Annotated in this window: 54 protein-coding genes and 2 pseudogenes (1 of these 56 running past the window's edge); 24 read left to right on the top strand and 32 right to left on the bottom strand. The window is 63.0% G+C overall.

Annotated features, from left to right (window positions below):
* The first annotated feature begins 279 nt into the window (after positions 1–279).
* Both ACZ48C_RS17290 and ACZ48C_RS17285 read left to right on the top strand, forming a co-directional pair.
* On the top strand, positions 280–1,209 hold the full coding sequence (locus ACZ48C_RS17290; protein WP_464783423.1) for a bifunctional enoyl-CoA hydratase/phosphate acetyltransferase: 930 nt from the start codon (positions 280–282) through the stop codon (positions 1,207–1,209).
* A complete protein-coding gene (locus ACZ48C_RS17285; RefSeq protein WP_464783422.1) occupies positions 1,206–2,321 on the top strand; it encodes an acetate/propionate family kinase in 1,116 nt (371 codons plus the stop codon). The genes ACZ48C_RS17290 and ACZ48C_RS17285 overlap by 4 nt, the downstream gene beginning before the upstream one ends.
* 27 nt (positions 2,322–2,348) lie before the next feature.
* Here ACZ48C_RS17285 and ACZ48C_RS17280 read toward each other — a convergent pair whose 3' ends face one another.
* On the bottom strand, positions 2,349–2,474 hold the full coding sequence (locus ACZ48C_RS17280; protein WP_281048087.1) for a hypothetical protein: 126 nt from the start codon (positions 2,472–2,474) through the stop codon (positions 2,349–2,351).
* 226 nt (positions 2,475–2,700) lie between these two features.
* On the opposite strand from ACZ48C_RS17280, the gene ACZ48C_RS17275 reads away from it, so the two are divergent.
* A complete protein-coding gene (locus ACZ48C_RS17275; protein ID WP_464783421.1) occupies positions 2,701–3,501 on the top strand; it encodes a universal stress protein in 801 nt (266 codons plus the stop codon).
* A gap of 20 nt (positions 3,502–3,521) precedes the next feature.
* Here the strand turns inward: ACZ48C_RS17275 and ACZ48C_RS17270 are convergent, their stop codons facing one another.
* The 4 genes and pseudogenes from ACZ48C_RS17270 to ACZ48C_RS17255 form a co-directional block, all read right to left on the bottom strand.
* Positions 3,522–5,498 (bottom strand): heavy metal translocating P-type ATPase, encoded by a 1,977-nt coding sequence (locus ACZ48C_RS17270; protein ID WP_464783420.1) that lies wholly within the window; start codon positions 5,496–5,498, stop codon positions 3,522–3,524.
* 2 nt (positions 5,499–5,500) lie between these two features.
* A pseudogene (locus ACZ48C_RS17265) lies at positions 5,501–6,196 on the bottom strand (VIT1/CCC1 transporter family protein).
* A 97-nt stretch (positions 6,197–6,293) separates the two neighbouring features.
* Entirely contained in the window at positions 6,294–6,848 is a 555-nt protein-coding gene (locus tag ACZ48C_RS17260; protein WP_464783419.1) for a cytochrome b/b6 domain-containing protein, read from the bottom strand.
* Complete coding sequence (locus ACZ48C_RS17255) at positions 6,845–7,123, bottom strand: PepSY domain-containing protein (protein ID WP_119254768.1); 279 nt, start codon at positions 7,121–7,123, stop codon at positions 6,845–6,847. The genes ACZ48C_RS17260 and ACZ48C_RS17255 overlap by 4 nt, the downstream gene beginning before the upstream one ends.
* Before the next feature lie 129 nt (positions 7,124–7,252).
* Here ACZ48C_RS17255 and ACZ48C_RS17250 point away from each other — a divergent pair, with 129 nt between their 5' ends.
* From ACZ48C_RS17250 to ACZ48C_RS17235, 4 genes are all read left to right on the top strand, one after another.
* Positions 7,253–7,585 (top strand): PepSY domain-containing protein, encoded by a 333-nt coding sequence (locus ACZ48C_RS17250; RefSeq protein ID WP_119254767.1) that lies wholly within the window; start codon positions 7,253–7,255, stop codon positions 7,583–7,585.
* Positions 7,585–8,244 (top strand): response regulator transcription factor, encoded by a 660-nt coding sequence (locus ACZ48C_RS17245; RefSeq protein WP_464783948.1) that lies wholly within the window; start codon positions 7,585–7,587, stop codon positions 8,242–8,244. Before ACZ48C_RS17250 ends, ACZ48C_RS17245 begins: the two co-directional genes overlap by 1 nt.
* Positions 8,241–9,605, top strand: coding sequence for a sensor histidine kinase (locus tag ACZ48C_RS17240; RefSeq protein WP_464783418.1), 1,365 nt, complete (start codon positions 8,241–8,243; stop codon positions 9,603–9,605). The genes ACZ48C_RS17245 and ACZ48C_RS17240 overlap by 4 nt, the downstream gene beginning before the upstream one ends.
* Before the next feature lie 404 nt (positions 9,606–10,009).
* Positions 10,010–10,696 carry a YoaK family protein gene (locus tag ACZ48C_RS17235; protein WP_464783417.1) on the top strand — a complete coding sequence of 229 codons (687 nt, stop codon included), beginning with the start codon at positions 10,010–10,012 and terminating at the stop codon, positions 10,694–10,696.
* A 43-nt stretch (positions 10,697–10,739) separates the two neighbouring features.
* On the opposite strand, the gene ACZ48C_RS17230 is transcribed toward ACZ48C_RS17235, so the two are convergent.
* Complete coding sequence (locus tag ACZ48C_RS17230) at positions 10,740–11,984, bottom strand: benzoate/H(+) symporter BenE family transporter (RefSeq protein ID WP_464783947.1); 1,245 nt, start codon at positions 11,982–11,984, stop codon at positions 10,740–10,742.
* Between the two features lie 115 nt (positions 11,985–12,099).
* Here ACZ48C_RS17230 and pdxR point away from each other — a divergent pair, with 115 nt between their 5' ends.
* The 3 genes from pdxR to ACZ48C_RS17215 all read left to right on the top strand — a co-directional run bounded on the left by pdxR (position 12,100) and on the right by ACZ48C_RS17215 (position 15,882).
* On the top strand, positions 12,100–13,590 hold the full coding sequence (gene pdxR / locus ACZ48C_RS17225; protein WP_464783416.1) for a MocR-like pyridoxine biosynthesis transcription factor PdxR: 1,491 nt from the start codon (positions 12,100–12,102) through the stop codon (positions 13,588–13,590).
* A gap of 154 nt (positions 13,591–13,744) precedes the next feature.
* On the top strand, positions 13,745–15,049 hold the full coding sequence (gene glyA, locus ACZ48C_RS17220; RefSeq protein ID WP_464783415.1) for a serine hydroxymethyltransferase: 1,305 nt from the start codon (positions 13,745–13,747) through the stop codon (positions 15,047–15,049).
* A gap of 17 nt (positions 15,050–15,066) precedes the next feature.
* A complete protein-coding gene (locus ACZ48C_RS17215) occupies positions 15,067–15,882 on the top strand; it encodes a YggS family pyridoxal phosphate-dependent enzyme (protein WP_464783414.1) in 816 nt (271 codons plus the stop codon).
* Positions 15,883–15,918: 36 nt separating this feature from the next.
* Here ACZ48C_RS17215 and dtd read toward each other — a convergent pair whose 3' ends face one another.
* Positions 15,919–16,362, bottom strand: a complete 444-nt coding sequence (gene dtd, locus ACZ48C_RS17210) for a D-aminoacyl-tRNA deacylase (RefSeq protein ID WP_464783413.1) — start codon at positions 16,360–16,362, stop codon at positions 15,919–15,921.
* Between the two features lie 127 nt (positions 16,363–16,489).
* Complete coding sequence (locus ACZ48C_RS17205; RefSeq protein WP_464783412.1) at positions 16,490–17,104, bottom strand: TetR/AcrR family transcriptional regulator; 615 nt, start codon at positions 17,102–17,104, stop codon at positions 16,490–16,492.
* Positions 17,105–17,311: 207 nt separating this feature from the next.
* On the opposite strand from ACZ48C_RS17205, the gene ACZ48C_RS17200 reads away from it, so the two are divergent.
* From ACZ48C_RS17200 to ACZ48C_RS17175, 6 genes and pseudogenes are all read left to right on the top strand, one after another.
* Positions 17,312–18,196 (top strand): ABC transporter substrate-binding protein, encoded by an 885-nt coding sequence (locus tag ACZ48C_RS17200; protein ID WP_464783411.1) that lies wholly within the window; start codon positions 17,312–17,314, stop codon positions 18,194–18,196.
* A gap of 19 nt (positions 18,197–18,215) precedes the next feature.
* Positions 18,216–19,283 carry a quaternary amine ABC transporter ATP-binding protein gene (locus tag ACZ48C_RS17195; protein ID WP_464783410.1) on the top strand — a complete coding sequence of 356 codons (1,068 nt, stop codon included), beginning with the start codon at positions 18,216–18,218 and terminating at the stop codon, positions 19,281–19,283.
* Entirely contained in the window at positions 19,280–21,352 is a 2,073-nt protein-coding gene (locus ACZ48C_RS17190) for an ABC transporter permease (RefSeq protein WP_464783409.1), read from the top strand. The genes ACZ48C_RS17195 and ACZ48C_RS17190 overlap by 4 nt, the downstream gene beginning before the upstream one ends.
* 15 nt (positions 21,353–21,367) lie before the next feature.
* Positions 21,368–22,285 (top strand): nucleoside hydrolase, encoded by a 918-nt coding sequence (locus ACZ48C_RS17185; protein ID WP_464783408.1) that lies wholly within the window; start codon positions 21,368–21,370, stop codon positions 22,283–22,285.
* Positions 22,282–22,503: an urease accessory UreF family protein gene (locus tag ACZ48C_RS17180; RefSeq protein WP_119254756.1), complete on the top strand. Its 222-nt coding sequence runs from the start codon at positions 22,282–22,284 to the stop codon at positions 22,501–22,503. The genes ACZ48C_RS17185 and ACZ48C_RS17180 overlap by 4 nt, the downstream gene beginning before the upstream one ends.
* 27 nt (positions 22,504–22,530) lie before the next feature.
* Positions 22,531–22,611, top strand: a pseudogene (locus ACZ48C_RS17175) (urease accessory protein UreG); the annotation flags it as partial.
* A gap of 16 nt (positions 22,612–22,627) precedes the next feature.
* Here the strand turns inward: ACZ48C_RS17175 and ACZ48C_RS17170 are convergent.
* The 11 genes from ACZ48C_RS17170 to ACZ48C_RS17120 all read right to left on the bottom strand — a co-directional run bounded on the left by ACZ48C_RS17170 (position 22,628) and on the right by ACZ48C_RS17120 (position 35,056).
* Complete coding sequence (locus ACZ48C_RS17170) at positions 22,628–24,028, bottom strand: NAD(P)-dependent oxidoreductase (RefSeq protein WP_464783407.1); 1,401 nt, start codon at positions 24,026–24,028, stop codon at positions 22,628–22,630.
* A 52-nt stretch (positions 24,029–24,080) separates the two neighbouring features.
* Positions 24,081–25,514 (bottom strand): NAD-dependent succinate-semialdehyde dehydrogenase, encoded by a 1,434-nt coding sequence (locus ACZ48C_RS17165; RefSeq protein WP_464783406.1) that lies wholly within the window; start codon positions 25,512–25,514, stop codon positions 24,081–24,083.
* A gap of 47 nt (positions 25,515–25,561) precedes the next feature.
* On the bottom strand, positions 25,562–26,821 hold the full coding sequence (locus tag ACZ48C_RS17160; protein WP_464783405.1) for an NAD(P)/FAD-dependent oxidoreductase: 1,260 nt from the start codon (positions 26,819–26,821) through the stop codon (positions 25,562–25,564).
* Between the two features lie 24 nt (positions 26,822–26,845).
* Positions 26,846–27,628: an HpcH/HpaI aldolase family protein gene (locus ACZ48C_RS17155; protein ID WP_464783404.1), complete on the bottom strand. Its 783-nt coding sequence runs from the start codon at positions 27,626–27,628 to the stop codon at positions 26,846–26,848.
* A gap of 24 nt (positions 27,629–27,652) precedes the next feature.
* Positions 27,653–29,344, bottom strand: coding sequence for a GMC family oxidoreductase (locus ACZ48C_RS17150; protein ID WP_464783403.1), 1,692 nt, complete (start codon positions 29,342–29,344; stop codon positions 27,653–27,655).
* Positions 29,345–29,355: 11 nt separating this feature from the next.
* Entirely contained in the window at positions 29,356–30,834 is a 1,479-nt protein-coding gene (locus ACZ48C_RS17145; protein WP_119254750.1) for an aldehyde dehydrogenase family protein, read from the bottom strand.
* Positions 30,835–30,940: 106 nt separating this feature from the next.
* Positions 30,941–31,753 (bottom strand): amino acid ABC transporter ATP-binding protein, encoded by an 813-nt coding sequence (locus tag ACZ48C_RS17140; RefSeq protein ID WP_119254749.1) that lies wholly within the window; start codon positions 31,751–31,753, stop codon positions 30,941–30,943.
* Positions 31,750–32,406, bottom strand: a complete 657-nt coding sequence (locus tag ACZ48C_RS17135) for an amino acid ABC transporter permease (RefSeq protein ID WP_119254748.1) — start codon at positions 32,404–32,406, stop codon at positions 31,750–31,752. The genes ACZ48C_RS17140 and ACZ48C_RS17135 overlap by 4 nt, the downstream gene beginning before the upstream one ends.
* Before the next feature lie 90 nt (positions 32,407–32,496).
* Positions 32,497–33,336, bottom strand: coding sequence for a transporter substrate-binding domain-containing protein (locus ACZ48C_RS17130; RefSeq protein WP_119254747.1), 840 nt, complete (start codon positions 33,334–33,336; stop codon positions 32,497–32,499).
* A gap of 44 nt (positions 33,337–33,380) precedes the next feature.
* A complete protein-coding gene (locus ACZ48C_RS17125; protein WP_464783402.1) occupies positions 33,381–34,373 on the bottom strand; it encodes a proline racemase family protein in 993 nt (330 codons plus the stop codon).
* Positions 34,370–35,056, bottom strand: a complete 687-nt coding sequence (locus tag ACZ48C_RS17120; RefSeq protein WP_464783401.1) for a GntR family transcriptional regulator — start codon at positions 35,054–35,056, stop codon at positions 34,370–34,372. Before ACZ48C_RS17120 ends, ACZ48C_RS17125 begins: the two co-directional genes overlap by 4 nt.
* A gap of 349 nt (positions 35,057–35,405) precedes the next feature.
* On the opposite strand from ACZ48C_RS17120, the gene ACZ48C_RS17115 reads away from it, so the two are divergent.
* Positions 35,406–35,795, top strand: a complete 390-nt coding sequence (locus ACZ48C_RS17115; protein ID WP_464783400.1) for a hypothetical protein — start codon at positions 35,406–35,408, stop codon at positions 35,793–35,795.
* A 290-nt stretch (positions 35,796–36,085) separates the two neighbouring features.
* Here the strand turns inward: ACZ48C_RS17115 and ACZ48C_RS17110 are convergent, their stop codons facing one another.
* From ACZ48C_RS17110 to ACZ48C_RS17080, 7 genes are read right to left on the bottom strand one after another with little or no spacing between them, the layout of a single operon-like run.
* Positions 36,086–37,135, bottom strand: coding sequence for an ABC transporter ATP-binding protein (locus ACZ48C_RS17110; RefSeq protein WP_464783399.1), 1,050 nt, complete (start codon positions 37,133–37,135; stop codon positions 36,086–36,088).
* Positions 37,135–37,713 (bottom strand): P-loop nucleotide/nucleoside kinase family protein, encoded by a 579-nt coding sequence (locus tag ACZ48C_RS17105; protein WP_464783398.1) that lies wholly within the window; start codon positions 37,711–37,713, stop codon positions 37,135–37,137. The genes ACZ48C_RS17110 and ACZ48C_RS17105 overlap by 1 nt, the downstream gene beginning before the upstream one ends.
* A 6-nt stretch (positions 37,714–37,719) precedes the next feature.
* On the bottom strand, positions 37,720–38,565 hold the full coding sequence (locus ACZ48C_RS17100; protein ID WP_464783397.1) for a class II fructose-bisphosphate aldolase: 846 nt from the start codon (positions 38,563–38,565) through the stop codon (positions 37,720–37,722).
* Positions 38,562–39,362, bottom strand: coding sequence for an ROK family protein (locus ACZ48C_RS17095; RefSeq protein ID WP_464783396.1), 801 nt, complete (start codon positions 39,360–39,362; stop codon positions 38,562–38,564). Before ACZ48C_RS17095 ends, ACZ48C_RS17100 begins: the two co-directional genes overlap by 4 nt.
* On the bottom strand, positions 39,359–40,177 hold the full coding sequence (locus ACZ48C_RS17090; RefSeq protein ID WP_464783395.1) for a carbohydrate ABC transporter permease: 819 nt from the start codon (positions 40,175–40,177) through the stop codon (positions 39,359–39,361). Before ACZ48C_RS17090 ends, ACZ48C_RS17095 begins: the two co-directional genes overlap by 4 nt.
* Complete coding sequence (locus tag ACZ48C_RS17085; RefSeq protein WP_464783394.1) at positions 40,170–41,054, bottom strand: carbohydrate ABC transporter permease; 885 nt, start codon at positions 41,052–41,054, stop codon at positions 40,170–40,172. The genes ACZ48C_RS17090 and ACZ48C_RS17085 overlap by 8 nt, the downstream gene beginning before the upstream one ends.
* Positions 41,055–41,065: 11 nt before the next feature.
* Complete coding sequence (locus ACZ48C_RS17080) at positions 41,066–42,262, bottom strand: ABC transporter substrate-binding protein (RefSeq protein WP_464783393.1); 1,197 nt, start codon at positions 42,260–42,262, stop codon at positions 41,066–41,068.
* Between ACZ48C_RS17080 and ACZ48C_RS17075 the strand changes: the two genes are divergently transcribed.
* Positions 42,261–43,328: a MurR/RpiR family transcriptional regulator gene (locus ACZ48C_RS17075; RefSeq protein WP_464783392.1), complete on the top strand. Its 1,068-nt coding sequence runs from the start codon at positions 42,261–42,263 to the stop codon at positions 43,326–43,328. The genes ACZ48C_RS17080 and ACZ48C_RS17075 overlap by 2 nt on opposite strands.
* 178 nt (positions 43,329–43,506) lie before the next feature.
* On the opposite strand, the gene gfa is transcribed toward ACZ48C_RS17075, so the two are convergent.
* From gfa to ACZ48C_RS17045, 6 genes are all read right to left on the bottom strand, one after another.
* Positions 43,507–44,079 carry an S-(hydroxymethyl)glutathione synthase gene (gene gfa, locus ACZ48C_RS17070; RefSeq protein WP_464783391.1) on the bottom strand — a complete coding sequence of 191 codons (573 nt, stop codon included), beginning with the start codon at positions 44,077–44,079 and terminating at the stop codon, positions 43,507–43,509.
* Between the two features lie 110 nt (positions 44,080–44,189).
* Positions 44,190–45,317, bottom strand: coding sequence for an S-(hydroxymethyl)glutathione dehydrogenase/class III alcohol dehydrogenase (locus ACZ48C_RS17065; protein WP_464783390.1), 1,128 nt, complete (start codon positions 45,315–45,317; stop codon positions 44,190–44,192).
* A gap of 27 nt (positions 45,318–45,344) precedes the next feature.
* Positions 45,345–46,274 (bottom strand): electron transfer flavoprotein subunit alpha/FixB family protein, encoded by a 930-nt coding sequence (locus ACZ48C_RS17060; protein WP_464783389.1) that lies wholly within the window; start codon positions 46,272–46,274, stop codon positions 45,345–45,347.
* A 27-nt stretch (positions 46,275–46,301) separates the two neighbouring features.
* On the bottom strand, positions 46,302–47,051 hold the full coding sequence (locus tag ACZ48C_RS17055) for an electron transfer flavoprotein subunit beta/FixA family protein (protein WP_464781493.1): 750 nt from the start codon (positions 47,049–47,051) through the stop codon (positions 46,302–46,304).
* A 42-nt stretch (positions 47,052–47,093) separates the two neighbouring features.
* Entirely contained in the window at positions 47,094–47,699 is a 606-nt protein-coding gene (locus tag ACZ48C_RS17050; protein WP_464783388.1) for a dimethylsulfonioproprionate lyase family protein, read from the bottom strand.
* A gap of 2 nt (positions 47,700–47,701) precedes the next feature.
* Positions 47,702–49,738: an oxidoreductase gene (locus ACZ48C_RS17045; RefSeq protein WP_464783387.1), complete on the bottom strand. Its 2,037-nt coding sequence runs from the start codon at positions 49,736–49,738 to the stop codon at positions 47,702–47,704.
* 145 nt (positions 49,739–49,883) lie between these two features.
* On the opposite strand from ACZ48C_RS17045, the gene ACZ48C_RS17040 reads away from it, so the two are divergent.
* The 6 genes from ACZ48C_RS17040 to ACZ48C_RS17015 form a co-directional block, all read left to right on the top strand.
* Complete coding sequence (locus ACZ48C_RS17040; protein ID WP_464783386.1) at positions 49,884–50,513, top strand: TetR/AcrR family transcriptional regulator; 630 nt, start codon at positions 49,884–49,886, stop codon at positions 50,511–50,513.
* Between the two features lie 6 nt (positions 50,514–50,519).
* Positions 50,520–51,320, top strand: a complete 801-nt coding sequence (locus ACZ48C_RS17035) for a pyrroline-5-carboxylate reductase family protein (RefSeq protein ID WP_464783385.1) — start codon at positions 50,520–50,522, stop codon at positions 51,318–51,320.
* 303 nt (positions 51,321–51,623) lie between these two features.
* On the top strand, positions 51,624–52,511 hold the full coding sequence (locus ACZ48C_RS17030; RefSeq protein WP_464783384.1) for an ABC transporter permease: 888 nt from the start codon (positions 51,624–51,626) through the stop codon (positions 52,509–52,511).
* Entirely contained in the window at positions 52,504–53,580 is a 1,077-nt protein-coding gene (locus ACZ48C_RS17025) for a quaternary amine ABC transporter ATP-binding protein (RefSeq protein WP_464783383.1), read from the top strand. The genes ACZ48C_RS17030 and ACZ48C_RS17025 overlap by 8 nt, the downstream gene beginning before the upstream one ends.
* An 18-nt stretch (positions 53,581–53,598) precedes the next feature.
* Positions 53,599–54,858 carry a DUF3422 domain-containing protein gene (locus ACZ48C_RS17020; protein WP_464783382.1) on the top strand — a complete coding sequence of 420 codons (1,260 nt, stop codon included), beginning with the start codon at positions 53,599–53,601 and terminating at the stop codon, positions 54,856–54,858.
* A gap of 24 nt (positions 54,859–54,882) precedes the next feature.
* Positions 54,883–55,828: the start of an oxidoreductase gene (locus ACZ48C_RS17015; protein WP_464783381.1), read on the top strand. Its footprint extends 1,040 nt past the window's final position; 946 of the gene's 1,986 nt are visible here — the first part of the coding sequence; the start codon lies at positions 54,883–54,885; its stop codon lies off the right edge, out of view.

Raw genomic sequence — 55,828 nt, 5'->3', positions numbered from 1 at the left:
AAATTTGACGAACATCAAAATGATTTTTTTATTTACGAATATCAATTTCGACATGAAAATATATATTCCTCCTACGCCGAATTGAGAAATAGGAAAAATCGAGCGACCGTTGATCTCAATACGTTTTCCCATCGAAAGCCTCGAACACTCGGTGCAAACTCCACCAAACGTCGCTGTGCAGCAGTGGGCGCCTTAAGGGAAAAGGCCTCTTGCCTAGGGTCGGACCATCGTGAAGATTGCTCATCCACAACTTTACATAAGGCGCTAGGGGAACGTGCGATGAGTGGACAGACAGATGCGATTCTGGCCCTTTGCCGCAAGCTGCCGCCCACCTGTACGGCGATCGTGCATCCAGTGAAGGCCAACGTGATTGCGGCCGGTTTCGAGGCGATGCGGGAAGGCCTGATCGCGCCGGTGCTCATTGGGCCTGCGGCGCGGATAGCCGAGGCGGCCAGAGAGGCCGGGGTCGATATAGCAGGGTGGGAGATCGTCAACACTGAGCATAGCCATGCGGCCGCGGCCAAGGCGGCGGAACTGGCCGCGGGTGGCAATGTGAGCGCCATCATGAAGGGCTCACTGCACACGGACGAACTTCTGGGCGAGATCGTGAAAGCCGGCGCCGGGCTGCGCACGGAGCGGCGCATCTCCCATTGTTACCTCATGAGCATCGCTTCCTATCCGAAGCCGTTCATGATTACCGACGCCGCCGTTAATATCCTGCCCGATCTTCCAGTGAAGGCAGATATCATCCAGAACGCCGTTGATCTCTGGTGCGTGGTGTTCGGCGAGGCGCGACCACCGAAGGTCGCCATTCTCGCGGCGGTGGAAACAGTCAATCCCAAGATGCAAGCGACCCTGGATGCCGCCGCGCTCTGCAAGATGGCGGACCGCCGACAGATAACCGGCTGCCTGATCGACGGTCCCCTTGCCTTCGACAATGCGATCAGCCCGCAGGCGGCGCGGGAGAAAGGCATCGTGTCGGCTGTCGCCGGCGATGCCGACATCCTTCTCGTTCCCGATATCGAAGCCGGCAACATGCTGGCAAAGCAGCTCACGTTCCTCGGCGGGGCGGAGGCGGCCGGTATCGTGCTGGGCGCCCGTGTTCCCATCGTCCTGACGAGCCGGGCCGACGACCAGCGCACACGCCTATTGTCCTCCGCCCTTGCCTGCCTGCTCGCGGATGCCCGCGCCAAAGGCCGCATCAAATGATGAATGTATTGCTCGTTCTCAATACGGGGTCCTCGAGCCTGAAATTCGAGATCTTCGGATACGATGCGCTCGACAAGCTTGCCAAGGGCAAGGTCACCGGCATAGGCACCGAGGCAAGGCTGAGCGCGACAATTACGGCGGGCGACGTTCATATCGACAGGGCGCTTGCCGCCAACGACCACGAGACCGCCATGGGTGCGGTGATCGATCTCATCGACCGGTACGACGATGCCTGGCGCATGGTGGCGACGGTACACCGAATCGTGCATGGCGGCGCCGATTTCGTCGCGCCCGTCATCGTCACGCCCCAAATCCTGCGGCGGCTTGCGGCGCTAGCGCCGCTCGCGCCATTGCACCAGCCCTACAACCTTGCGGGCATCGCGGCTTCGGACCGCCTCTCGGACGCCCCGGATATCGCTTGTTTCGATACCGCCTTTCATGCGGGCCATGCACCGCTTTTCCAGGTTTTTGCGGTCGATGCCCCGCTACGGGCCCAAGGTATCCGCCGTTATGGCTTCCATGGGCTGTCCTACGAATGGATTTCCCGTGTGCTTGCAAGCGAACATCCCGATCTCGCACGCGGCCGGGTCGTGGTGGGGCATCTCGGCAACGGCGCGAGTCTGTGCGCCCTCAGGGACGGCATCAGCGTCGACACGACGATGGGCATGACCGCGCTCGACGGTCTACCGATGGGAAGCCGCACCGGCGCAATCGATCCCGGCGCAGTCACCTACATGCTGCGTCAGCTCGGCATGAGCGCTGACGAGGTAGAACACGCACTTTACGAACGATCCGGTCTGAAGGGTCTGTCCGGCCTCAGCAACGACGTGAAGACCTTGCTCGAAAGCACGGATTCAAGAGCCGGCTTCGCCCTCGACTATTTTGCCCTGAAGGTAGCGCAGTTCACGGCGATGATGGCTGTGTCCATGGGCGGGCTCGACGCCTTCGTCTTTACCGGGGGGGTCGGGGAAAACGCGGGGCCGGTTCGGGATGCGATCCTCGTCCGGCTGAAGTTCCTGCCTCCGTTCCAGACCTTGATCATCCCGACGAATGAGGAGCGCATGCTTGCGATCCACGGCAAGGCGCTGCTGGAGGCGGGACGGAGCGGCTGACCGGTCTCGCCCTCTGCCGGCTGAACGTCAGGCGCCTTGAAGCGCTTCCATGATCCGGTCTTCGATGGCGAGGCGCTGTTTGCGGCGCATCATCTCATGACCCTGCCCGACCGGAGCGACATTCATCACCGCGAGATGAATGTTGTCGTTCACCGCGTCGTAGTCCCCCAGTAGGTCAGCAAAAGCCGGATCGGCGACCTTCAGGACACGGATTCAATCCGCCTGGCCACGAAATTCTTCGCCAAAGTGTGGAGTGTGTTCGACATATCTGCCTCCGTAACAATCATCATGGCAGAATTCGGAGGACTTTGTTTCAGGCTTGATTTCGGTCAACGGCACGAAGGCCTAAAAATCGATTGGCGATGCGCCACGCGATATTTTGACCGAGGTCAATATGTGCTTCGCGATCGGCATTATGCTCTTCGACACTTGCCTTGAACGGAGGAATGCACACATGGCTTATCGATCCATTCTGGTCAATCTCGATATCGACCAGCCCGCTGAGCCGATCATGCGCGCCGCAATCGATCTGGCGTCCCGCTCGGGTGCACGGCTCATCGGGCTTTGCGCCACCGAAACGCCCACGAAGCACGCGGAGGAGATTCGCGCCGCGTTCCTTCATCTGGCGGCAAACCGGATCGAGGCCGAATGGCGCGGGGAAGCGACGACGCCGACCGAGGCGGTCGTGACCGCCGCCCGCATCGCCGATCTCGTTCTGATGGCGGCCGGAAACCGGGCGAACCCGGCAACCGTCGTGCTGCGCGCAGGACGTCCCCTGCTGGTGATCGGAAGCGGCCAGCACGCGCTTCCGGCAAGAAAGATCGTCGTCGGCTGGAAAGACACCCGTGAAGCCCGCCGCGCAATCGCGGATGCGCTTCCCCTGCTCTCCGTCGCCTATGATGTTGCCGTCGTGTCTGTTTCCCCGGAGCCCACACCAGCCGAGATACAGAGTCTCACCGAGATCGTCGCCTATCTCGCCCAGCATAATGTGAAAGCGAGGCCGCAGATGATCAAAAGCGCCGACGAAACAATCGGCCTCCTACAATTCATCGACGCGAGCGATGCAGATATCATCGTCACCGGCGCCTATGGCCATAGCCGTCTGCGGGAATGGGCTTTCGGCGGCATCACGCGGCTGCTTCTCGATGAGAATACTCGCAATCGCTTCCTGTCCTGCTGACCATTGGGCGCGGCCGGCGCTTACACCGGCCCATCGGCGGGCGATGCGGCCGAAGTGGGCGCCACCATCAGCCCCTCCCCTGAAGGACGGGAGAATCCGCTCGCGCCCACAGGCCACCGGATCGGGTCCGACAACAGGCGCAGGCCGTTGAGGACCACGAGCACGGTCCCGCCTTCATGTCCAACCACTGCTAGTGGCAACGGCAGATTGAAGAATAATCCGCCCGTCACCAGCACAAGCATGGCGCCGATCGCGACGACAAGGTTCTGTCGGATGACCGCCGCGGTCCGGCGCGCCAGCCGGTGCGCATCGGCCAATTTCTTCATATCTTCCGACAGCAGAGCCACATCGGCCGCCTGAAGGGCGACCTCCGAGCCGGCCGCCCCCATGGCGATGCCGACATCGGCGCGGGCAAGAGCGGCCGCGTCGTTGACGCCATCGCCGACGAAGGCCACGGTGCCGCCGCCCGCCAGTTCCCCCACATGGAGCACTTTGTCCTGCGGTAGCATTTCGGCATGAATCTCATCGGGAGCGAGGCCGAGCCCCGCGCCGATCCGTAACGCCACCGGCCGACGGTCACCGGTCATCATGACGATGCGGCGCACGCCGTCGGCGCGCAGGGCCGCAAGCGCCGGGGCAGAGCTTGCCCGCGCCTCGTCCGCCACGCTGACGGCGCCGAGGATGTTTTCTCTACGCCCCAGATAGACGACGGTCTCGGCACTGTCGGTGAGTTCCCGAAGCTGAACACGGTCGACAGAAGCCCCCATGTCTCGGGCGAGATGGAGGTTTCCAGCCCAGAGCACGCCAAGCGCATCCGTGCCAACGATCCCGGCGCTCGGACGAGCGCTGACATCCACGACACGCGCCGGCTCTATATTCCGTGCGTCCGCCTCCCGGCGGATCGCCGCGGCGACGTGATGCTCGGAATGGGCTTCAAGCCCGGCCAGCAGCGACAGGAAGCCGCGTTCGTCCCCGTCCAACGCGACGATCCGCGTCACGGCTGCCCGGCCGTTGGTGAGCGTGCCTGTCTTGTCGAAGGCGAAGACATCAACAGCGGCCAGCGTTTCAAGCGCGCCGCCGCCCTTGAACAACACGCCGCCCCGCGCGGCCGCCGAGAGTGCCGATAGGATCGCCGCGGGCACCGATATGACGATCGCGCAGGGGCTGGCCGCGACCAGCAGGGTCGCAGCGCGATAGAGCGCCGGCTCCCAATCGCGCCCGATCCCATAGAAAACAGCGAAGGCGAGAGCTGCGCCCAGAAGGACGGCGACAGTATAGCGCTGCCCGAACCAGGCGCTGAAACGCTCCGATGGAGCCTTGGCCTCCTGGGCCTCCGTGACCAGCCGGATCATGCGGGCGATCGTGCTGTCACCGATCGTTCTTGCGACCGCGACCTCCAGAATGCCGTCCAGATTGACCGTGGCCTCGAACACCTGCTGGCCCGCCTCCTTGGAGACCGGCATGGATTCGCCGGTGATATTGGCTTCATCGATGCCGCCGCGCCCCCGCAGGATGACGCCATCGGCCGGCACGCGAGCGCCGGGTCGCAGGATCACCACATCCCCAACAGCCAGCTCCGCCGCGGGAACTTCCAGGACAGAGCCATCGGCCTGCCTGCGGAACGCCGTTTCGGGGCGCAACGCCATCAGCGCCTCGACGGCGCGGCGCGCACGTCCGAGCGCCTGATGCTCGAGCGTCGTCGATACGCTGAACAACGTCAGCAGCACGGCGCCTTCGAACGGCGAGCCGACAACTGCGGCCGCGACTGCCGCGACCACCATCAAGAGATCGATGTCCAGGACATGCTCTCGCCACAGGGCCAAAAGCGCGCTCCCCGTGGCCGGCACCCCACCAGCGACATAGACGAGCGCCAGCCCGGGCCAGCGCAGAACGGCAAGCCCCTCGACCGGCGGCCAGGTTCCGGCCGCGGCGAGGATCATGCCCAGCACCGTCAGCAGCGACATCATCGTCGACGTATCGAACGACAGACGTTTCATGATCAGATCGCCCGGCCGATAAGCGCGCCGATGGCCGCAGTCGACGCCATGGCGACTGCACCCCAGAAGACGACCCGGACGGTCGGCTTCCAGACGCCCGCGCCGCCCGCACGCGCGCCGATCGCGCCGAGGACGGCAAGCCCGACGAGACAGGCAACGGACACAGCCCAGACGGCCGTTCCCGACGGCGCCAGCAGGGCGACCGCCAGCGGCAGGGCCGCGCCCGTCGCGAATGTCGCCGCCGACGTCAGCGCCGCCTGGACAGGCCGCGCCATTACGTGGCTCGACAGGCCAAGTTCGTCCCGTGCATGGGCTTCGAAGGCGTCCTTCGCCATCATTTGTTCGGCGACCTAGCGGGCAAGATCCGGCGCGACACCGCGCTGCTCGTAGATTGCGGCGAGTTCTGCCAGCTCCGCCTCCGGCTGGGTGGCCAGCTCGTGACGCTCACGCGCCATGTCGGCCTGTTCCGTGTCGGCCTGGGAGCTGACGGAGACATATTCCCCCGCCGCCATCGACATCGCACCAGCCACCAGCCCGGCGACACCAGCGACGAGGATTTCCTGCGATGCCGCGGTCGCCGCCGCGACACCGACGATGAGGCTCGACGTCGAGATCAGCCCGTCATTGGCACCCAGCACCGCCGCGCGGAGCCAGCCGATACGTTCGATGAGGTGGCTTTCCTTGTGGACGGCGCGCATGGCATCTCCGATTTCAGCAGATCGACTGTGGTTGCATGATGACGTCAGGCTACTCATTTAGAACTATTCTAAATTTTGCCATATAGACAACCGCACATCAACCTTCGCGGCGCTTTCTTCCCGTCACCATGGCGCGCACGAGGTTTTCCCGGTGCTCGACGCTGGCTAGAACAACGCCAGCGATATGCAGGGCGACCAGCCCGACGGTCGAATAGACAAGGACCTTGTGGACGTCCTCCACCCAGCCGACCCCCCAATAGGCATCCGTGGTCATCATATAACCGGTGGTCACGATGCCGGACACCGCAGCGAGCAGCAGGACGACCATGGCGCCCCCCGCCGGATTGTGGCCGAGATACCGTTTGGCGCGGAAGGCGAGGCTGTCACGGAGGAACGCTAGAATCGTCGTGGGGGCGTAGAGGAAGTTGGCGAAGCGGGCGTGATGCGGCCCCAGCAGCCCCCAGACCAGGCGCAAGGCGATCAGCCCGGCGATAGCATAGCCGGAAAGGATATGAGCCTTCTTCCATTCGTCGCCGGTAACGAAGGAAAAAACGAAGAGGCAGACCAGCGACCAGTGAAAGACCCGCACGAGCGGGTCCCACACCTTGACGCTTTCCCCCGCCCCACTGGTTCGGGAGAGCGGCGCCATCATTCCGCTCCTTCCGAGCCGACGGGCTCGCCGGTCTGCGGATTGAAGATTGTCTCGACCTTGGCGCCCTTGGCGTCGATCGCATAGACTTCGTAGCAGCCGTTCTCGACCTTTATCCGCCGGACGTCGAAGCCCATCGCCTTGGCCTTGTCCTTCATGGCGTCCTCGGTCATCCACTTGTCCTTCGGCACGTTGCAACCCTTGCCTTCATCTTCGGCGCGGGCCGCACCGGCGGCGAACAAGCCCAGAAGGGCGGTTGCGAGAAGGAATGTCTTCATGGAATTTCTCCTTGTGGCCGGCCAGAGCACCCTGCCCCGACGCTGGACGCACCATAGGCAACCGTGGCTGAGCGATGGCTGACGGGAAATGTCAGCAAAATTTCAGCCTCGGCGTGCTACGCTTCGATCATGCGTATCCTCCTCATGTCCATCGCCGCCCTTTCCCTTGCCGGGCTCCTGTCGGCCGGCGTGGCCGCCCATGCGGACGATGACGGCGACGATACGGACGGGCACACCCTCGACGCTGCCCAGGAGGCGGTCTCGAGGGGCACAATCAAACCCTTCGCCGAATTGCGCGAGATCGTGCGCCAGCGATTCAAGGGCGATATCGTGCGCGTGGAGCCGCGCCGGAAACACGGGCGCTTCCTCTATAAATTCAAAGTCCTGTCGCCCGAGGGGCAGCTCGTCGAAATCGAGATGGACGCAGCGAGCGGCACGATCCTCGAAGTCGAGAACGAATGATGCGCATACTGCTCGTCGAAGACGACCGGCTGATCGCCCGCGATCTCATCGCCCATCTGGAGCGGGCGGGTTATGTCGTGGACCATGCCCGCGACGGCGAAGACGGTTGGTATCGCGGTGAGAGCGAGGATTTCGCCGCCGTCATTCTCGATCTCGGCCTGCCTTCCATGGACGGCATGACTATCCTGAAGCGCTGGCGCAAGGACGGGCGCCGCTTCCCCGTCCTCATCCTAACGGCGCGCGGCAACTGGGAAGAGCGCGTGGAAGGCATCGACGCCGGGGCGGACGACTACCTCGCCAAGCCCTTCCAGATCGCGGAAGTCCTCGCCCGCCTGCGCGCTATCCTGCGCCGCTATGCTGGCGAGCCGAGTCCGGTGCTCAGCGCCGGCGACCTGCATCTCGATCCGCGCAGCAAATCCGTGACGCTCCGGGACCGTCCGATCGACCTGACGCCGCTCGAATATCGCTGCCTGCACCATCTGTTCCAGAACCGCGAGCGCCATGTCAGCCAGCAGGAACTAACCGAGCAGCTCTATGCCCAAGATTTCGACCGCGACAGCAACTCGGTGGAGGTGCTGATCGGCCGGCTGCGGCGTAAGCTGGGAAAGGCCTTCATCGAGACGCGCCGCGGCTACGGCTACCGGATCGCCGCCGCATGAGATGGCCCGCCTCCATTCGCAGCCGCCTCCTGCTGATTTCCGCGTTGACCGTGAGCCTCGCGCTGACGCTGACCGTCACCTTGCTGGTCTCGCTCTTCTCGAGCAACATCAGCAATCGCATCGACGCGGAGCTGACCAGCCATATCAACACGCTGGCCGGCGCGCTGTCCTTTGCCGCCGACGGCACGCTCCAGCGCCCGGAAAGTCCGCTCGACCAGCGCTTCGCCACGCCCTATGGCGGGCTCTACTGGCAGATCGTCGACGATGCGCGGGGGCAGACCATCCGTTCGCTCTCGCTGTTCGACACGGCCCTCGCCTTGCCTGCGGACCAGCACGCCGAGGGCGCGGTCCATCGCTACCTGCTGCCCGGCCCAGCCGGAAGTTCGCTGATCGTCCTCGAACGGCTCGTGCGGGTCGCCGCACCAGAGGGGACACGCGCGCTGCGCATCGCGGCCGCCATCGACGCGCGCACGCTGGAGGAGGCCAGGACCGCTTTCATCCGCGACATTCTGCCGGCCGTCGCCGGGCTCGGCACCTTCCTCGTCGTCGCGTCGATCCTGCAGCTCACCCTCGGGCTGCGGCCGCTGGCGGCGCTGAACGAAGGGATCGTGCGCATCCGCGAGCGGCGTGCCAGCCAGTTGACCGGCCCCTATCCTAGCGAATTCCAGAGCACCGTGGCGGCAGTCAATGCGCTTCTGGATACGCAGGAAGCGATGATGGGCAAGGCGAGGAAGCGCGCGGCCGACCTCGCCCACGGCCTGCGCACGCCGCTGACTGTGCTCTCGAACGACGCCGTGACCCTGCGCGACAAGGGAAATACCGCCATGGCGGACGAACTGGAGCATCTGGCATCCGTCATGCGCAACCACGTGGAACGCGAGCTGGCGCTCGCCCGTATCACCGCCAGCGCGCAACTGCGCCGCTCGGACGCCGACGTCGCCATGATCGTCGGCGAGCTCGTGCGCATCCTTAAGCGCTCCCCTTCCGGCGAGCGGCTGCGGTTCGAGATCAACGGCCCAAGCACCGAGACCGTGCCCATGGACCCAGCCGACTTTCGCGAACTCATCGGCAACCTGCTCGAGAATGCCGTCAAATGGGCAAAGGCCGACATCCACGTCCGCTGGTGGCGCGATGAAACCAGGCTGCATCTCACAATCTCGGACGATGGCCCAGGCGTGCCGGAGCAGGAACTCGGCAATCTCACCCGCCGAGGTTGGCGTCTCGACACGGCATCACCCGGCTCGGGCTTCGGTCTTTCGATCGTCCGCGAAATCGTCGATGTCTATCGCATAGGCTTTTCGTTGCGGAACCGGGAAACCGACAACGGGCTGCAAGCTGATCTTCAGTTTAACCACGCATAGTCCAAACACGATGACGGTCTCGCTCTCACCTGTGCTCGCACCGTATGGTGCTCTTGCGCATCAGCCCCTTTTACTCCTGTGGCGGACTAGTACGCTTGGTCTAGATTCGCTGCCTGACCAGCATCTGCCAGACCCTGCGCCGCGAACAACAAGAGTGCAGCTCCTGTTGCAGGGATCCTCAGCAGCCAAGCAGTCGCACCGCCAAAAACTCGAAGGCAACCTGCCTTCGCCTGAACATATCATTCCGGTTTTAGGACGGCTTAGCCCCGAGCGACCGACACTTCTCGGATACATAAATGGGTCTCTGACCCCATCGACTTTCGAGCGTTGGCGTTGCATCTTGCCCCGCAGGAATGAGGCGTGGGCTCGTTCCCTCACCGCATCCATAGCAATGTAAAATCGAAATGCTCATCCAAGAAGGTGACAAGAGGACACCAGCAACCGACCTGATGCTGGCCTCAATTCTGGCGTTCGTCGCAGGCGGCGTGAACAGTGCTGGTTACTTTGGCTACCGCTACTTCTCGGCCAACATGACCGGCAATGTCTCGATGGCCTCCGATCTCTTTGCGGTCTCGCAATCCGACTTGGCGCTCGGCTTTCTGACAATCGTGGCGATGTTCATCTTTGGCGCTTTCATTGCCTCGATTCTTATCGAGTTTGGCAAACAACAGCAGCGCAGCAACATCTACGCCCTTACACTGATTATCGAGGCCTCTTTTCTTATCTTTGTGGGGCTTGTCATCAGCCTGAGCACGCGGCCACCACATGGCGTGCTAGTAGTAGGCCTGTTAAGCTTAACCATGGGATTACAAAATGCGGCGTCAACCCGGATTTCCGGTAGTCGTGTGCGAACAACCCACGTCTCGGGCATCGCTACCGACATCGGCGTTGGCATCGCCATGCTCTTAGGAGGCAACTCGAGCACTGAGAAGCTAGCAATTGTACTGCGCTTGAAGCTCCACTTCGCCACGATTGTCTTCTTCGCACTCGGTAGCGTACTTGGAGTCCTGGGGTACCAGCACCTGGGAGGATTGTCCTTCTGCGCTTTGGCAATGCCTCTAATATTGCTGAGCCTCAGATATCTCCGATAATGTCTAGTATCGTTCGCAAGGGCCTTCACTTCAACTTCGATGGTCACTCACCGCGTTCCCTCACGCCAGCATCACAGCCGCAACCCCGCCGCCTTCCTTGTTCACGGCACGGCAGACGGCCATTCAGAACCATGTAAGCGACAAGGCCGATCATCAGCCCCCAGAACGCACCGCCGATGCCGAGTAGTTTGATGTTGGCAGCGGACGCCAGGAAGGTGATGAGCGCCGCTTCACGCGATGTCGGATCGGCCATCGCTCCGGCGAGGCTACCGCCAATCGTGCCGAGCAGCGCCAGACCGGCAAGCGTCGTGATGAAGGTTGCCGGGAAGGCCATGAAGACGGCGGCAAGCGTGACGCCGAACACCCCGACCAGCACATAGAAGCAGCCCGCCGCGATGCCGGCGATCCAGCGCTTGCGCGGGTCTTCATGGGCTTCCCTGCCGGTGGCGATTGCCGCCGTGATGGCCGCGATGTTGAAGGCATGGGAGCCGAACGGGGCCATGATGAGAGAACCGAGGCCCGTCACGGTGACGATGGGATTAGCACTCGTCTTGAAACCGTCATTCCGCAGCACCAGCATTCCCGGCATGTATTGGCCGGTCAACGTGATGAGAAATAGGGGCAGCGCGACGGACAGAAGTGCATTCAGCGAAAACTCCGGCATGGTGAAGACGGGCGCAGCAAACTCCGGTTTCAACCCCGACAGATCGACCCGGCCCTGTGTCAGCAGGAAGACCAGCCCGAGGGCGAGGATGCCGACCACGGCATAGCGGGCGGAGAAGCGCTTCAACACGACATAGGCGACGATCAGGAGGCCGACCAGCGGCGGATCGACGCTTGCGCCACCGAATGCGCCCATGCCGAATTGCAACAGAATGCCCGCAAGCAGACCAGAGGCGATGCCCGGCGGAATCAGCCAGATCACCTTCTCGAAATAGCCCGACAGTCCAAGCGCGACGAAGGCCACCGCCGAGATCATGTAAGCGCCGACCGCCTCCGAATAGGGCGTCGTTGCCAATGCCGTGACGAGGAACGCCGCCGCTGGCGTGGACCAGGCGGTGATGATTGGCTCGCGAAACCTCCAGCTCAGGAACAGTCCGGTCAACCCGACGCCAATCGAAACCGACCACACCCAGGAGGCCGTCAATTCCGGGCTAAGCCCCGCGACCTTTGCGGCCTGAAAGACCAGAATGAAGGTGCCGCCATAGTTGACGATAACGGAGATCAATCCCGCCACGATGGGATAGGTCAGATCGTTGAGACGAATGGGTGATGAGCTGGAAGGCATGGTCGTGACGAAACTCCTGAAGGCTTTGGGATCGCGGAGGCGACGAATTGCCTTGACAAGTAGCCGATCAATGGCCTGATTTGCCCATCCATTTTCCCAGAGAGATTCGGACCATTTGTTCAAGCACTCCCAACTCGAATCCGTGAAGGCATGGCTTGCCCATCCCGCCCATGCGGCGATGCCGCTTCATGCGCGGATTCAGCGGGCGATCCGGCAACTGATCGTCGATGGCGCACTGGGGCCGGGCAAGCCGCTGCCGGCGTCGCGTGCGCTCGCAAAATCGTTGGGGGTGTCACGCGACACGATTGAAACGGCTTACGCGCAGCTTCATGCTGAGGGGTTCATCGACCGCCGTGTCGGCAGCGGCAGTTTCGTAGCCGAGATCACAGAGTTCACGCCCGGCCGCCGTCTTTCCCAGCGTGACGCGCTCGCGCGCAACCAGGCCCCGAACCTCAGCAAGCGCGGCAACGGCATGTTCCGCAGCGGCGGGGTGCGCGAGATGTTGATCCCGCGCCCCTTTGCGCATGGCGTGCCGGAAACCCGGACATTTCCGCTTCCGCTCTGGGAGAGGCTGGAACGGCAGGTGCGCAAGGAGGTCGGCGTGCAGGCCCTCCATCACGGCGATCCGCAGGGAACCGAGCCGCTGCGCCGCACCATCGCCGACTATGTGAACCTTGAGCGCGGTGCGCGCGCCACCGCCGACCGCGTATCGGTGCTGACCAGTTCGCAACAGGCCATGTCGCTCTGCGCCAATATGCTGCTCGATCCCGGTGATCGGATCTTCATCGAAGACCCGGCCTATTACGGCGCGCGCAAAGCCTTCGATGCGGCAGGATTGGAGTGTGTGCCGATCCGCGTTGACCGGCAGGGCATCGTGGTCGAGCAGATCAGGGCCGAACCACGAAAGGCGAAGGCCGTCTTCCTCACGCCTTCGCATCAGTTCCCAACCGGCGCGACGCTGGCGCTTGATCGTCGGCTCGCCCTGATCGAATGGGCCGCCCGGCATCAGGCATGGATTATCGAAGACGATTACGACAGCGAGTTTCATTATGCGGGCAAGCCGACGGCTTGCGTGCAGGGTCTCGATCCGCATGATCGCACCATCTATATCGGCACCTTCACCAAGTCGCTCTTTCCAGGCTTGCGGATCGGCTATGTCGTGCTGCCGCCGCAACTGGTGAAGCCGATGACGGTGGCGCGCACGCTTCTGGACGGTCACACAGCTCCCATGGCGCAACTGACGTTGGCCCGCTTTATGGAAGGCGGGCATTTCGGCGCATATGTCCGCACCATGCGCGGCATCTATGCCGAACGGCTCGACGTGCTCGTTGGACTGGTCAACAAACACCTCTCGGATTTTGTCGAACCGCGCGTTCCCATCGGCGGGCTACAAATGCCCTGCTTGCTAACAGGCGATCTATCCGAGCGCGCAGCCATCGACGCGGCGCGACGTGTCGGGATCGAACTTCTCGGGCTGTCGGCGCTGCACGCATCCGGCGAAGCCAGGGCCGGTTTCCTGATGGGCTTTGCCGCCTATACGCCGGCCGAGATCGAGGTTGCGGTCAAGAAGCTGACAAACGCGCTCCGGGCGATATCGAAATCATAGATCGGCCGTTTCCGTCTCAAATCGAATGGTCTGATCGACTCGCGGCAAGCGGAGGGGAACAGCAGACCACGCCCATGATAGGTGCTGGTGAAACACCGCCGCGCGAGGCAGCCCGGCGGCGAACCAGTCATCAGCACCTTGAAGGAGATCAGCAATGCAAACATCGGCCGCGCCGCACGCAGTCCAGAATGTCAAAAAAGCAGGTGTGAGCGCAGCCGGGTTGTCCGTCGCCGATAATGCCGTTGCCACCGCAATCGCCAGCGAAACGATCCGGCAGCGCGAATCCATCGAACTGATCGCCTCGGAGAATTTCGTGAGCCAGGCCGTGCTCGATGCGCAAGGATCGGTGCTCACCAACAAATATGCCGAAGGCTATCCGCATCGCCGCTATTATGGCGGCTGCGCGAATGTCGATGTCGTCGAGGATCTGGCGATTGAGCGGCTGAACAGGCTGTTCGGCAGCACCTACGCCAATGTGCAGCCGCATTCGGGCAGCCAGGCCAACCAGTCGGTTTTCCTCGCGCTGCTCAACCCTGGCGATACGATCCTCGGACTCGACCTCAAGGCGGGAGGGCATCTCACTCATGGAGCTGCGGTCAACATGTCGGGCCGTTGGTTCAACGTCGTCAGCTATGGCGTGGACCCGGAAACCCATCTCATCGACATGGATCAGGTGGCCGCGCTTGCCCGTCAGCACCGGCCCAGGCTGATGATTGCCGGCGGTTCGGCCTATCCGCGCGTCATGGACTTCGCGCACTTCCGACAGATCGCCGATGACGTTGGCGCGACCCTGCTGGTCGATATGGCGCACTTCGCTGGCCTCGTGGCCGGTGGCGTCTATCCGTCGCCCGTTCCCTTCGCCGATGTCATCACCTCGACCACGCACAAGACCTTGCGAGGACCACGCGGTGGGGTCGTCCTGACCAATGACGCGGAGATCGCGAAGAAGATCAATTCGGCAGTCTTTCCCGGTCTGCAAGGTGGTCCGCTCATGCACGTCATCGCCGCGAAGGCCGTGGCATTCGGCGAGGCGCTGGAACCGTCGTTCCAAACTTATGCGCGGGCGGTGGTCGAGAATTGTCAGGCGTTGGCGCAGGCTCTTGCCGATGGCGGCTTGAAGATCACCTCCGGCGGCACGGATTGCCATCTGGCCGTGGTCGATCTGCGTCCCATCGGCGTAACCGGCAATATCGCCGAAAAGGCGCTGGAATCAGTCGGCATCACGCTGAACAAGAATGCTATACCGAGCGACCCGGAAAAGCCGATGGTCACGTCCGGCATCCGTGTCGGCAGCGCCGCCGGGACATCGCGCGGCTTTGGTGTCGATGAATATCGCCAGATTGCCGCGTTCATGCTCGACACTCTCGAAGCTGTCCGTAGCGGAACGCTCGATGCGCGCCGGCCGGACATCAAGGGCCGGGTACGCCAGCTCGTCGCGCGTTTCCCGTTGCCCTATTGATTCGGGGCGAGATCGGCATGAACACACGATCTAAGATCGAGCTTTCGCCAGAGGACATCGCTCGCTTCGGCAACGATCCCACGACGACATTCGCGGCGAACCTGAAAGCCGTGCAGGCGCGTATCGCAACTGCCTGCCATTGTAGCGGACGGCCCCCTGACGACGTGCGCCTTCTTCCTGTTACCAAGACAGTCCCGGCTCACATCTTGCGGCTCGCCCATGCTACCGGAATTTCGGATTTTGGGGAAAACAAGCTCCAGGAGGCTCGTGACAAGCAGGCAACCTTGAGCGATTTGCCAATCCGCTGGAGCATCATAGGCCATCTCCAGACCAACAAGGTGAAATATCTAGTCCGGCTGGCGACAGAGTTTCACGCGCTGGACAGCTTCCGCCTGGCAGAGGAACTGAACCGCCGGCTCGATGCCCTAGATCGCGATCTCGACGTGTTCGTACAGGTGAACACCTCCGGCGAGGAAAGCAAATATGGCCTGCATCCCGCCGATCTCATGCCGTTCGTCGCGCGCTTATCCGAATACCCCCGGCTCAAGCCGCGTGGTCTGATGACGCTGGCGATCTTTAGCGCCGATCATGAGCGGGTGCGCACCTGCTTTCGCCTGCTCCGCGGTTTGCGGGATCGCGCCGTGACGGCCCATGCCGGCCTGACACAGCTTTCCATGGGCATGTCGGGGGATTTCGAGATGGCCATTGAAGAAGGCGCGGATGTCGTTCGGGTCGGCCAAGCGATATTCGGTCCACGTCCAACCACCAATGCCTTCTATTGGCCCGGCATAATTCCGTCCTCCACCAATCAGGATGTCGAAGACTCGTCATGACGGCGTGCAAGGATTCGAACCGTAGAACCCGTGCCCTTAACCGGACACCGTATCCAGCCAGATTGTCACGGGACCGTCATTTACGAGCTCAACACGCATATCCGCCCCGAAGATGCCATTCGCAACCGTAACGCCAAGCGCTGCGACATTGGCAGAGAAGACCTCATAAAGGCGTTTCCCCTCGTCCGGCGGCGCGGCTGTAGAAAAGCCGGGCCTGTTGCCTTTTGTCTCGGCGGCCAGCGTGAACTGACTGACGACGAGGACGGAACCATCGACATCGACAAGCGAACGGTTCATGCGATCGGCATCGTCCCTGAAGATGCGCAGGTTAACGATTTTGCGCGCCAGCCATTCGCTTTCCCTTTCAGTGTCGCCCTTCATCGCGCAGACGAAGACCAGCAGTCCGTTGCCAATCTTACCGGCGGCCACACCGTCAACGGTGACGCTGGCGGAGGAAACGCGCTGGACAAGTGCTCTCATGGACTCAACTCTTCCTCTGTTTACTCGCCTTCTCGGCACCAAATCGGTCGCGGGCAAGCTTCACCATGCTGCGGATGTGTCGCAAAGTTCTCAACGGATAAGAGCCGTATCTCGCGTCCTTGTTTTTCTAAACGCTCTCGCGGCCGGCGTTACCGTTACGCTCCCACGTCATCTCCATGAGGCGCCGTAGAAAGGCCTTCCGGTCTTCAGGGGCGAACTGCGGCAGTCCGATCGCTTCGTTGAAATAAAGCCCGTCCACGGCAAGACGGATCACCTCGGCATAAAAATAATCGAGCCCGTCTTTCTTCAAGCGGCTCGACCACTTTGTGTTTTCCACGGCGTAATCAGCGAGAAGATCGCGATCGGTCGCAATGCCAGCAATCATCGCGGCCGCGATATCGTCGGCCCCTTCGGCGGGAAAGCTCGTGGTGATATAGGCGCGCAGATAAGAGCCTGGGCTGGGGTCAACCTCCACCATCGCCATCGTCTTTTCCTCGAAGGAATCAAGCCCCGCCGTAATCATGGCGCGGATCAGCGCATCCTTGGAGGCGAAATAGTGCAGTAGGCCGCCCTTGCTGATTCCGGCTTCCGTGGCGACATCAGCCAGTGTCATGCGAGCGACGCCGCGCTCCATGACGATGCGGGTCGCTGCGTTAACGATCGCGGTCCTGATCTCATCGCCGCTCTTGCGGGTTTTCCGCACCGGTTTTCCGTCCTTCATCGCCTGCTCGACCTCCCTCATCCGCAACCACACGACGAGACATAGCAAAAAGCCCACATAGAAAAACCCTCTTCCGAAAAAATTTCGACCGGCTGGACGGTTTTTTATAGACCGTCCAGCCGGTCTGAAATAAGGTGCCTTCAGGAGTGAGGCATTGAAGGAGGAAATTACGTGCTCAGCGCTCGATCCATTTGCCTGGCGGCAGCCGCAGGCTTTGCATCCCTTACCGTGAGCCTGAACCTGGCGACGGCCGCGCCGCTCGGCGATGCACAGGCGCCGATCCGCATCGCGCTCAACGAGTGGACCGGCCAGAACATCACGGCCCATGTCGCCGGCCAACTCCTGGAGAAACTCGGCTACAAGGTGCAATACGTCACCGCCGGCAGCTTTCCGCAATGGATCGGCATGCAGGACGGCTCCATCGACATGACGCCGGAGCTGTGGACCAACAATCTCGGCGAGATTTATCCGAAGATGCTGGAGGCCAAACAGGTCGAACCCGTCGGCGATCTCGGCCTCAATGCCCGCGACGGCTGGGCCTATACCGACGCGACGCTTGCGATCTGCCCCAGCCTGCCGGACTGGAAGGCACTGCTGGAACCTTCCTGCGCGGCGGCGCTGGCCACGGCCGAAACCCTGCCGAACGGCCGTCTCGTCGATTATCCCGCTGATTGGGGGACGGCTTCTGCAAATGAAATCGAGGACTTCAACCTGCCGCTGACCGCCGTTCCTGCCGGATCCGAAGGCGCGCTGGTGGCAGAACTCCAGGCCGCCGCTGCGGCCGACAAGCCGTTGCTCATGCGCTTCTGGGCACCGCATTGGCTGCTCGCCAAGGTCAAGCTGAACTGGCTCGACATGCCGCCCTGCGATCCAAAGGATGGCGGGCGCTGCATCCTGCCTTCGCCGGTCATCAAGGTGGTGCGCGCCGGCTTCGGCGAAAAATGGCCGGCGGCCTATGCCTTCATGAAGCAATACCAGCTTGGCGCCGAGGACCAGCAGAAGATGATGCTGGAGATCGACCAGAACAAGAAGGAGATCGGCGCGGTCGTCAGCGCCTGGATCGGCGCCAACACCGCCCGCTGGTCGCCCTGGATCGACGCGGCGAAGAAGTAGCCATCTCCGGAATATGGTCATGATCTCCTCGCCCCTCTCCCCAAGCGGCAGACCGGTAAAACTCGCCTGCCGGAACCTCTGGAAAATCTATGGTCTCCCGCCAAAGGAAGCGGCCGACGTCGCCCGAACGGGCGACCCGGCCGCCCTGCAACGCGAATGGGATGGCCGCAAACCGCTCGCCGCCGTTGCAGGTGCGAGCTTCGATATCCACGAGGCCGAAATCTTCGTATTGATGGGCCTGTCCGGTTCGGGCAAGTCGACGCTTTTGCGCTGCCTCACCCGGCTGATCGAACCTTCCGGCGGCAGCGTTACCCTGGACGGGGAAAACCTGCTTGCGGTCGGCCGCGGCAGGATGACTGAATTGCGCCGCAAGGCGATGGGCATGGTCTTCCAGAATTTCGGCCTGCTGCCGCATCTGAATGTTCTCGACAACGTCGCTTTTCCGCTGCGGGTGCAGGGTATCGACCGGACTGCCCGCGAGGCGCGGGCTCGCGAAATGACCGAACTCGTCGGTCTCGAGGGACGCGAAGACCAGTTCCCGTCCCAGCTTTCCGGCGGCCAGCAGCAGCGTGTCGGCATTGCCCGCTCGCTTGCCGCCGAACCCGAAATCTGGTTTCTCGACGAGCCTTTCTCTGCCCTAGACCCGCTAATCCGCCGGCAGATGCAGGACGAGTTCATCCGCCTGCAGAAGATCCTGCGCAAGACCATCGTGTTCGTCACCCACGACGTACAGGAGGCTTTCCGGCTGGCGGACCGCATTGCCATCATGCGCGATGGCGCGATCGTCCAGATCGGCACGCCTGCCGAAATCGCGCTCGCCCCGGCAAACGGCTATATCGCCGAATTCCTGCGCGACGTACCGCTGCTCCGGGTGATCCGCGCTGTCGATGTGATGCGGCCGGTAACCGGCGACGGACAGGCAATGCCCCGTTTCACGACCGAGGATGTGCTGGAAGACATCCTGCCCACGCTTCTGGGCGGCGCGGCCGCGGTTAGCATCTGCGATGCGGACGGAAACCGCGTCGGCGAGATATCGGCAGCGGAAATGAGCGGCTTTTTCGGTAGCGACCGGGCGATACCCGCATGAAACCTGGAAATGCACGTCCCTCCGCATCCGCCCTCCTGAAGATGGCGGCCATGCCTGCACTGATGCTGGCTAGTCTTGCCGCTGCCAAGGCTGTGCCGCCTATCGCCGCCTTCCCTGCCGACTGGACGATACCCGTGCCGGCTGGCGTCAACGCCTTTCTCGGCTGGCTCGTTCCCGCCATCCAGCCGGTCACGAGCCTTATCGGCAAGCTTGCGGGCGCGCTTCTTTCCACGCTGATCGGTATCCTGCAATTCCTGCCCTGGCCGGTCGTTGCCCTGGCGGTGGCACTGATCGGCTTCAAGGCAGGCGGCATCCGCCTCGCGGCCCTCGTCCTTGCCGCGGTCGTCTATATCGTGCTGGCCGGCTTCTGGATGCAGAGCATGGCAACACTGTCGCTCGTGATACTCGCCGTGCCGCTGTCGGTCTCGCTCGGTTTCCTACTCGGGCTCGGCGCCTTCTTCCTGCCGCGGCTGCGCCAGGGGCTGGAGCTGGCCTTCGATTTCATGCAGACCTTCCCGGCCTTCGCCTATCTTCTGCCGTTGCTCCTACTGTTCGGCTTCGGCCCGATCGCCGGGCTCGTCGCCACCGCGATCTACGCGATACCGCCCATGGCGCGCTGTACTCTCAGCGGTCTCGTCGAAGTTCCGCACGAGCGCCTCGAAGCCGCGGAAATGAGCGGCTGCTCCACCTGGCAACGACTTGTCTGGGTGGAACTTCCCTCCGCTCGCCCCATGCTGGCGCTCGGTCTCAACCAGACGACGATGGCCGCGCTCAGCATGGTCATCACCGCCTCGATCATCGGCGGCTTCGACGATATCGGCTGGGCTGTGCTCAGCGGCCTGCGACAGGCCGATCTCGGCAAGAGCCTGCTGGCCGGTCTAGTCATCGTCCTGATCTCGGTGATCGTCGACCGCATCACCGCCGGCCTTTTCCGGTCTCCTGCAACGTCCGGCACCCGGATAGGCGGGCTCAGCTGGCCTGCCGTCCTCGCGGTCGCCGGCGCGGCGCTCGTGCTCGGCGCCGTCGCACGGCTGGCCGCGCCTCAGCTGCTCCAGGGCTGGAACGAGACGCGCGGCATCGTCGATTTCGGCCTGATCAACGAGGTGCTTCTCGGCTTCGTAGCACGTTACAGCGACGTTCTGGACGCGATCAAGAACGCGGTTCTCTTCTATCTCGTTCTGCCGCTGCGCGTCGGCCTGGTCGGGGCCGTACTGCCCATCACCTGGGGCTTTTCCATGACGCCGGCCGTCGCGGCCGCATATGCCGCGCTGGCGCTTCTCCTCGCGCTCCGGCAGATGACGAAGGGCCGGCCCTCGGCAGCTGCGGCAATCCTCTGCCTCGCCGCGCTTCTCTATACTGGGCTCGTCGCCTTTCCCTGGCCGGCTGCAATTGCGCTGGCAGTCTGGGCGGCGTGGCGGGCTGCAGGACTGCGGCTGGCACTCTTCACCGGCCTCAGCCTCGCCTTCGTGCTGGCAACGGGTCTCTGGGTGCCCTTCGTAAAGTCGCTCTATCTGGTCGTCGTCGCCGTGGCGCTCTGTGCGCTTGCCGGCGGGCTTCTCGGAGTTTTGGCCGCACGTAGCGACCGCTTCTCGGCCCTGCTACGCCCCGTCAACGATGCCCTACAGACCATGCCGCAATTCGTCTTCCTCATTCCGGCCCTGATGTTCTTCAAGGTCGGCGAGTTTGCCGGGCTGATTGCGATTGCGCTTTACGCTGTCGTGCCGGCCATTCGCTATACCGAGACGGGTTTGCGCAATGTTTCGCCAACACTTCTCGAAACGGCCCGGCAACTCGGCTGCACGCCGCTCCAGAGCACATTTCTCGTGCAATTGCCAACGGCTCGACCGGCCCTGCTGCTCGGCCTCAACCAAGTGATCATGGCCGCCATCACCATGCTGCCGATCGCCGCCACCGTCGGCACCGCCGAGCTTGGCCAGCAGATCTATATCGCGCTCGGCAAGGCCGATGCGGGCCTCGGCGTCACTGCCGGCCTCGTCTTCTGCCTGCTTGCCATAAATCTCGATCGCATCCTGCGCGGCGTCGCCGGACGCCTGCGTAGCGCCCAATAACCAAAGGAAAATCCCATGTCCCTCTCCGAAGGCCATCGTCTGGCGATGCTTGAGCCTCATTCCGGCAAACGTCGCATCGTCATTGATACGGACACGTTCAACGAGATCGACGACCAGTTCGCCATTGTCCATGCACTGCTGTCGCCAGAGCGCGTCACGGTCGAGGCGATCTATGCCGCGCCCTTCGTCAATGAAACAACATGCGATCCGGCAGAAGGCATGGAACTCAGCTATCAGGAAATCCTCGCGTTGCTCGAACGGCTTTCCATTCCCCATGAAGGCCTCGTGCATCGCGGCGTCACCCGCTATGTCGGCCGCGAGAAACGACCTGTCGCCGCCCCCGCCGTCGACGACCTGATCGCCCGCGCACGGCGCGCATCACCCGAGAACCCGCTGCATGTCGTCGCCATCGCCGCGATCAGCAACGTCGCCTCCGCCCTGCTCATGGCTCCCGACATCATCGACCGGATCGTCGTCATCTGGCTCGGCGGCCATGCCATTGACTGGCAGCATCAGGCCGAATTCAATCTCGAACAGGATATCGGCGGCGTGCAGGTGCTGTTCGATTCCGGTGTACCGCTGGTCCTTGTTCCTTGCGAGGGCGTGACATCGATTCTGCACAGCACCGTGCCGGAGATCGAGCGCTATGTCGAACCGCATGGCGAGATCGGCCGCTTTCTCGCCATGCGCTTCAAGGGCTACAGCGATGATCACACCGGTTGGGCCAAAGAGATCTGGGACATGGGCGCAACCGCCTGGGTGCTCGACCCTGTCTGGGCGCCAAGCGTTCTCATACCCACCCCTATCCTGACCGACGACCTGCATTACGCTGTCGATCGGTCGCGCCATCAGATGCGCTATGTCTACACGGTGAACCGAAACCCGATCCTGCAAGATTTTATTGGAAAGCTCGCAACATATGGACATCGATGAATCCGTACGCGGTCGCGTCGAACCTCGTTTCGGTCGCCATCCATTGCGGCGCTGTCGGCCAGCGCCGTGGTGTCGCGGTTCTGACGATGTTAGACACGTGGATCGTCGCGTTTGCAGCGGCGGCGGTCGCTTCAACACGCGACGGTCTCGGTTCCGGCGTCATGCAGGCGGAGATCGTGAGGCTTCGGCACGAAACCCTGCCGGTCCGACTCTTCTGAGCGGGCCTTCATTCCAAGGGAGTTTCCATGACATCGAAGAACGGTCGCCTGCGCGTCGGCATCGGCGACCCAGTCGGCTCCGGCAAGACAGCAGTCTCCGAAAAGCTTATGTAGTTAACAGCCTTCACTCTGTTTCAGATAAACCATAGAACGGTCCCTCCAGTGATTGCGCTCGCAGCAGCGTGGCGAGGATATTGCTCTTGAGCAACAGATTGCTACCCGCTGTCCGTACACCTTCACTCGCCAATCTGTCCAACGCCAAGAGAACGCCTTGCGCGGCGGTGTGTAGCGCTTCCATTTGGGCCTTGTCGCAACGCAATTCCTCCAGATGGCCTGCGGTCACGCCGCCAAGTCCGGCTGGTGTCCGGGCTCCGGCGTCGGTGTATCCTTCGGGCAGATCGCCCCTGAGATTGCGGACAACGCGCCGCTCGATCGCATCGAGGATCTGATTGACCGCCTGCATCGCCCCCACCACACGGGTCGGGTGATCCGTATCCGCGGCGGCATGGGGCAGCAGCGACAGCCGTGCGCCGTGCTCCGACAAGAGGGACAGATAGGGAGCCATTGGGCCGGACAGCGCGCCGCTCGACGCGTCGCAAAAGAGATCGGCATCGATCGCGGCGTACGAGACGCGCCCCGAGGAAAGGGCGGCGGCCAGAGCCGGAATATCGACCAGCTCGCCGCGATCGTAATTGATGAGCACAGCCCCCTCGGCGAGCGCCGATAGCACCTTCGCACCGATCAGCCCGGCATTAGCATGGCCTTTCGACCCGAGCGATCCGAGGCCGACATGGACGGAAAGGACGTCCGCATCCGCCGCGGCTTCAAGGGGGCTGGCTGCATAGACAAAGCCCTCGCTCTCGATCCACATCCTATGGCGCGGGCGGGCGAAGATGCGCACAGTCATTCCGAAAGCCCGGGCGAGCTTTGCCACTTCCCGGCCGATATTGCCATAGCCGATCACCGCAAATGTCCGGCCTTCCAGCTTGGCGGTCGGAAAGCGGACCAGATCGGTCCCGGTGTCAAAACGGCCGGCAGCCACCAGCGCGTTCATCTCGTCAACCGGCAGGTCGGGGCGCACTCTGAGGAGCGCCTTCATCACCATCTGTGCGGTGGCGCGCGCATTGATGCCGGGCGTGTTCATCAGCGGCGCAACGCCGCCCTGGCCATCACCGCCACCCCAGCTGGCCGAACCCATATTGCCGGTTCCTGTACCGATCCGGACGCCGCCGAGATCGAAGCGCGTGCCTTTCGGCAGGAACGTCGCCGCGGCGATGACGGCATCGTAGAGACCGTCTCCCGCTTCGGCCAGAAGTTCGGCCTCGGTGGAGAGCATGGGCTGGTAATAGAAGTGCGCCCGTCCGGGCTCGGGGGTCGGCATGGCACGCGCCGAGCCCTCATGGAAAACGCCGCCCCGGGCCTCCACATGCGCCTTGACGGCGGAATGATCCGGAAGCCCGTCCGGACCGATGGCAAGGCCCACCAGATCGACGATCAATATCCTGGGCGTGGTCCTGTCGGTCATTTTTCCTCCTGCCGGAAAGCGGTAGGATACCCCACCGTCTCATCGGGATATTTCAGAACAGTTCGGATACGAACTTGGTGCGCTGGAAGGCTTCCAGCCCCTCGATACCGCTCTCGGAACCGAAGCCAGATTCGTTGACGCCGCCGAACGGTGTCTCGGGGGTCGAGATCATCGTGTGGTTCACGCCGACGAGACCGGCCTCCAGCGCCATTTCCGCATCACGCGCAGTCGCCCCGTCCTTCGTGAAGACAAAGGAGGCAAGCCCGTAGGGCAGAGCGTTCGCCCGGGCGATGACCTCATCGAAGGTCGAGAACGGCACGATGGAGGCGACGGGGCCGAAAGGTTCCTCGAACATGATCCGGGCATTTTCCGGCACGTTGGAAAGCACGGTCGGCGCATAGAAATTGCCCGGCCGGTCCAGACGCTCGCCTCCGGCGAGGAGTTCGGCCCCCTTGCCGACGGCATCGTCGACCAGCGACTGGATGGCATCGCAGCGGCGCGGGGCGATCATCGGTCCCATCTGTGTTTCGGGATCGAGCCCGTTGCCGAGCTTCAGCGCCGCGGCCTTCGCGGCCATGCCGGCGGCAAAGGCACCGGCGATGCTCTCATGCACGAAGAAGCGGGTGGGCGAGGTGCAGACCTGCCCGGCATTGCGGAACTTGGCAGCGGCGAGCGTCGCCACCGCGTGGTCCACGTCGGCATCCGCAAAGACCAGCACCGGGGCATGGCCGCCAAGTTCCATCGTCGTGCGCTTCAGCGTGTCGGCGGCGCGCTTCTGCAGGAGCTTGCCCACGGCAGTGGAGCCGGTAAGGGACACCTTCCTGGGGATCGGCGAAGCGAGAAGATGGAGCGAGACTTCGTCCGGCACGCCGAAGACGAGGTTCAGCACGCCCTTCGGCAAGCCTGCATCCTGGAAGCAGCGGGCGAAGGCCACGGCCGTGCCGGGGGTTTCCTCGGCGGTCTTGAGGATGATCGAGCAGCCGGCCGCAAGCGCGCCGGATATCTTGCGGATCACGTTGGAGGCCGGGAAGTTCCAGGCCGCGAAAGCCGCAACCACGCCCACCGGCTCCTTGTAAACCATCTGGCGCTGGCCCGGAACGCGGCCTGGCACGATGCGCCCATAGGCGCGCTTGCCTTCCTCGGCATACCAGCGCGTTGCTTCCGCCGAGAAGGCGACCTCGCCCCTGGCCTCGGCGAGCGGCTTGCCGTTCTCCATGGTCAGGACACGGGCGATGGTCTCCAGCCGCTCGTCGATCAGGTCGGCGGCCTTCATCATGATCTTGTAGCGGTTGACCGCCGGCAGCGCCTTCCAGGGGCCGAATGCGCGATCGGCAGCGGCGAGCGCTGCGTCGAGGTCGGCGGCCGAGGCATGCGGCACCGTGGCGATCTCCTCGCCGGTCGCGGGATTTACGAGCGGCTGGCCCTTGCCCTCGCTGCCCTTGCGGAAAACGCCGTCGATCAGCAGGTCGATTGTTTCTTCATACATCGGTTTCTCCTTGTCCGGCGCATGGCCGTGTTGCCGCGCGGGCCCGATCAGAACCGGGACGAGCGGAAATGCGATATGTCGATGGAGGTCGGCCGACCGGCGGCAAGCTCCGCCACCAGGCGGCCTGTCACCGATCCGCCCATCAGGCCCTGATGGCCGTGGCCGAAAGCGAGGATGACGTTGTCGTGGCGCGGGGCAACCTCGATGACCGGGATGCTGTCCGGCGTGCCGGGACGGTTGCCCATCCAGCGCTCCATGCCGCCGAGGTCGGCTCCGGGGAACATGTGGCGTGCCTGGCTGAGCAGGATATCCGCCCGCCGCCAGTTCGGCGCAGCCTCCGGCCGGGCGAATTCCACCGTGCCGGAAAGGCGCAGTCCCCCCTCCATCGGCGCGGCGACGAACTTGCGCTCGGCGGCGTTGACGTTGACCTTCAGGCCCGTGTCCGCATTGGGCAGCATGATGTGATAGCCGCGCTCGCTGATCAGCGGAACGCGCACGCCGACCTGCCGGGCGAAGGGCGCGGAAAACGCACCGGCGGCGATCACCACCTTGTCGGCCGTGATCACGCCGGCCTCGGTCGCGACGCCCGCCACCCTGCCCCTCTCCAGCACGAGCGCCCTTGCGCTTTGGCGGGTGAAGACAGCGCCCTTGCCCGACGCAAGCCGCGCGATGGCGGAAACGAGCCGGCCCGGATTGGGGCACTGGCCCTGCTCCGGCAGGAAGACGCCGGCGCGATAGGCCGGCGAGATGGCCGGCTCCAGCTCCCGCATCTGGCGGGCATCGAGGACTTCGACCCTGACGCCGCGCTCGCGCCGCATGGCGATGGAGAGCGCACTGCCTTCCGGGCCTTTCGGGTTCTCGTAGGCGAAAAGCTGGCCGCGGTGAAGGATCAGGTCCTCGCAGCTCGCCTCCTTCACCAGCGGCTCATAGCAGGCGAGCGTGAGCCGGTTCAGCGCGATCATCCCGTCCGATATGCGCTTCACGCGCGAAAGGCGGGAATTGGCGAGGAATCGGAGGAGCCACGGCAGGGCGTGGGGAAGATCGAGGAGACGCAGCCCGATCGGCCCCTCCGGATCGAGCAGCATGCCGGGCACCTGGGCTGCGATGCCGGGCATGGCATTGGGAATACAGGAGCCCGGTGAAAGCCCTCCCGCATTGCCATAGGAGCATTGTCCGGGACTGCCGGGGTCGAGCGGGTCGACGACCTCGACCGCGAAGCCTTCGTCAGCAAGCGCGTTGGCTGCGCAGACACCGATGATGCCCGCACCGATGACGATCACTTTTTCGCTGCGACGCGGCTGTGTCATCTTCCCGCTCCGATCCTATCCGCCTCAGGGCGCGTCCGGCGCCGGCTTGCCGGCACGGAACGACGGCAGCGCGCGCGAATAGGCGATCTGCAGCATGCGGAAGTCCGAGAGATAGGCGATGAACTTGTAACCGAGGTCACGCATCTTCTGCCCGTATTCGACCGAACCGACATGGATGCCCGGAACGACGCCGGCCTTGATGCAACGGTCGGCGATCAACGCGATCGCTTCGTTCACGTCGCCCCACTTCGGATCGAAGCCGGGCGTGTATCCCATGGACACGGCAAGATCCGACGGGCCGACGAAGATCGCATCGAGGCCCGGCGTGGCGAGGATCTCGTCCAGATTGGCGACGCCGTCCTTATGCTCGATCATCGCCATGGTGATGACCGTCTTGTTGGCATTGGCGAAATAGTCCGCACCGCCGTAGAGGCCCGCGCGGATCGGGCCGACGGAACGGCCGCCCTCGGGATAGTAGCGGCAGGCCTCGACGAAGGCGCGGCATTCCGCGGCAGTGTTGACCATCGGCACGATCACGCCGAAGGCACCGGCATCCAGCACGCGGCCGATGATCGCCGGATCGTTCCACGGCACGCGCACGAAGGGCGTCTTGTCGGTGGTGGAAATCGCCTGCAGCATCGACAGCATGTCGGAATAGTCCGCGCAACCATGCTGCATATCGACCGTGACCGCATCGAAATCCTGCTGTGCCATCATCTCGGCGGAAAGGCCGGAGGGGATCGCCAGCCAGCCGGTGACGGCGCATTCGCCTTTGGACCAAAGGGTCTTGACCTTGTTCTCTCGCATTTCGGGCTCCTCTTGGTATCTGGTTCAGGAATTCAGGATCAGATCGGCGGCCTTCTCGGCCATCGCGATCGTGGTGATATTGGTGTTGGCCGCGATGACGGAGGGCATGGCGGACGCGTCGACCACGCGCAGGCCTTCGACACCGCGCACCCGGCACTCGTTATCGAGCACGGCCATCGGATCGTCGTCGCCGCCCATCCGGCAACTGCAGGAGACATGCCAGCCCGACCAGACCGCCTTCTTCGCCCAATCGACGATCAGGTCGCGGTTCTGCATCATCTGGTGCATCCGTTCCGTGGTGCCGAACTTGTGGCGCAGGAGCGTCTCGCGGAAGAAGGGCGCATAATCGAAGAGCAGCGCCGCCGTCCCGGTCTTGACGTAGTTCGACAGCTTGCGGACGGAAAGCGAGCGCGCTTCCTCGGTATAGCCGGCGAGGAACCACGTATTCACATGCGCCTGCACGCGCGGGTCCTCCATGATGCGGTATATCCGCTCGAAACCGTCGACGAGACGCATCAGGTCGCGCTCATCGCCACCGAGGTTGAGATTGACCACCGGCTCGTCACGCCAGTCGGCGGTCTTCAACGTGACGCTTCCGCGGGAATAGGACTTGTTCACGCAGACATTCAGCGCGCCCATGGCCTTGCCGAGCGGATGCCAGCCGGCGCGGTTGACCGGCATCAACAGCATGTCGGATGACGAACAGCCGTCGTAGCCGGAGGAATAGCGCACGCCGAGGAAGATGTGGCGGCGCTGGCCGGGCTTGAGCCGCGCGGAACGCTTGAAATGCGCGCCCACGGAAAGATGCGGGTGATCCATCAGATTGGCGCCGACACCCGGCAGGTCCGCGACGACCGGAATGCCGAGCGCGCGAAGGTCCGCGGCCGGGCCGATACCGGCACGCAGCAGGATCGGCGGCGTGTGCAGCGCGCCGGAAGACAGGATGACCTCGCGCGCCCGCCAGAGTTCCGGCGGCCGGTCTGCCGTACGGGCATTGACGCCGGTAACGCGCCTGCCCTCGATCTCCAGCCCTTCGACCTGGGTGTGGGCGAAGATATGCAGGTTCTTGCGGGCCCGCACTTCGCGGGTGAGATAACCGATCGCGGTCGAGACACGACGGTCGTTCTCGTTGGCCAAAGGGAGCGGGAAGGAGCCGTCGCCGAAGGAGGCGTTGTAGTCCTCGCTGTAAGGGTCGTCCTTCTCGGTGACGGCGAGTACCGACTTGGTAAAGCCCGCCCAGTCCTCGGGGAAGACGCGGCGGATCGGCATCGGACCTTCCCTGCCGTGCAGCGGGCCGTCGAAATCGAGATCGCGCTCCAGCTTGCGGAAATAGGGCAGCATTCCCTCCCAGTTCCAGCCGGCGGCGCCCATCGCCTCCCATTCATCGTAGTCGGCGGGAAGCCCGCGCACGGCGAACTGGCCGTTGATCGACGATCCGCCACCCATCACCCTCGCCTGCTCCAGGCGGGTCGGGGGTATGACCTCGGAATTGGAGCGGGGGTTGCGGGCATAGACCCTGAGCTTCGTCCAGTGGAAGGCCGGATCGAAATAGGAAAGGCCCGGATAGCTGTCGGAAATCACATCCGGAACGCTGTCGGGCGGGGTGTCGGGACCTGCTTCCAGCAGCGCCACCTGCTTGGCGGGGTTCTCGGACAGGCGGCCCGCAAGCGTAGCGCCGGCCGAGCCGCCCCCCACGATGACGTAATCGTAGATCATTTGGGAAGTCCTCAGAGATAGTTGATCCACACGGCCTTCTGCCGGGTGAATTCCTCGATGCCGGCACGGCCCATGTCCTTGCCGAAGCCCGAGCCCTTCCAGCCGCCGGCGGCATAGGTGAACTCGGGATCGCGCCCGTGCTGGTTGACCCAGACCATGCCGGCCTCGACGGAGTCGGCGACCTTCATGGCAAGCTTCAGGTCCTGCGTGTGGACGGAGGCGGCAAGGCCGTAGATCGGGTGCTGCGCCTCGGCGATGGCCTCCTCGATCTCGTCATAGGTCGTCACCGACATGACCGGGCCGAAATACTCCTCTGTGAAACCGATATTGGCGCGCGAGACATTGGCCAGCACCGTCGGGGCATAGAAGTTGCCCTGGTTGGGACCTTCGAGCCGCGCCGCGCCGGTCAGCACCTCGGCGCCCTGCTTCACGGTCTCCTGCACGAGTTGGTCGATCCGCTCGAACTGCCGGGCGGAGATCACAGGGGCGAAGGTGGTGGCCTCGTCCCATGTGGGGCCGGCCTTGATCTGCTTCGTCCTTTCGAGGACGCGGTCGACCAGTTCGTCCGCGACCAACCGGTCGACGATCAGCCGCGAGGCGAGCGTGCAGACCTGGCCGGCATTGACCATGAAGGCGTTCGCGACGCGCGTTGCCACCGCATCCATGTCGCCCGGATTGCGGGTGACGATCTGCGGGCTCTTGCCGCCGAGCTCCAAAACGACGGGCTTGATGCCGGATTGCGCCGCAAGCGTCATGACCGCCGTACCGGTTTTCGTGGAGCCCGTGAAGGAAACGATGCCGATGTCCGGATGAGCGACGATGGCCGCACCCGTCGTATGCCCCCAGCCGTTCAGCACGTTGAGAAGACCGCCCGGCAGTCCGGCTTCCGCAGCGCATTCGGCGAGCGCCAGCAGGCTGTGCGGCGTCAGTTCCGACGTCTTCATCACGACCGCGTTGCCGGCCGCGAGCGCCGGCGCGAATTTCCAAGCGGCGGTGATCATCGGGAAGTTCCACGGCACGATCGCGCCGCAGATGCCGTAGGGTTCCCGGCGCGTATAGCTGAGCGTCTCCGCCTTGGTGGCGGTGACGATGCCTTCCAGCTTGTCGCAGTATTCGGCGAAGTAACGGACGACGCCGGCGGTGCGGATGGCATCGCCGGTGACCGTGCCCGCCACAAGCCGGCTCGAGCCCATGGCTTCCAGGCGGCCGAGATACTCGGCCTTTTCCTCGATCTTCCCAGCGAAGCGGAACAGGACCTTCGCCCTGTCGCGTGGGTTCATTCGCGCCCAGCCGGAGGCGGCGAGCGCGGACTTGGCAGCGGCAACGGCCATCTCGACCGCATCCTTGCCGCCATCAGTGACGGGACGCATCGGCTGCTCATCCGAGGGACGCAGCACGGCGATCTTCTCACCGGGCAACTCGACGAAGCGTCCGCCGATATGGTGGCCAGAGGGAATGGTGACTGTGTCGGGATTGAAGCTGAGGGACATGCTTTTCTACCTTCATATCTTGCCCGCGACGGGACGCAGGAAACCGTCCGGCCCCAGCGGGCCGGCGCTCTGGATGCGGGTTCGGCAATGCGCCGTTCGTTCCGGATCAGCCGCCTTCGAGGAAGGGGCGCAGTAGGTCGGCGGTCTCGTGGAAACGGCCGACGAAGCTCTTCAGCCGGGGATGGGTCGGTCGCAGCAGAACATCCTTCGGCGGCCCGTCCTCTGCGATGGTGCCAAGGTCGAGGAAGATCACCCGGTCGGCGATCTCGAAGGCGAAGCCGAGTTCGTGGGTCACAATGACCATGGTCATGCCGGTGCGGGCAAGATCGACCATGGCCTTCATCACCTCGCCGACCAGTTCGGGATCGAGCGCGGAGGTCGGCTCGTCGAACAACATGACCTGCGGCTGCATGGCGCAGGCGCGCGCAATGGCGACACGCTGCTGCTGACCGCCAGAAAGCTGGCGCGGATGCTTGCCGACATGCTCCTGAAGGCCCATCTGCGCGAGCAGGTCGAGCGCCTCCTTGCGGGTCACCTCGACATTCGCGCCCTTCACCGTGACCGGCCCTTCCATGACGTTCTCAAGAGCCGTCATGTGCGGGAAGAGGTTGAACTGCTGGAACACCATGCCGGTCTGCGAGCGGATACGGTTCACGATCTTGGACGGCACGCCATTGCCGTCGCGGCCGGCCGGGTCTGCATTGTAGATCGCCTCGCCGCCGATCGTGATGCGGCCTGCGGACGGCATGTTGAGGAGGTTGATGCAGCGCAGCAGCGAGGTCTTGCCCGAGCCGGAAGCGCCGATCAGCACCACGACCTCGCCCTTCTCGACCGAAAGGTCGACGCCCTTCAGTACTTCGCGTTGGCCGAATTTCAGCCGCAGGCCCTCGATTTTCAGAAGCGGATCGGACTTGCTCATTTGACGCGCTCCGAGATGGTTTCCAGCTTGCGCGACAGGAATGTCAGCGGCACCAGCAGGACGAGGAACATGACGCCGACCATGGTGTAGACTTCCATCGGCCGGTAGGTGAAGGAGCTGACATAGCTTGCCTGGTAGAGCAGGTCGGGCACGGTGATCATCGACATGAGGGTTGTATTCTTGATCTGGATGATGGACTGGCCGGCGAGCGGCGGGATCATGCGGCGGAAGGCCTGCGGCAGGATCACGCGGCGCATGCGCTGGCCGTAGGTCATGCCGAGCGCAGTGGAGGCGTCGGTCTGGCCCTTGTCGATCGACTGGACGCCGGCCCGCAGGATCTCGGCATAGAAGGCGCCGGCATAGAGGCTGAGGCCCGCAAAGCCGGCCCAGAACTTGGTCACGGCAAGGCCCGCGAAAATGGGGAAGGCGTAATAGATCCACAGCAGGATCACCAGAAGCGGGATATTGCGGAAGATCTCGACATAGACGCGCCCGAGCACGGAAAGGGCGCGTGAACCGGTGAGCTGGATCAATCCGACGACCAATCCGATCACGAGACCTGCGGCGATGGAGATCGCCGAATAGAACAGCGTGACCAGCAGCCCGTTCCAGAACAACGGCCAGTTCTGCTGAATGACGGAAATATCGAACAAATGCGTGACTCCAGGCTGGTTCGACCGGCACCGCACGGGCGCGGGGTGTGAGGACCTGCCGAACAAGGCGTCGGCAGATCCCTTGGCGGATCAGAAGCTGAAGTTGCTGGGCAGGATCGACAGATCGATGCCCCGGTCTTCCCACGACTTGGCAAGACGCCCCTGCGCAAGACCCAGCGAACGCTGCTGCTGGATCCAGTTGGTCAGGAAGTTGATGAAGCCCGCATTGCCCGGCTTGCGGGCGACGGCCAGCGTTGCCGGATTGCGCAGCATGGGCTCGGGCACCGAAACCTCGCCGTTGACCTGCTTGGATATCTGGAGAACATCGAAGATCGACTGGATCATCGCGTCCGCGCGGCCGGCCTGCAGTTCCATGATGGCGAGGTTGCGATCTTCCACAACGGTAATCTTCGCCTTGGGTAGCAGCGCCTCGGCGACGATTTGCATCGTCGAGCCCTTCTGGACGACGACGGTCTTTTCAGGCGTATTCAGCTCCGCCCAGGTGGCGACCGGCTTGCCCTTCGGCGAGAAGACGCCCCATGCATCCGTGAAGATCGGCTCCCAGAGATAGTCGACCACGAGGCCGCGCTTGGGGTTCGGATTCACGCCGATGGCGACATCGATCTTGTTGGCCTGGAAGTCGGCGGCAAGGTTGCCCCAGGTGGTTTCGACCGGCGTGACCTTGACGCCGAGTTCGTTCGCGACGTCCGTCAGGAAGTCGACGTAGAAGCCGCTCCAGGTGCCGGTGGACGGGTCCTTGATGTAGCCGGGCTCCTCGCCCACCATGACCGGGATCTTCAGTTCGCCGCTGGCGCGGATCTCGTCGATCACCGCCGAGGGGTTTTCCTGGGCGGTCGCCGGGCTCCACGCGGCAACAGCTACCGCCGCCCCCAGGGCGCAGGCCCGGAGGATGTTTCCGAAAAATGACATTTCAACTCTCCCTGATTTCTTTCAACGATTGAGCGCGGCGCGTTTCACCGGCTCAGGAACCCCCCGGAAAGCGGATCACCCTTTTCGAGGTATAGTGTGCCCTGGGAGGCGACATGAGCCTCTCCCCGGACGATGACGGCATAACCCGTCGTACCGCAGGTCTCGCTCTTTTCGGCAAGTTCCGCGGCAAAGGGCACGCCGAAAATATTCTCGGCGCGATAGGTATCGGTCTCCGACAATTCGCCGCGGATCAGCAGCTGCGCCATCCGCGCGCAGGTGCCGGTGCCGCAGGGCGAACGGTCGTACTTGTTGGGCGCGAGCACCAGGAACTGGCGCGAATCCCCCTTGCCGAGATCACTATGGAACAGGACCGAAGGGGCAGGAAGGCCGCGCATCTCGGGCCGTCCGTCCGTGGCCTTCGCGATGGCTTCCTTGATCCTCCAGCCGAGCGCAAGGCCGGCCGAAGCATTTTCGGGGGTGAGCGCCAGCCCCAGCGGGTCGGCCGCCACCATCGCATACCACATGCCGGAATAGAGGATGTCGGTGCGGATCGTACCGAGCCCCGGAACCTCCACTTCCAGTCCTTCGATGCCCATATAGGCAGGCACGTTCTTCAGAGAGACCGCGCCGAGACGCCCCTCCCCGTCCCATTCCAGCTGGACATCGACCACACCGGCCGGCGTTTCCAGCGAAAACCGGTCGCCGGTGGCCGGAGAAATCGCGCCCGTAAAGGCCAACGTCTTGGCAAAACCGATGGTGCCGTGGCCGCACATGCCGAGATAGACGTAGGACGAGATGAAGATCGCACCGAAATCCGCCACTTCGGAGGAAACCGGAATGAGCCCCACCATGGCGGCATGGCCGCGGGGCTCATGCAGGAGCGCGGGACGGAGATGATCGAAGCGGCGCTCGAAGTCCTCGCGCTTCTCCAGCACGCTGCGCCCTCGAAGCGGCGGAATCCCTCCCAAAACGGCACGGGTCGGATGCCCGGCCGTATGGGTGTCGATATAGGGAAAAGCCGCCTCGACGCCGATCATTTGCGACCTTCTCCGAACTCCGCACGGATCGCGTCTCGCGTCTCGCGCCAGATCTTTTCGATCAGATCGTGCTCCAGTGCGTAGGAACGCTCGGCATCGCCGTCCACGATCGCCTGGAAAACCCGCGCCGTGTCGTCGAAGGAGAGATCCACCACATTCCGGTCGCGCTGGTAGAGGTGATAGCGATAGCGCAATGCCTGCTTTTCCAGCCCCTTGAGCAGCCGGCGTAGCGTGGTGTTGTCAGCGATCTCGTAGATCAGTTCGGAACCGCGCACGTCATGCGTGAAGAAGAGCCGGGCATCGCCGGCCTCCCGCGCCTGTTTCATCCCGTCGAGCACCTGCCAGAGCTGTGCCTTAAGGGCGGCATTGGCAGAGCGCGCCGCCTGCTCGGCCGCAATGGCTTCCAGGGCGGTGCGGCAGCGGTAGATCTCATCGAAATCCCGCAACGACATGGGCGTGACCCAGATACCCTTGCGCGCCTCGCGCAGCACGAGACCGTCACGCTCCAGCGAACGCAACGCATCCCGCACCGGAGAGCGACTGACACCATAGCGCTCCGCCACATCTTCCTCGGTTAGCCGCTCGCTCGGCGCGAGTTCTAGGAAGACAATCGCATTCTCAAGCACGGCAACGAGGTTGTCCGCGATTCCAGCCGAAAGCTTGTATGAGTGGCTCATATCCATGTACTCACCATACTGTACTCTGTATACAATGCAAGCTCCTTTTTCGTTTCGCCCTTCTTGGGGCTATCGGGTCCCAGCATTCAATGGCCGCAAAGGATTGCGGCATAATCGAACAGTGAACGCCAATAGGATGAAAACTTCTTATGCAGCGGACTAGCGATTCGAATCGAGCACCGGCTCAGCGCAATGATCGCCCGCTACTGTTGGCATGAGCCATCTGTCGAGAGATGCGAGAATTAATCACAAATCCTCGCTCTGGCAGCCATTGCAGTGATAGCGCTCATTTAAACGCATCATGGTGATGCAGCAAAAGCCGAAGACAGTTTGAAAGAGTTGTTCAGAGATGACTATGCTCACGGAACTCCTGATCAGCGGCGGGACGTACAACTACGTTTGGCCCTATGCCAACGGAAGGGAGATAGAGCAGGTGGTGGAGCCGCTCGTCACGGCCGTGCTGGACGCAGTCCTGAAGGACGACGTACTCTATGAGTACCTCGCGTTGGTCGATGCGATCCGGCTCGGGAACCAGCGGGGAAGTTGGTCTCGCGGCCGACCACCTCAAGTCAAGGATCATGAGCAAATGACATCGATCCGCGCTCAACTGCTGGAAATGATGAAAGCCGTTGCCTCGGCCCTTGGCGAAGACCTCCGCTCGCGCTTGGCGGAGGCACGCCCGTGCTATTCATCACTGATCCGGTCACGCTCGAGGATGTGCGTGCCACAGACGACATCGACCTGATCGTTGACCTGGCAGGCCTTCTCGCCTGGGCACAGATCCAGGAAGACTTCGACACCAAGGCTTCGTGGAGGCCGCTGACGAAGCGGTGAACCGCCTTCGTCGCCTGCTGGAATTCGCCGGCTACCAATGGGCGGCGCGTGCGCGAATGGTGCCAGGAGCACCTGCGCATCATCACCGCGCTCCAGGAGGGCGATTGCTCGCATCCGATCTGATGAAAGGCCATCTCAAAAGGGCGAAGGCCAGCGCCGAGCAGACGAAGCGCGAAGGATAGGGGAACGCCAGCCGACACCCTATCCAAGCCGCACCCCGTTCGCATCGAAGACGTGCCACGCCTCCTTTCGGAAGGAGACGTGGACTGTCGATCCGATATCGGCATTCGTTCGCTCACGCATGCTGGCGAGGATGCGTTCCCCGGCGATATCCAGCGACAATACCGTTTCCGACCCCGTCGGCTCGACGAGAAGGACACGGGCCGGGATGCCGGCGGGATCGATTTCCACATGCTCCGGGCGGATGCCGAAGACGATATCGCCCGAGGCTCCCAACGCGCCTGTCGCCGGCGCGAGGTCGGTTCCGTCCCCGGCGACGAACAATCCCTGCGACACCCTGCAAGGTATGAAATTCATGGCCGGCGAGCCGATGAAGCCGGCGACGAAGCGGTTGACGGGCCGGTCGTAGAGGTCGAGCGGGCGGCCGACCTGCTCGATCCTGCCATTGCGCAGCACGACGATCTTGTCGGCCATGGTCATGGCCTCCACCTGGTCATGCGTGACATAGATGGACGTCGTCCCGAGCCTCTGGTGCAGATCCTTGATTTCCTGGCGCATCTGCACGCGCAGCTTGGCATCGAGGTTGGACAGCGGTTCGTCGAACAGGAAGACCGCCGGCTTGCGGACGATCGCGCGCCCCATGGCCACGCGCTGGCGCTGGCCGCCGGAAAGCGCGCGCGGATAGCGCGCAAGAAGCGGCTCCAGGCCGAGAATGGCGGCGGCAGAGCGGACCGCCCTGTCGATCTCGTCCTTCGGCAATCCGCGCAGCTTCAGCGAGAAACCCATATTCTCCGCGACCGTCATATGCGGATAGAGCGCGTAGCTCTGGAAGACCATGGCGATGTCGCGATCACGCGGGGCGACATCGTTGACGACATTGCCGCCGATCGAGACCGAGCCGCTCGTCACCGACTCCAGCCCCGCGATCATCCGAAGCAGCGTCGACTTCCCGCATCCGGACGGGCCGACAAGGGTCACGAATTCGCCGTCGGCGATATCGATCGAGACACCGTGGATGGTTTCGAGATCGCCGAACCGCTTGCGGACGTCGGAGAGGGTTACGCTGGCCATCAGGTTCCACTTTCATTCTTGAGGAGCACGGCGTTCCCGCCCTCCGCCATATAGGCGACGATCTCTTCGACGATGCCGTCGAGCGCGCCCGTCATGTCGACCCTGATGTGCGGGATATCGAGCGGCTCGAATTCGCCATGGATGCGCGCGGCCTTTTCCGGAGTGCGCTGCGCCCTGAGGTTCGAGGCATCGGAAAGGCCGTTCTTCAACCGTTCGCTGATGACATCGAGCGGCGCGTCGCAATGCACCACATGGACGCGGGCATGGTGCCGCTCCGCCAGCGCGACGATGCTGCGGACCTCGTGCGCGCGTGAAAACGGCTTGCCGTCAATGATCAGGCGAGCCCCGTCGTGACGGTGCAGGATATATTGCAGGACGGAAAGCAGCGCATCCGTCCCGACCTGGTTCTGATCGGGGGAATAGTCGAGATAGACATCCGGGAAGATCGCATCCCGGATTCTGTCGCGGCTGAGAATCTCCGCACCGATGCGCCGGGCCAGCGCATCGGCGAGCGTCGTCTTTCCGACGCCGGGCAGGCCCACGAGCAGGATGACTTGGGACGCGGGCGCTGTCGGCATGGCTCTTTACTCCGCGCGTCCGTTGGCGCCGAACATCCGCAGGCGGCGGTCGACGGCGATCTCGGCAAGCCTGCGCGACTCCGCCATCGGCTCGCGCGTATCGACCACCGGGTCGGCAACGCTGTAGGCCTTGATCAGCGCTTCGCGGAAGCCGCCCTTGACGGCGGCGTCGATGTTGATCTTGGCGATGCCTGCCTTGACCACCGCGGAAACCGTCTCGGCGGGAACGCTCGTTCCCCCATGCAGCACCAGCGGCATCCTCAGCGCGGCGGAAAGCTGCTCGACCAGCGGCACGTCGATCGGCGCGCCGTCACCGAGAACGCCAGGCGTATTGCCGATGGAGACGGCGAGATAGTCGACGCCGGTGTCGCGCACGAAGGCCACCGCCTCCTCGACCGTCGTCTTGCGCTCGATGACCTCGTCGCCCTCTTCCGCCAGCGTTTCGCCGATCTGCGCCTCGACGCCGACGCCGTGACGGCGCGCCAGCGCAACGACCTTGCGCACGAGTTCGACATTCTCGTCGTAGGATGCGCTCGACGCGTCGATCATGACGGAATCGAAACCCGCCTCGATGCACATCCGCACCGTCTCGTAGTCGGCGCCATGGTCGAGATGGAGGATGAGCGGGACGGACGTGCGGCCGCGCGCGGCTTTGGCCATGCCCATGAAATAATCGAGGCCGACATGCTTGAGGCCGCCCATCGTTGTGCTGAGCATCAGCGGCGCCCTCGCCTTCTCGGCAGCGCTGGAGATCGCCTGAACGGCCTCCAGGTGATGGGCGTTGAACATGCCCACGGCCCAGCCCTCCCGATAGGCCTTGTTGATCCAGTAGGTTGCGCTTTCTCTGATCATGATTGCTCCATCGATAGTAAAAGGGCGCCGCACAGGTTCGGGTCTGCCGCATAACTGCGGATCAGGCGCGGCTGGCTTGCTGCGGGATAGGTGAAGGCCGGAATGAGCGCGGCGAGCCGGTCGAGATCGAACCACGCCTGGTTGAGGGCGCCGCCGGAAAGGATGACGCATTCGGGCTCGACAAGCGTGACGGCATTGCCGATCGACAGCGCCAGACGCTGAAGAGGCACGTCGCTCGCCGACTTGTCCGCCTGCGCGAGGCCGGAAGCCTCGGTGCAAAGGCATCCCTGATGGCCGCAATAGCAGCGCGCACCGGAGGGATCGACGATCGTATGGCCGAAGGCATTCGCGCCGCGGCGCGCGCCGCGCCACACGCGGCCATCGAGGATCAGCGCATGCCCGATGCCCGTGCCGATGCCGAGATAGAGCGCGGAGGTCGCGCCTGCCGCTGCACCGAGCCGCGTTTCATAGGCCGCGCCGCAGAAGACGTCGGTCTCCACGAGAACGGGACAGGAGAAGGCATCCGCCAGGATCCGGCGCAGCGGCACATCCTTCCAGCCGAGATTTTCCGAGGCGAGGAGATAGCCCTCGTCATCGACCACCGCGGCCACCGAGACGCCGATCGACTGCGGCTGGCCGCTGTCCCATTCGCGGATGAGGTCGGACAGCAGGGCGACGAAGTCGGCCGGCGTCATTCCGGGCACGCGGCGCGAGCGGTGCTGGTGGCGCCATTCGCAGCCGGACTGCGCGGCCGCCACACGCACATGGGTGCCGCCGAGATCGACCGCATATCTCATTTGACACCCGATGCGGCGGCGCCTTCGACGAAATACCGCTGGAGGCAGAGGAAGAAGATCGCGGTGGGCAAGGCGCCGAACACGGAAACCGCCATGACCTCGCCGTACTGCGTGTTGAAGCCGGCCTGGAACGCGGCCATGCCGAGCGGAAGCGTGCGCAACGTATCGTCGGAGGCGACGATCAGCGGCCAGAGATAGCTGTTCCAGGTCAGGTTGAACGTCAGGATCGCGACGACGCCGGCCGTCGGCAGCACCATCGGCAGGATGATCGAGAAAAGGATGCGCGGCTCGCTCGCGCCGTCGATCCGCGCCGCCTCGATATAGGCGTCGGGGATCGACACCATCGCCTGGCGGAAGATGAAGATGCCGACCACGTTGAAGGCCGTGGGGAGGATCAGGCCGGCATAGGTGTTGGTCCAGCCGAAGGCGTGCACTTCGAGGAACAGCGGAATGACGATCGCTTCGAGCGGGATCATCACGGAAACGAGCACGATCATCCAGAAGAGGGGAGCGAGGCCATGACGGAACTTGGCGAAGCTGTAGCCCGCAAGTGCGCTCAGCAGCACCGTCAGGATCACGGAAATGCCCGAGGCGAGAAGCGAGTTGAGGAGATAGACGAAGAACGGACGCTGCGAGAAGGCCGAGACATAATTCCTGAACCCGGCCGATCCGATCGAGAAAAGCGCGGTGCTGAAGATTTCCCGGCTTTCCTTGAGGGATGAGGACACCATCCACACGACGGGATAGAGCGTGAGCACGGCTCCGAGCAGGAGAATGGCGATGGCGCTGTAGCGCTGGAAGGCGGAGCTAGGCATTGCGGTCCCTCAGAAGCCAGATCTGCAAGAGGCTGACGAGGAGGATGCCGCCGAAAAGCACGACCGAATAGGCGCTGGCGCGGCCCATATCGAGATAGCTGAACGACGTCTTGTAGATCAAAAGGGTCATGATCTGCGTGGAATTGGCCGGTCCGCCGTCGGTGACGATCTGCTGGAAGGCGAAGGTCTTCAGTCCGTTGACCGTGGACAGCACGACCGCCAGCGCGATGGTCGGCTTCATCGCCGGAAGCGTGATGTAGCGCAGGACCTGGAAGCCGCGCGCACCGTCTATCGACGCCGCCTCGTAATAGTCGCGCGGGATCGCCAGGAAGCCGGCAAGGAAGATGATCATGTAGTAGCTCGCCGCGTGCCACCAGCTCATGATGACGAGAGCGATCGGCGCGTAATTGCTGTTGTTGAGCCAGGGGATAGGGCTGCCGCCGAGGCTGGTGACCGCGTCGTTCATCGGTCCGTTGAAGTTGAAGATCAGCTTCCAGACGAGCGCGACCGAGACGATCGGCATGACCGAGGGGATGAAGAGGAGCGTGCGCCACAGCCCGCGGGACGTCCGCACCTGCGTCAGCGCCCAGGCCATCATGAACGACAATCCCAGAACCGGCACGACCGTATAGGCGACATAGGCGATGGTGATCCAGAGCGAGCTCATGAAGGCCCGGTCATGCGGCAGCGCGGCAAAGTGCTTGAAGCCGACATAGACCGGGTCCGACAGGAGATCGTAGTCATGAAGACTGATGTAGAAGGAAAAGAGGATCGGATAGAGCTGGAACAGCAGGATGTAGCCGAGGGCGGGCAGCGCGAAGACGATGCCCCAGACGGTCACGTTGCTCTGCCGGAAACGGCTCTGTCCGATCTTCATTGCTGCGGGCCCTACTTCTGCCGGACGCTGTCGATGTCCTGGGCGGCCTGGTCGAGCGCATCCTTCACCGGGACGCCCTGGGCGAACTGCTCGATGGCGGCCTTGATCGCGTTGCCTTCCTGCGTCCAGGTCTCGGAGCGCCAGACGAAGGAACCGTGCTTCTGGCCTTCGGCGAAGATCGCCGCGCCGCGGGTGTTCTTTGCCGTCTCGCTCTCGGCCCAGCCCTTGCGCCCCGTGACATAGCCCGTGGCGGCAAGGTAGCCCGCGCTGTCGGAGGTCAGGAAGTTGAGGAACTCGAAGGCTTCCTTCTTGTGCTTCGAGCCTTCCGTGACGGCCAGCGCATAGGAGTTCAGGAGCGTCTTCGGATTGGCGGCGTCGAGCTGCGGAAGCGGGGCGACGACATATTGCTCCTTGACCTCGTCGGAGAACAGCGGCGGCGCCCAGATGCCGGCGATCGCCATGGACTGGCGGCCTTCGCTGAAGTCCTGCAGCGCGTTGACCGGATTGACGGTCGCCATGGTCGGCCCGCCGATCTTCTTGTCGATCAGCGCCTGCCACGTTTCGGTGAAGGCCTTGACGCAGGCATCCGAATTGATCGTCGCCTTGCCGTTCGCATCGACGACATCGCAGCCATATTGCTGGAGGATCGGCCAGTATTGCTGGGCATACCAGTAGGGATCGAGGTTCCAGACCCAGTTGAAGCCGAGGCGCGAGCCGTCTTCCTTCGTCAGCTTTGCCGAGACGTCCAGCAGGTCGTTCCAGCTTTTCGGCCAGTTCGCCTCGTCTTCCGCATCGAGGCCGATCTCCTTGAAATGCGCCTTGTTGATGAAGAGCGCCAGCGTATTGAACTCTTCCGGAACGCCATAGACCTTGCCGTTGATCGTCAGGCCGGAGAGAGCCTGGGGCTGATACAGCGCCTCGAGCTCGGCGGCGTCCTTCACGCCGAACGCGGCATTGTCGACTTCGGCCAGAATGCCACGGCCGGCATATTGCGGGAAGAGGTAGTCGAGAACGTTGACGATGTCCGGCGCATTGCCGGCGGCGATCGCGGCGAGCAGCTTGACCTCATAGTCGCCATGCGGGTCGTCATGCAGCTTGATCGTGATGTCGGGATGCTGCGCGGTGAATTCGGCGGCCTTCTTCTCGATGAATTCGCGCGCCGGCGGATAGGTGTGGTGCCAGAAGGTCAGCTCGACGGCGGCGGCCATGGACGATGCCGATAGGACGGTCGCAGCAGACAATGCGGCAATATATGCGGATTTCCTGATGAAATTCATGATTTCCTCCATTGCTGACGGCCTCACTCCCGAGCCGTCCTCCGTCTTTTGCCTACATGACAATTTATGTTTCGCAAAATGTTTTTTTGTGCAATTTATGAAGCATAATGCATCAAAATCGAGGATACAAATGACCTCCACAGGGGATTCTCTGCTCCACCGCGTCTCGCGCATGGAGTTTTCGGCCGCTGAAAAGCGCGTCGTCGAGCTCTTGCTGAGCATTGCCGAATATGATGTTGCAGGCCTGCCCTCCTCGGCCATCGCCGAACGGACGGGCACGAGCCGCTCGACCGTCGACCGGCTCTGCAAGCGCCTGGGATACAATGGCCTCAAGGAGTTGCGCCGCGCGCTGCTTCAGGAAAGCCGCAGCATGCAGGGGCCGGTCTCGACGAATGTGGTGTCGGACGCCATCGCCCATTCCGACAGTTTTGCGGAAATCGCCTACAAGGTGTTTCACAGCGCGTCCGTCCGGGCGCTGCGCTTTGCCGATCTCCTGTCCCATTCCACGGAGCTCGACCGGCTCGTCAACGCCATCCGCGACGCGCGTAGCGTGCAGGTCTTCGGCGTCGGCGCCTCGGCGGTCGTGGCGCTGGACCTGCATCAGCGCCTGATGCGTCTTGGCATACGCATCGCGTTTTCCGAGGACCATCACAACCAGATCGCCGGCGCATCCCTGATGGAGCCGGGCGATCTGGCGATTGCCATTTCCTATTCCGGCCGGACGCGGCCGACGCTGCACGCCGCCCAGATCGCCAGGACGCGCGGCGCCACCCTCGCCGCCGTCCTCGGCGTCTCCACCTCCCCCCTGGAGACCAGCGCCGATATCCCGATCATCACCCCGCCGGGGATCAACCTGTTCGGTGCGGACGCCGTGATGACACGCGCGCTGGAGATCATGTTCAACGAGGTGCTGTTCCACTGCCTGGCGTTCGGCAACGAGAAGATGATGCAGAATGTGTCAAGAATTGAGGAAGACCTGCGGGATGAGCGACGATAATTCTTATTGCTCCATGCACGCAACCTGGCACGAAGCCTTGATTCACGCTCTTGATGGGAATCGAACCGGCGCCCCATAGAAATGACGGAGGCGAATAGGTCGAGATTGAAAATCAGTGCCTATCCACGCGGAATTCTCGAGAAGTTCGGCAGCCACGTATCCGCGGCTGCCGTTTTCGTCATGCCGGTAAGGCGCCGCTCTTCTTCGCCGTCCAAGTGGCGATGTAATCCATGAGGGCGGGGTTCAGGCAGTCATAGGGTTCGAGGCCGAGTTCCCTCAGGCGCCCACGCACGCGGTCCATCTTCGCCGGATCGTAGCCGCTTTCGATGATCGAGGAGACGAAGGCCGCAAATCCAGGCTTGGCCCAGCCGCTCTCTTCGAAACGCTCCGGATGCACGAAGGACAGGCCCTTGAACGGATGATCGCGCTCGACCGGGCCGTAGAGATGTACGCCGCAATCCTTGCAGGCATGGCGCTGGATGAGGGCGGCCGGATCGACGACCGCGAGCTTGTCGCCGTTCTCGACGATCTCGACATTGTCGGTCGGCGCAACGGCGACGACCGAGAAGATCGCGCCGTCGGGCTTCCAGCACTTGGTGCAGCCGCAGGCATGGTTGTGGGCGATGTCGCCCTTGATGCGAACCTTCACGGGATTGCTCGCGCAATTGCAAACGAGCGTGCCGCCGGAAAAGGCGGCGTCCGTCGCCTTGAACCCAGAATCGACGGATGGATGTATCGCAATACTTGGCATGGGTTTCTCCTCCTTCATGGCCGGCGCGGGATGCGCGGCCGATAACGCGCTAGCGCTGACGCGGCAGTGCAATGCATGGATTGTGAGCTGCGGGCGGTCTTGGACCGCCTTCAGTATACCACGACGCCGCGGATGCTCTCACCCTTGTGCATGAGCTCGAAGCCGTGGTTGATGTCTTCGAGCGGCATGGTGTGCGTGATCATCGGGTCGATCTGGATCTTGCCGTCCATGTACCAATCGACGATTTTGGGAACGTCGGTCCGGCCGCGCGCGCCGCCGAAGGCCGTACCCATCCACTGGCGGCCGGTGACGAGCTGGAACGGACGCGTCGAGATTTCCTGCCCCGCGCCGGCAACGCCGATGATGACCGACTTGCCCCAGCCGCGATGGGCCGATTCCAGCGCCTGACGCATCACCTTCGTGTTGCCCGTGCAGTCGAACGTGTAGTCCGCGCCGCCGATCAGGTCGCCGTTCCGCTTCGTCATGTTGACGAGGTACGGCACGATGTCCTCGGCGACCTCCTTCGGATTGACGAAATGCGTCATGCCGAACTTCTCGCCCCATGCCTTGCGGTCCGGATTGATGTCGACGCCGATGATCATGTCCGCGCCGGCAAGGCGCAGGCCCTGCAGCACGTTGAGGCCGATGCCGCCGAGGCCGAAGACCACGGCCGTCGAGCCGATCTCCACCTTGGCCGTGTTGATGACGGCGCCGATGCCGGTCGTCACGCCGCAGCCGATGTAGCAGATCTTGTCGAAGGGCGCGTCCGGATTGACCTTGGCGACGGCGATCTCGGGCAGGACCGTGTAGTTCGCGAAAGTCGAGCAGCCCATATAGTGGTGGATCTTGTCCTTGCCGATGGAGAAGCGGGACGTGCCGTCCGGCATCAGGCCCTGGCCCTGCGTCGAACGGATGGCGGTGCACAGGTTCGTCTTGCGGGAGAGACAGGAATAGCACTCGCGGCATTCCGGCGTGTAGAGCGGAATGACATGGTCGCCCTTCTTGACCGAGGTGACGCCCGGGCCGACATCGACGACGATACCCGCACCCTCATGGCCGAGGATCGCGGGGAAGAGACCTTCCGGGTCGGCGCCCGACAGCGTGAAATCGTCGGTATGGCAGATGCCCGTCGCCTTCACCTCGATAAGCACTTCGCCGGCGCGCGGGCCCTCGAGCTGCACGGTCATGATTTCAAGCGGTTTTCCGGCCTGAACGGCAACGGCGGCGCGTACATCCATGGTCTTGTCCTTCTGTTTTTCAGCGGCCTAGAGTGCCTTTTCGAACTCAGGCAGGATTTCGAAGAGATCGCCGATGAGGCCGTAGTCTGCGACCTGGAAGATCGGCGCCTCCTCGTCCTTGTTGATGGCGACGATGACCTTGCTGTCCTTCATGCCGGCAAGATGCTGGATGGCGCCCGAGATGCCGCAGGCGATGTAGAGCTGCGGTGCGACCACCTTGCCCGTCTGCCCCACCTGCCAGTCGTTCGGGGCATAGCCCGCATCGACGGCCGCGCGGGACGCGCCGACGGCGGCGCCGAGCTTGTCGGCGACAGGCAGGATGACCTCCTGGAACTTCTCCGACGAGCCGAGCGCACGGCCGCCCGAGATGATGATCTTCGCCGAGGTCAGTTCCGGACGGTCGGACGAGGACAGGGCATCCTTGACGTGGGTCGAAAGGCCCGGGTTCGCTGCAGCCGAGATGGTCTCGATGGATGCGCTTCCGCCTTCGCCGGCTGCGGCGAAGGAGGCCGTGCGCACGGTGATCACCTTCTTCGCATCGGTGGACTGCACCGTCTGGATGGCATTGCCCGCATAGATCGGACGCTTGAACGTGTCGGCCGAGACGACCTCGATGATTTCCGAGACCTGCGCGACATCGAGCAGCGCGGCAACGCGCGGCAGCACGTTCTTGCCGACCGAGGTGGCAGCCGAGACGATGGCGTCATAGTTGCCGGCAAGCGACACGATGAGCGCGGCCAGCGGTTCGGCGAGATTGTTGCCGAGGCTGGCATCGTCGGCGAGCAGGACCTTCGTCACGCCCGAGAGCTTGGCAGCCGCATCGGCCGCAGCCTTGGCGCCCGAGCCGGCGACGAGCACATGCACGTCCGAGCCGAGCTTGGAGGCTGCCGTCAGCGCCTTGGCGGTCTGGTCGGAAAGGTGAGCGTTGTCGTGGTCTGCCAGAAGAAGAATGGCCATGTTCGTAATCTCCTCAAATCTCGCCGATCAAAGCACGCCGGCTTCGGTCTTGAGCTTTTCGACCAGCTCGGCGACCGTCTTGACCTTGACGCCCGCCTTGCGGCCCGACGGCTCCTCGGTCTTCAGCACCTTCAGGCGCGGGCTCGTATCGACGCCGAAGTCGGCCGGCGACTTCTTGTCGAGCGGCTTCTTCTTCGCCTTCATGATGTTCGGCAGCGAGGCATAACGCGGCTCGTTGAGGCGAAGGTCGGTGGTGACCACTGCCGGAAGCTTGACCTCGATTGTCTGCAGACCGCCGTCGACCTCGCGCGTCACCTGCGCCGAACCGTTGCCGATCTCGACCTTGGAGGCGAAGGTGGCCTGTGCCCAGCCGAGCAGGGCCGAGAGCATCTGGCCGGTCTGGTTCGAATCGTCGTCGATCGCCTGCTTGCCGACGATGATCAGGCCCGGCTGCTCGGCCTCGGCCACACCCTTGAGGATCTTGGCAACGGCCAGCGGCTCGACGGCGTCGTCCGTCTCGACCAGCACGGCGCGGTCGGCGCCCATGGCGAGCGCGGTGCGCAGCGTCTCTTCAGCCTTCGCCGGGCCGATCGATACGACCACCACTTCCTCAGCCTTGCCCGCCTCCTTCAGGCGCAGCGCCTCCTCGACCGAGATCTCGTCGAACGGGTTCATCGACATCTTCACATTGGCAAGCTCGACACCCGAGCCATCAGACTTCACACGGATCTTTACGTTGTAGTCAACAACACGCTTGACTGGGACCAGGATCTTCAATGTCATTTCCTCCCGCGGCCGGGCATTCCCGGCCTTTGTTCATCAGTGTTTAGGCTGGTCCGGAAGCAAGGCCCAAAATGCGAATAGCGGCCTGTCGCCGGCGCGCATGGCGTGGCGGATACCCGGTGGATTGTAGAAGGAGCCGCCGATACCGGGCGAAAACCAGCCGGAATCTCCGTGCAGAAATTCACCGTCGGACAGCACCAAATAGGTCTCTTCGGGCGCATGGTCGTGATCCGGATAACGCACATTCGGCGCCATCAGGCTTGCACCGAACCAAACATCCCGACGATCTTCGTACCCGCCCGGGCCGACGATCATCGTGTTCGCATGGCTCATCAGAAAGTTGTCACTCGCGGTATCGTCATAGGTCGGGCGCCACTTCCATTCCAACGCGGGTTCCAGCACCTTGAACCGCTCGATCAGCGCATCGAGGACGGCCCGCCCTGTTGTGATTCCAAGAGCCTCATCCAGATAGCGTTCGCAAACCGGAAGGCGCTTGCCAATGTCCGATCGCGCCGGCTGCGGCGCTTCCAGGTTTGCAAAAATCTGCATGATCGATCCGCGTGCGCGCAAATCCTGCGCGCACTGGTCGAACGCCACAAAAGCCGTGTCGAGAAAACCTTGCAATGCCTCGCTTCGCACCATCGTCAGAGGTCCTTGGCGAGGCGCAGCGCGTCATAGATCGCGGCATGCGTGTTGCGGGCCGCGACCGCATCACCGATGCGGAAGAGCTGGTAGGTGCCTTTAGGATTGCGCTCGACAGTCTGGGGCGTACCGGACAGAAGCTCCTCATAGGAGACCTCGCCGCCGTTCTTTGAACCGGGCTTTAGCTCGAAATAGAGATCGTCCAGCGGGATGGTGCCGTGGTTGACGACGATCTGATCAACCATACGCTGCTTGCTGACGCCACCATAATCACTGCCGACATGGGCGATGAGCTGGTTGCCGCTCTTCTCGGCCGCTTCCAGCCGGTAGGTGACGGTGAAGGTCGTATCGAGTTTCTGCAGCGATCGCATGTAGGGCACGAGGTTCATCGCCATGACTTCAGGCGCGAAGGCGCGGTCCGGCGTCATGATCTCGACCTTGCCGCCAGCCTTGGCGATGAACTCGGCCGCCTGGAGGCCGGCATGGTCGCCGGCATCGTCATAGACAAGCACATTGGTGCCGGGCTTCACGTCGCCGGAGATGATATCCCAGGAGGACACCACCAGTTCGTTGCCCTTGGTCAACACTTCCGTATGCGGCAGGCCGCCGGTCGCGATGATCACCACATCAGGACTTTCCGCCGTGATCGCGTCAGCCTCCGCCCAAGTGTTGAAGCGGAAGGCGACCCCGAGCTTCTCGCACTGGCTCATGCGCCAGTCGATGATGCTGATCATCTCGCGACGGCGCTCGCTCTGCGCCGTCAGGCGGATCTGGCCGCCGGGATTGTTCGCGGCTTCGAAGACGACAACCTCGTGGCCGCGCTCGGCCGAGACACGCGCCGCCTCGAGCCCGGCCGGGCCGGCGCCGACGATCACAACCTTCTTGCGCACATCCGCCTTGGGAATCTTGTGCGGCATCGTCTCCTCGCGGCCGGTCGCCGCGTTGTGGATGCAGAAGGCGAGGCCACCCTGGTAGATGCGATCAAGACAGTAGTTCGCGCCGACGCAGGGACGAATGTCATCCTCGCGCTTTTCTATGATCTTGCGCACGATATGCGGGTCGGTCATGTGCGCGCGGGTCATGCCCACCATGTCGACCTTGCCGGCGGCGATGGCATGGCGGGCCGTGGCGACATCGGGGATCTTCGCGGCATGGAAGGTCGGGAAATTGGTCGCCGCGCGGATTTCGCCGGCAAATTCGAGATGCGGAGAGTTGGCCATGCCCTGGATCGGGATGACGTCTGTCAGGCCGGGATCCGTGTCGATATGGCCGCGAATGACGTTGAGGTAATCGATCAGGCCGCTGTCGCGCAGCCGCTTCGAAATCTCGATGCCCTCGTTTTGCCCGGTCCCGCCGGGAAGACACTCATCGGCGGTATAGCGCACGCCAAGGATGAAGTCGTCGCCCACCCGCGCGCGCATCGCCTTGAACACGTCGAGACAGAAGCGCAGGCGGTTGTCGAGCGAGCCGCCATAGGGACCGTCGAGCTCGTTGGTCAGCGGCGAGGTGAACTGGTCGATGAGGTGGCCATAAGCCTCCAGTTCGACGCCGTCCATGCCGCCGGCCTTCATGCGCTCGGCCGCATCGGCGAAATCCTTGATGATGCGCTCGATATCCCAGTCTTCCATCTTCTTGGGAAACGCGCGGTGCGCCGCCTCGCGGTGATGCGAGGGCGCGACGACGGGCAGCCAGTCGCCCTTGTCCCAGCGCGTGCGGCGACCGAGATGGGTGAGCTGGATCATGATCGCCGCGCCCTCTTCGTGCACGGCGTCGGTCATTTCCCGGATCCACGGAACGATCTCGTCCTTGTAGGCGAGCAGGTTGTTGAAGACAGGCGGGCTGTCCTTCGAGACGGCGGCCGAACCCGCGGTCATCGTCAGCGCGACCCCACCACGCGCCCGCTCCACCGTATAGGCCCGGTATCGACCCTTCGGCATGCCGTCCTCAGGATAGGCCGGCTCGTGCGACGTCACGATGATGCGGTTTCTGAGGGTAAGGTGCTTCAGCTGATAGGGCTGAAGCAGAGGATCGTTCGACATGCGACGGGCTCCAGATTAGAAACAACAGAGGGACGCTACACCTAAATGTACATAAGTGTCAATGAGGAACACATTAAAGTCTTCTTCTTTGACACAAATGTACATTTTTCTTGCGTGGACCATCATCATTTGCTAGGAGGCATTCATGGAACAGGCGACGAGCGACAGCGGCTGGCGGGGATCACAGGAGGGTTGGTTGGAAGCGGCCTACACCTCTCTTCTGGAGTCGGGCGTCGACTCGGTGAAGATCCTGCCGCTCGCCAAGCGGCTTAATCTCTCCCGGACCAGCTTCTACTGGTTCTTCAAGGATCGGGAGGAGTTGTTGAGCGGACTTGTCGCTCGGTGGCGCGACAAGAACACCGGCGGCATCGTCAAACAGTCCGAAGCCTATGCGGAATCCCTCGCCGAAGCGATGCTGAACGTATTCGACTGCTGGCTTAACAAGGAACTCTTCGATTCCCAGTTCGAGTTCGCGGTTCGAAGCTGGGCTTTGCAGTCCCCTGATATTCTGGAGGAAGTGCATCGCGCAGACCAGGTCAGAATGGATGCCCTGAAACGCATGTTCATGCGGTTCGGCTGTGGCGAAGGGCCGGCCGACGTTCGCGCGCGCACCACCTATCTGGTTCAGATCGGCTACATCTCGATGCAAGCGAGTGAAGACATCGCGCTGCGCATGAAACGTATCCCAGAATACATCGCGATCTATACCGGAGAGATTCCTCAGCAACGGGAGCTTGACCGGTTCTTCGCGCGACATGGCTACAAACCGGAGTGACACGGAGTGAAATCGAACAGGGGCTTGAGGATTGGTGTGATCGGTGGTGCCGGCTGGCTGGGCGGCGCAATCGCCACAAGCATGCTGGACGCCGGCGTCGTCCTGCCCCAAGACCTCTCGATTTCCTATCGCAGCGTTAAGTCGGACAAGTTTCCCGGCGCCTTCTGGACTTCGGACAATCAGGCGCTCGCCGCCCGCTCGGACGTCATCGTTCTCTCCGTCCGCCCGGCCGACTGGCCGCATCTGAATGTCGATACCGAAGGCAAGCTGGTCATCTCCGTCATGGCCGGCATCCGCCTCACCGCGCTCTGCAAAGCGCACCGGACCTCCCGCGTCGTGCGCGCTCTGCCGAACGCCGCTGCCGAGGTTCGCAAATCCTACACGCCATGGATTGCCACCGGCGATGCCGACGAAGAGGATCGGGCTGCCGTTTGTGCCATCTTCGACGCCTGCGGCATTCAGGATGAGGTTCGCACGGAAGGCGATATCGACTACCTGACTGGCCTGACCGGCTCGGGACCCGCCTTTCCCGCCCTGCTTGCCGAAGCCATGATGGCCGATGCGATCGGCCGAGGCCTTGATAGGCAGATCGCGCAACGCGCGGTCAACTCGCTGCTCGTTGGCGCCGGTCGGCTTCTGGAGCAGCGGGACGTTTGGCCGACAGAGACAGTCCAAGCCTTCTTAGACTATCGGGGTACGACCGCAGCGGGCATCGACGCCATGCTCAGCGCGGGCTTCGCGAGGTCGGTCTCAAGCGGACTCGCCGCGGCATTCAAGCGATCGATCGAAATGGGAGAAGCTTACTGAACGAGGGTGCGCGACGGCCCGTTGCACCTTGCCGCAAAATGAGGGAGCGATAATGAAGACAATGCCTGCATCCACATGTCCGCTCGACACCTATCCGCTACCTATGCGGCCAAATTCGAGGTCGCCGCGACCACCAGCGTGAGCGGCAAACAGGTAACCTGCATAGACCGTTTCGTCAGCGGCGGCTGAAAATCAGCGCCGCGCTCGATGCTGCTTGCGTCACGCACGCCTGATGCGACGCTTTTCAACCGCCGAAAAAGAACAAAAAGACCGAACGGCTTCTTTCTAAGATTGGGGAACCGAATGGAATGGTTTTACAAATTCCCGAACATGAACGACGGGTCGCTACGCGATCTCAAGAAGCTAATCGATGACGGGTTCCGAGCCTTCACGCGCGCCTATGGCGATGCCATCGAAGGCGTCTTCGCTCCTCTGCAGCACTTCCTGATCGCAGCCGATCGGTTCATGACCCAGACGCCTTGGCCGATCATCCTCATCATCATCCTTGCCATTGCCTGGTTCGCCAGCCGGAGCCTGAAGATCGTCCTGAGCTGTCTCGTCACACTCATGCTGATTGGCTATTTCGACATGTGGACCGACACGATGCGGACCGTTGCGATGATCTTCGTCTGCACGGTGCTGTCGATCGCCATCGGCCTACCGATCGGCATCCTCATGGCGCGCTCCGACCGGGTGCAACGCATCGTCAATCCGATTCTCGACGTCATGCAGACCATGCCAAGCTTCGTTTATCTCATCCCAGTCGTCATGCTGCTCGGAATCGGTCGCGTGCCCGGTCTTATCGCCGTCGTCATCTACGCCATTCCCCCGATGATCCGCCTGACCAACCTCGGCATCCGCCTCGTAGACAAGGACGTGCTGGAGGCGGCCGACGCCTTCGGCGCCGACCGCAAGCAGAAGCTCTTCAAGGTCCAACTGCCCCTGGCGCTCCCCACGATCATGGCCGGCATCAACCAGACCATCATGATGGCGCTCGCCATGGTCGTCATCGCCTCGATGATCGGCGTGCAGGGCCTCGGCCAGCCGGTGCTGAAGGCCATCGCCAACCAGTATTTCACACTCGGCATCTTCAACGGCCTTGCCATCGTCGGCATCGCCATCATGTTCGACCGCGTCAGCCAGGCATACGGCCAGCGCCTTCAGAAGCACCGGGAGATCGTCCATGGCTGATCACATCTTCGGCGGCATCAAGATCCGCCATCTCTACAAGATCTTCGGGCCGAACGCCGCAAGCCACATCGAGGCCGTCAAGAACGGCCTCACCAAGGCGGAGCTCAACGCCAAATACGGCCATGTGCTCGGCCTGCGTGACATCAACATCGAAATGCCCTCCGGCTCGATTCAGGTCATCATGGGTCTTTCCGGCTCCGGCAAATCGACGCTGATCCGCCATATCAACCGGCTGATCGACCCGACGGCCGGCGAGGTCCTCGTCGACGGTACCGATGTGGTGAAGATGCAGGAGGCGGAACTGCGGGAGTTCCGCCGCCACCAGACGGCGATGGTGTTCCAGAAGTTCGCGCTACTGCCCCATCGCACCGTGCTCGACAACACGATCTTCGGCCTCGAGATCCAGGGTATCTCCCGCCAGCAGAGCCTCGACACCGCCATGCGCTGGCTGGAGCGCGTCGGCCTCAAGGGGTTCGAGGAGAAATATCCCAACCAGCTCTCGGGCGGCATGCAGCAACGTGTCGGCCTGGCGCGGGCGCTTGCCAACGACGCCCCCGTCCTCCTGATGGACGAGGCCTATTCGGCACTGGACCCTCTGATCCGCATGGATATGCAGACCGTGCTGCTGGATCTCCAGAAGGAAATCAAGAAGACCATCGTGTTCATCACGCACGATCTGGACGAAGCCCTTCGCCTCGGCGACCAGATCGCCATCCTGCGCGATGGCGAAGTCATCCAGCAGGGCAGCCGGCAGGATATCGTGCTGCGGCCTGCGGACGACTATGTCGCCAATTTCGTCAAGGAAGTGAACCGTGGCCGTGTCGTCCAGGTCGATGCCGTGATGAAACCGCTCGCATCGGCGCCGCTCGCAGGCGGCCCGGCGATTGCCGCCGACGTGACCATTGAGGAAGCGGTGCGGTTGCTCGCTTGCGCACCGGACGGCGACATCACTGTTGTCGATCCATCCGGCAAACCGGTGGGCATTGTCACATTCCGCCAACTGGCGGGCGCCATGGTCAATTCCCATGGCGTAAGCCATACCGCCGGCGCCTCAGCCAGCGCCGCTTAGAATTGGTGGAGACGGCTCATGCGCCCCCAGCCCGAACATCCATTGCGAGAAGAGCTGCATAACGAGCTCCACGCGCGGCCGTCACTCTACTTCGATGGCGACTCGGATGTATGGCATGTCGCCATCGTCGGGGAAGACGGCATTCCGTCTTTCCCGGCGAATGCGGGCGATTTGGAGGAGATTACGAGCACCCAGGAAGGCAAGCACGGCATTGCTCGCCTGCATGGCGGCCGGCTGAAATGGGAAATCCATACAGAGTTCCTCACGTTGACCTTTGTCACGAAAGCGGACACAGCACTTGATGCGCCGGTACCAAGCCCCTTCCTAACCCTGTGCGACGGGATCGGCGGCCGGATCATAGCCTGCGTCCGCGTCGTGGTGCGTGAGGAAAAAGACGGCCGAAACATCGAACGGCCGCCGTCAGACTATGTCGCCTCGACCGTGGGCGGTGGCGACGCGGAGGTTCATTCGAACTTTCGCATCGGCGCTGCGGGGGCAGTCGAGTTCTTTCTCTTCAACCGCAATCTGAATGCCTATCGAACCGGGAGAATGGTCCGACGTCTGCTGGAGATCGAAACCTATCGAATGATGGCACTCCTTGCGATGCCCGTCGCGCACCAGACGGTGGAAAAGCTGAGCACTTTCGACCACCGCTTGAACCGTCTTGTGACCCACATGCAAAGCGCTTCGAAGGTCGACAAGGCCTTGCTTTCCGACATGACGAAACTCTCATCCGACGTTCTGAACGTCTCGGCCGATGCTCGAAAGCGTTTCGGCGCAACCAAGGCCTATGCCGAGATCGTTGGAAGCCGGCTGCAGGAACTACGCGAAACGCATGTCGAACAACGTCAGCGCATCGGCACATTCATCGACCGGCGGTTCAGACCGGCGATCCGCTCGTTCCAAGCAACGGAGCGGCGGCTCGATGAACTCGCTGAGCGGGTCAGCCTTGCCGGCGATCTGCTGAGGACGACCGTTCAGGTTCAGCTCGAGGACCAGAATGCCTCGCTGCTGACATCGATGGACGAGCGCACCCGCGTTCAGGTCCACATTCAACAGGCGGTCGAAGGCTTCTCGATTATCGCCATCACCTATTACACGATCGGCTTGATCAAGGTCTGCCTTGAAAGCCTGGTCGGACTTGGCTTCGACGCGCATCTGACGAAGCTCATGACGCTTGTCGCCGTTCCCCTTGTGTTTTGCGCTGTCTGGTCGGCCGTAAGGCATGTGCGCAAGAGCATCGCCATCGGCTCCCAGCCGAAATCCTCTCATCCCTAACACTTTGCTGCCTGGACTTGCGCGATGTCGAAAAAATTCCCTCGCCTCTTTTCCCCGCTGAAGCTGCGCTCACACACACTGAAGAACCGCATCGTCTTCGGTGCGCATACCGCCAACATGGCCGTGGAAGGCCTGCCGACCGAACGCCACGCCGCCTATTACGAGGAGCGCGCGATCGGCGGTGCGGCGATGATCGTCGTCGAACCGATGCCGGTGCATGCCGCCGCGGTACTCACGCGCGGCAACTTCCGCCATTCCGACGATGCTGTCGTCCCGCATTTCCGCAAAGTGGTGAAAGCCATCAAGCGGCACGGCACGGTGGCGATCCAGCAGCTCTACCATGTCGGCGCCCATGGCGATTCCGACAACTCCTTCCACCCGCACTGGTCACCGTCAGGCGGGCCGAGCTATCACGACAGCGACGGCTCCCACCCGATGAGCCAAGCCGAGATCCACGAGACGATCGACGGTTTCGTGGCGGCTGCACGGCGATGTCGCGACGCCGGTTTCGACGGGGTCGAGGTCTGGGCCGCCTATCTCGGCATGGTCGACCAGTTCTGGACCCCCTGGTGCAACCGGCGCGAGGATGAATGGGGCGGCTCGCTGGAAAACCGTACGCGCATGTCGCGCGAAATCCTGACGCGCATCCGGGCGGAATGCGGCCCCGACTTCATCATCGGCCTTGCTGTCTCCGACGAACCGGATGTGAAGGTTGCCCTGCAGCGCGACGAACTCGCCGAGATCATCAGCCTGCATGACAACCTCGGCCTGATCGACTACGTCACCTGCGGTTCGGGCGGCTATCTCGATTTCTACAAGCTGATGCCGACCTTCCTTTACCCTGAAAAGCTGGGCGCGGACCTTGCTGCCGCGCTGAAGGGTGTCGTCAAGAATGCCGTCGTCATCGCCGAAAGCCATATCCGCACTCCCGACAATGCCGAAACGGTGCTTGGCGAAGGGGCGGCGGATC

It is taken from the genome of Shinella sp. 1A1, assembly GCF_055379515.1.
This window is presented reverse-complemented; position numbering and strand designations above follow the sequence as displayed.

What these genes read in the sequence shown, in the direction of transcription:
- ACZ48C_RS17050 (WP_464783388.1), bottom strand. Translation starts at nt 47,699, where the DNA reads ATGGTGCGAAGCGAGGCATTGCAAGGTTTTCTCGACACGGCTTTTGTG.
- glyA (WP_464783415.1), top strand. Translation starts at nt 13,745, where the DNA reads ATGCAAACATCGGCCGCGCCGCACGCAGTCCAGAATGTCAAAAAAGCA.
- ACZ48C_RS17125 (WP_464783402.1), bottom strand. Translation starts at nt 34,373, where the DNA reads ATGATCGGCGTCGAGGCGGCTTTTCCCTATATCGACACCCATACGGCC.
- ACZ48C_RS17190 (WP_464783409.1), top strand. Translation starts at nt 19,280, where the DNA reads ATGAAACCTGGAAATGCACGTCCCTCCGCATCCGCCCTCCTGAAGATG.
- ACZ48C_RS17170 (WP_464783407.1), bottom strand. Translation starts at nt 24,028, where the DNA reads ATGACCGACAGGACCACGCCCAGGATATTGATCGTCGATCTGGTGGGC.
- ACZ48C_RS17130 (WP_119254747.1), bottom strand. Translation starts at nt 33,336, where the DNA reads ATGTCATTTTTCGGAAACATCCTCCGGGCCTGCGCCCTGGGGGCGGCG.
- ACZ48C_RS17290 (WP_464783423.1), top strand. Translation starts at nt 280, where the DNA reads ATGAGTGGACAGACAGATGCGATTCTGGCCCTTTGCCGCAAGCTGCCG.
- ACZ48C_RS17285 (WP_464783422.1), top strand. Translation starts at nt 1,206, where the DNA reads ATGATGAATGTATTGCTCGTTCTCAATACGGGGTCCTCGAGCCTGAAA.
- ACZ48C_RS17065 (WP_464783390.1), bottom strand. Translation starts at nt 45,317, where the DNA reads ATGGATGTACGCGCCGCCGTTGCCGTTCAGGCCGGAAAACCGCTTGAA.
- ACZ48C_RS17100 (WP_464783397.1), bottom strand. Translation starts at nt 38,565, where the DNA reads ATGATCAGAGAAAGCGCAACCTACTGGATCAACAAGGCCTATCGGGAG.
- ACZ48C_RS17075 (WP_464783392.1), top strand. Translation starts at nt 42,261, where the DNA reads ATGGACGATGCCGATAGGACGGTCGCAGCAGACAATGCGGCAATATAT.
- dtd (WP_464783413.1), bottom strand. Translation starts at nt 16,362, where the DNA reads ATGAGAGCACTTGTCCAGCGCGTTTCCTCCGCCAGCGTCACCGTTGAC.
- ACZ48C_RS17270 (WP_464783420.1), bottom strand. Translation starts at nt 5,498, where the DNA reads ATGAAACGTCTGTCGTTCGATACGTCGACGATGATGTCGCTGCTGACG.
- ACZ48C_RS17180 (WP_119254756.1), top strand. Translation starts at nt 22,282, where the DNA reads ATGAATCCGTACGCGGTCGCGTCGAACCTCGTTTCGGTCGCCATCCAT.
- ACZ48C_RS17080 (WP_464783393.1), bottom strand. Translation starts at nt 42,262, where the DNA reads ATGGCCGCCGCCGTCGAGCTGACCTTCTGGCACCACACCTATCCGCCG.
- ACZ48C_RS17205 (WP_464783412.1), bottom strand. Translation starts at nt 17,104, where the DNA reads ATGAGGGAGGTCGAGCAGGCGATGAAGGACGGAAAACCGGTGCGGAAA.
- ACZ48C_RS17105 (WP_464783398.1), bottom strand. Translation starts at nt 37,713, where the DNA reads ATGCCGACAGCGCCCGCGTCCCAAGTCATCCTGCTCGTGGGCCTGCCC.
- ACZ48C_RS17250 (WP_119254767.1), top strand. Translation starts at nt 7,253, where the DNA reads ATGCGTATCCTCCTCATGTCCATCGCCGCCCTTTCCCTTGCCGGGCTC.
- ACZ48C_RS17195 (WP_464783410.1), top strand. Translation starts at nt 18,216, where the DNA reads ATGATCTCCTCGCCCCTCTCCCCAAGCGGCAGACCGGTAAAACTCGCC.
- ACZ48C_RS17030 (WP_464783384.1), top strand. Translation starts at nt 51,624, where the DNA reads ATGGAATGGTTTTACAAATTCCCGAACATGAACGACGGGTCGCTACGC.
- ACZ48C_RS17060 (WP_464783389.1), bottom strand. Translation starts at nt 46,274, where the DNA reads ATGGCCATTCTTCTTCTGGCAGACCACGACAACGCTCACCTTTCCGAC.
- ACZ48C_RS17260 (WP_464783419.1), bottom strand. Translation starts at nt 6,848, where the DNA reads ATGATGGCGCCGCTCTCCCGAACCAGTGGGGCGGGGGAAAGCGTCAAG.
- ACZ48C_RS17235 (WP_464783417.1), top strand. Translation starts at nt 10,010, where the DNA reads ATGCTCATCCAAGAAGGTGACAAGAGGACACCAGCAACCGACCTGATG.
- ACZ48C_RS17025 (WP_464783383.1), top strand. Translation starts at nt 52,504, where the DNA reads ATGGCTGATCACATCTTCGGCGGCATCAAGATCCGCCATCTCTACAAG.
- ACZ48C_RS17240 (WP_464783418.1), top strand. Translation starts at nt 8,241, where the DNA reads ATGAGATGGCCCGCCTCCATTCGCAGCCGCCTCCTGCTGATTTCCGCG.
- ACZ48C_RS17255 (WP_119254768.1), bottom strand. Translation starts at nt 7,123, where the DNA reads ATGAAGACATTCCTTCTCGCAACCGCCCTTCTGGGCTTGTTCGCCGCC.
- ACZ48C_RS17095 (WP_464783396.1), bottom strand. Translation starts at nt 39,362, where the DNA reads ATGAGATATGCGGTCGATCTCGGCGGCACCCATGTGCGTGTGGCGGCC.
- ACZ48C_RS17165 (WP_464783406.1), bottom strand. Translation starts at nt 25,514, where the DNA reads ATGTATGAAGAAACAATCGACCTGCTGATCGACGGCGTTTTCCGCAAG.
- ACZ48C_RS17145 (WP_119254750.1), bottom strand. Translation starts at nt 30,834, where the DNA reads ATGTCCCTCAGCTTCAATCCCGACACAGTCACCATTCCCTCTGGCCAC.
- ACZ48C_RS17185 (WP_464783408.1), top strand. Translation starts at nt 21,368, where the DNA reads ATGTCCCTCTCCGAAGGCCATCGTCTGGCGATGCTTGAGCCTCATTCC.
- ACZ48C_RS17215 (WP_464783414.1), top strand. Translation starts at nt 15,067, where the DNA reads ATGAACACACGATCTAAGATCGAGCTTTCGCCAGAGGACATCGCTCGC.
- ACZ48C_RS17040 (WP_464783386.1), top strand. Translation starts at nt 49,884, where the DNA reads ATGGAACAGGCGACGAGCGACAGCGGCTGGCGGGGATCACAGGAGGGT.
- ACZ48C_RS17045 (WP_464783387.1), bottom strand. Translation starts at nt 49,738, where the DNA reads ATGTCGAACGATCCTCTGCTTCAGCCCTATCAGCTGAAGCACCTTACC.
- ACZ48C_RS17085 (WP_464783394.1), bottom strand. Translation starts at nt 41,054, where the DNA reads ATGAAGATCGGACAGAGCCGTTTCCGGCAGAGCAACGTGACCGTCTGG.
- ACZ48C_RS17155 (WP_464783404.1), bottom strand. Translation starts at nt 27,628, where the DNA reads ATGCGAGAGAACAAGGTCAAGACCCTTTGGTCCAAAGGCGAATGCGCC.
- ACZ48C_RS17230 (WP_464783947.1), bottom strand. Translation starts at nt 11,984, where the DNA reads ATGCCTTCCAGCTCATCACCCATTCGTCTCAACGATCTGACCTATCCC.
- ACZ48C_RS17245 (WP_464783948.1), top strand. Translation starts at nt 7,585, where the DNA reads ATGCGCATACTGCTCGTCGAAGACGACCGGCTGATCGCCCGCGATCTC.
- ACZ48C_RS17090 (WP_464783395.1), bottom strand. Translation starts at nt 40,177, where the DNA reads ATGCCTAGCTCCGCCTTCCAGCGCTACAGCGCCATCGCCATTCTCCTG.
- ACZ48C_RS17160 (WP_464783405.1), bottom strand. Translation starts at nt 26,821, where the DNA reads ATGACACAGCCGCGTCGCAGCGAAAAAGTGATCGTCATCGGTGCGGGC.
- gfa (WP_464783391.1), bottom strand. Translation starts at nt 44,079, where the DNA reads ATGCCAAGTATTGCGATACATCCATCCGTCGATTCTGGGTTCAAGGCG.
- ACZ48C_RS17110 (WP_464783399.1), bottom strand. Translation starts at nt 37,135, where the DNA reads ATGGCCAGCGTAACCCTCTCCGACGTCCGCAAGCGGTTCGGCGATCTC.
- ACZ48C_RS17115 (WP_464783400.1), top strand. Translation starts at nt 35,406, where the DNA reads ATGCTCACGGAACTCCTGATCAGCGGCGGGACGTACAACTACGTTTGG.
- ACZ48C_RS17120 (WP_464783401.1), bottom strand. Translation starts at nt 35,056, where the DNA reads ATGGATATGAGCCACTCATACAAGCTTTCGGCTGGAATCGCGGACAAC.
- ACZ48C_RS17020 (WP_464783382.1), top strand. Translation starts at nt 53,599, where the DNA reads ATGCGCCCCCAGCCCGAACATCCATTGCGAGAAGAGCTGCATAACGAG.
- ACZ48C_RS17140 (WP_119254749.1), bottom strand. Translation starts at nt 31,753, where the DNA reads ATGAGCAAGTCCGATCCGCTTCTGAAAATCGAGGGCCTGCGGCTGAAA.
- ACZ48C_RS17150 (WP_464783403.1), bottom strand. Translation starts at nt 29,344, where the DNA reads ATGATCTACGATTACGTCATCGTGGGGGGCGGCTCGGCCGGCGCTACG.